Below are 57,671 nucleotides of genomic sequence, written 5' to 3'. Positions count from 1 at the left end.
TCAAGTTACTTTGCGTACCGCCACTGGTGAAAATACCATCCGCATCTTCGCCAAGCTCATAACGCTCGCACAGCCAGTCCAGCACCTTTTGCTCAACATACGTTGCAGCTGACGCTTGATCCCAAGAATCCATTGACTGGTTTAGCGCCGCAATCATGGCTTCTGCTGCTACCGCAGGCATTAGTGGAGGCGTGTGCAAGTGAGCAATACAGTCTGGGTGTTGAGTGAAGATAGAATGCTCAGCAACAAGCCCTGCTGTTTCATCCACTACGCTTTGTAGGCTGTTGTTTTGACTATCAAGATTCACGTCATTGATAAGGTTTTCGAGCGTTTTCGGATCCAACCCAGAGTAGGGTTTGCTGACCTTCTCAAACACTTCTTTCATCGCTTGAGTGGTGTGATTCATCACCTTAGCAAACTCAGTTGCCCCTTGCTCTCCGGTATGGATGAAGTGCTTTCGCCAGTTAGACTTCTTCGCCTCTTGCTCGGTTTTCTCGCCGCCACCTGCAACAATGATCGCTTCTTCGATAGTGCGCAGCGCAAAATCAATCTGTTCAAAGCTGATAATAAGGGGGGGAAGGAAGCGAATCACAGAACCGTCACGACCGCCCTTTTCAACCATTAAACCGCGCTCGAGCACAGCGCGTTGAATCGCAAGTGTCAGTTCGCCATCAGCAACAGGTTCACCAAACTTGTTGTGTTCACCGCTTGGCTTAACGATCTCAACACCTAGCATCAGGCCTTTACCGCGAACTTCTGCAATGCAGTTCACACGGTCTTTGATTTTGTTTAGACCAAGGCGCAGATATTCGCCAGCTATGCTCGCGTGCTCAACAAGGTTGTCACGCTCAATGATCTCTAGCGCTTTCGCACCCGACACCATCGCTAATTGGTTACCACGGAATGTGCCTGTGTGTTCACCCGCATTCCAAGTATCGACCTTTTTATTGAACACCAAGATCGACATTGGCAAACCGCCACCAATCGCTTTAGAAAGACAAAGAATATCTGGGCTGATGCCCGCTTCTTCGAAAGCAAATCGGTAACCCGTTTTACCTACACCACACTGGATCTCATCCAGAATCAGTAGGATTTCATGTTCATCACAGATCCTGCGTAGCTCTTTAAGCCAAAAGGCCGGAGCCGGAATCACGCCACCTTCACCTTGCACTGGCTCAACAATGATCGCCGCAGGTTTCATGATGCCTGCTTCGTCGTCATTGAGAAGACGCTCAATGTAGCGAATGCTTTGTTTAGCGCCCGCATCACCACCGAGTCCAAATGGACAGCGCAAGCTATACGGGAATGGCATAAAGTGCACATCGGACATTAGGCCAGTGCGACGTGACTTGGTACCAAGGTTACCCATCATGCCCATAGTGCCATTGGTCATGCCATGGTAAGCACCACGAAACGCGAACATGGTATTGCGACCGGTAGTTTGCTTGGCAAGCTTGATGGCTGCTTCCACCGCGTCAGCACCAGATGGGCCGCAAAACTGAATCACTGAATCCGCAGCAAATTGCTCCGGCAGGAAAGCTTTGACACGTTTAATGAAGCGGTCTTTAGCCTCGGTAGTGATATCAAGCGTTTGATATGGCAGACCAGAATCTAGCTGCTCTTTCAGGGCTTGGTTGATCTCAGGGTGGTTGTAACCCATCGCCAAAGTACCTGCACCAGCAAGGCAGTCTAAGAAGACTTGACCACGAGTATCTTCCACCAAAGCACCGTAAGCGCGCTTAATGGCAATTGGAAGACGACGCGGGTACGAACGCACTTCTGATTCATGTTTAGCTTGGTCTAGTAATACTTGATCTGGGGTCAGATCGTAGGTGCCTTCGACATGCGGAACTTGCACGGAAATCGAAGACGCGAATTGATTAGATTCAAATTCGAATGCTGTACTCATTTGTTTTTAACCTGATTTTACGCGCACAAATTTGGTTATTGCGCGAACAACAAAACGAGCCCCACCTGAATGACAGATGTGACAAAGCCTAACGCAAACGCGTTAGCAAAAGGGATCGATATTGCGGATCAAGGTTCTGTGATGCTACGGTTTACGCGTAATACACAGTTTGGAAGTACAAAGCTGATTTTTGAGTGAGAGTTAATGTGTTTCAATGTTGGGTTTCCCATTAATATGCCCATCTAGGCATCAGTATCCCGTCTACTGATTATTGGCATAATCAGTACCTACCCTACGTCGTATCACAATCAGCTTGAATGGTTACGACGCGTATCCCCCAGATTCATTCCGAGATTGGGCGGGAAAATAACATAGAACTCATTATCATCGCAACCGTTTTATCGGTAGATAATGTTGCTCAATTTATAAAGCAATTGTTAACGATATCAAACCGCTACCATAAAAAATCCGCCTCAATTGAGGCGGATTTTCGAAACATTTTTACTGTTCTTTCTTATCACTCAAGCTCTTAGTGGTGGCTTGGCCAATGGTGTCTACATCCACGCCATTCTGTTCTAAGAACTTTTCAAACATAGGTAATAGCGGCCCTAATGTGTCAGCGATAGTGTCTCTCACCGTGTCGACGATAACTTGCGTGCCGCGTTCAATCTCGATATTGACGTCATCGCCCACGCCCTTGCCCTCGAAGGTTGTCATGCGACGAGTCTCTGGGATAAGCCAAACGTCGAACCAGCCCTCTTGCTTATCAACCTCAGACACCGTCAAACTCGCGCCATTGATTGCGATATAACCCTTAGGGAACACATACGGCTTCCACTCTTTTGGCAATTGAAACTTGATGCGATAGTTGTCTTCTTGTTGCTCCACCGCCACTAGAGGCGTTTTAAAGTCCACATGCCCTGATAGAGGGTGACCACCAATTTCGGCACCGTCTTTAGCTGCACGCTCAACATTGATGACTTGCCCTTGTTCAAATGAACTTAGCGTGGTGATATTGAGGCTCTGCAACATCACATCGAACGACAAACGCTTGTCGGTTTGGATCTCGGTTACCGTTAAACAGACACCATCCACAGCAATACTAGCGCCAATTTCAACATCGACACAAAAGCCTGCTTCGAAGTCAATTTCAAAAGTACGGATACCATTGAGATCTGTGATTTTATCAATGGTGGCGACGGATTGAATAATACCGGTAAACATAGAGGCCTCGATTCACAATTGGAGTGCTTTTAGTACGGACATCATTGCAAAAAGAATCAGTAAGATAAAGGCTAAAAGTTGAAAAGTACCAGAACGAAAAAAACCCAACATTTCTGCTGAGGTTTTAGTGTTTGGAGCGACTCGACCGGATGCGGGCACGAGGTTCACCTCATTCCCAAATTAAAACCTCAAGCGAGACTGATATACATTGCTAAAAACAAGAAAACCCCAGCATTTCTGCTGGGGTCTTAGTGTTTGGAGCGACACACGAGGTTCGAACTCGTGACCTCAACCTTGGCAAGGTTGCGCTCTACCAACTGAGCTAGTGTCGCATTGTCTTTTCAGACTAAATTTGAGATGGTGCCCCGGGCCGGACTTGAACCGGCACAACGCGAACGTCGAGGGATTTTAAATCCCTTGTGTCTACCAATTCCACCACCAGGGCACGCAAAATCCTTTGCGATGGAGACACCATCTTGATACCGCCTTCTAGGCCATATCACTATATTTGGAGCGACACACGAGGTTCGAACTCGTGACCTCAACCTTGGCAAGGTTGCGCTCTACCAACTGAGCTAGTGTCGCATATTCTCAAAGAGAGAATGGAGGCGCCTCCCGGAGTCGAACCGAGGTCCACGGATTTGCAATCCGCTGCATAGCCACTCTGCCAAGGCGCCTTCTTGTTCCTCTTGAAGTCTCGCTCTTAACTTTCGTTTTAAGCAGTTCCTCTTGAGTACGGGAGGCATTTTACGCAATCAGGAAAATGAGTCAACACGTTTTTTGATATTTTGAATCGTTTGACCAAGAAATACCCAAAAACCGCTAATTTGCTCAATTTTCTAGCAAAAACATGCACATTTAGGTCTAGAAAACTTGTCAACTTACCAAAAGACACCTAGCCGCGACGTTTGGTATAAGCCGCCTTCTAGCACCTACTCTTACAAATTTTGAACTGAGCTAAAAAGCAAAAAGGCGAGCTTAATGCTCGCCTTAGTACTAAATACTGTTCTGGAAATCCGCTAACTACTTATCTGCGTTAAGCAAATCGTCTTTTGCCGCCGCTAGGTATTGCATCATTGACCAGTAAGTCAAAACAGTTGCGACATACAGCGCCACATAACCTACCCAAATCATCCAATCGTCATAACGCCAAATAAGAACCCAGAGTGCAAACATTTGAGAAACGGTTTTGACCTTGCCCACCCAAGACACAGCCACGCTCGCTCGCTTGCCAATCTCGGCCATCCACTCACGCAGTGCTGAAATAATAATTTCTCGGGCAATCATGGTCACAGCAGGAATGGTGACCCAAATGGAATGGTAATGTTCAGTGATAAGAATGAGTGCGGTGGCTACTAAGACTTTATCAGCTACCGGATCAATGAAAGCGCCAAAGCGGGACGTTTGCCCAAGCTTTCTCGCTAACATCCCATCGAGCCAGTCAGTGAAGCCTGCCACCCAAAAAATCATAGCGGCGGCAAACGGCGCCCAACTATACGGAAGATAGAATGCAACGACGAACACGGGGATGAGAAATAATCTCAACAAAGACAGAATGTTAGGGATGTTTAAACGCATATTATTATCGGCTCTATTTTACTGCCTGTTTATGTTGCGGGATTTTCATCACTGTTTCAATGCTTGATAGATGTTTTCTGCCAAAGATTTGCTAATTCCTGGTACTTTGGCGATTTCTTCGACACTTGCACGTTTCAGCTCTTGAAGACCACCCATGTATTTCAGCAGTGACTGACGGCGTTTGGGGCCAATACCTTCAATACCTTCTAACGGACTCGTTCGACGTGCTTTAGCGCGTTTTGCCCTATGTCCAGCAATCGCATGGTTATGGCTCTCGTCCCGAATATGTTGAATAAGGTGCAGCGCGGGAGCATCACTCGGCAAATTAAACTCACGCCCTTCTGGGGTAATTAAGGTTTCCAAACCCGGTTTACGGGTCACACCTTTCGCAATACCCATCAATAGCGGACGCTTTGGCCAATCGTCCCAATATTCCGAGACAATATCGACAGCGCGATTGAGTTGCCCTTTACCACCATCGATAAAGATAATATCTGGGATTTTGTCGACATCAATCTGCTTCGAGTAGCGACGCTCAAGAACTTGCCCCATTGCGGCGTAGTCGTCTCCGCCAGTAATGCCTGTAATATTGTAGCGGCGGTATTCTTGCTTTACAGGCCCTTCTTGATTAAACACGACACAAGAAGCAATGGTGTTCTCACCCATGGTATGACTGATATCGAAACACTCCATACGACTGATATTCTCAATGCTCAACGCCTCTTGAAGGGCTTTGAAACGCTGATTGATCGTCATTTTATGGTTGATCTTAGTGGTGATCGCCGTAAGTGCATTGGTGTTCGATAGTTTAAGGTATCGACCTCGCGCGCCAGTTGGGTTGATATGGAATAAAACCTTGCGACCGGCAATTTCAGTCAGGGCCTTCGACATGTCATTGACGTCTTCAACCAAACCGTCATTCAGAATGATCCGCGTTGGAATCGTTCGTGATTCAGAATGATTAAGGTAATACTGACCCAAGAAGCTGTAAAAGACTTCAGCTTGCTCTGTATTATTTGGGATCTTAGGAAAATGGCTACGGCTGCCTAAGATTTTACCTTGGCGAATCATCAAGATATGGACACAAGCCACACCATTTTCCTGAGCAAAACCCAGTACATCCATGTCATCGTCACTGTCTTCAGAGACAAATTGCTGCTCTTGTACACGTCGGATGGCTTGGATCTGATCGCGGTACTTAGCGGCTTGTTCAAAGGCTAGATTGCGACTCGCCTCATCCATCTTCTCCACCAGCATCTGCACTACGTTTTTGTCTTTGCCTTGTAAAAATAGACGCAGTAAACCAACCAATTCATCGTACTCATCATCTGAGATAATAGAGCTGACACACGGCCCTGCACAGCGACCAATTTGATACATCAAACACGGTCGACTTCGATTAGCATAAACAGAATCTTCACACTGACGAACCGGGAAAATCCTTTGTAGCAAGTGCAGAGTTTGCCTCACGGCTCCGGAGTCTGGATATGGGCCGAAGTACTCGCCTTTTTTCCGTCTTGCCCCCCGATGCATGGAGAGCCTTGGATGTTTATGGCCAGAAAGGAAGATATACGGATACGACTTATCATCTCGAAGCAATACGTTATATTTAGGAAGGTACTGCTTGATGTAATTGTGCTCTAGGATCAGCGCTTCGGTTTCGGTGTGCGTTACCGTAACATCAATTTTGTGAATGTTGCTGACCAGCGCGCGGGTTTTCTCACTATCGACTCGCTTGCGGAAGTAGCTAGAAAGGCGCTTTTTGAGGTCTTTGGCTTTACCAACGTAGATAACGACCGACTCGGCGTCATACATACGGTAGACGCCGGGTTGGTTAGTTACGGTTTTGAGAAAGGATGTTGAGTCAAAAATGGGTTCCGACACGATACTGTCTCAACTATAGGGTCTCAGTATCTAGCATTCCATGTCGAATCGCTAAGTGGGTCAGTTCAACATCACCGTTGATATCAAGCTTACTGAACAGTCGATATCTATAGCTATTCACGGTTTTCGGACTCAAGCTCAATTGCTCTGAGATATCCGTGACCTTTTGGCCTTTGGTAATCATCATCATGATCTGAAGTTCACGTTCAGAGAGATCTTTGAACGGGTTTTCTGATGCCGATGAAAATTGGCTAAGCGCCATCTGCTGAGCAATCTCAGGAGAGATGTAACGCTGGCCGCTGTTAACAAGACGAATGGCATTCACCATTTCATCAGGCGCAGCGCCCTTGGTCAGGTAGCCTGCGGCACCTGCCTGCATAACTTTTGTCGGAAATGGGTTTTCCGTATGCACGGTTAACACGATGATCTTAATGTCTGGATTGTGGCGAAGGATCTTTTTTGTCGCTTCAAGCCCACCAATACCAGGCATATTCATATCCATTAAAATGACGTCAACATGGTTGCTACGACACCATTTTACGGCTTCTTCACCACTGTCAGCTTCCCCTGCCACATTCATTCCACGGACGTCTTCAATAATACGTCGTATCCCTGTGCGAACCAGTTCGTGATCATCTACAAGGAAAACATTAATCAAACTTGTATCTCCACACTTATCTATTGGCTCTGCGACCACTTGAGGTTAGTGGATAGCAGCATGGCTGACTATCATACCTCATCTTACGTTTAAAAGCTCCCATACAAATCGTGCACGGGCGCATAGTTTGCGAAACACATTACGACGAAGATTCGACGTCGTCAATCATAAAAACTTTAAAATCATCAGGTTACAAATCATACAACCATTAGTTATCTCTAACGTAACCCCCCGATTTATGGGCATAAATCGCCGTTAAGCCACTATGAAACCTCTATCACGCCATCCGCTACATAATTGCAAAATATCGATATAAATCACTATTCTATACGTCCACTAATGCTACTAAATTTTAACTCATTTTGAGAAATTTTGGCTTCAGTGGGAGCTTTGTTACACTTGTCTATCACCCAGAACTATCATTGAGTAAAGATTTTGCACAAAATTTACTCAACTCACCGCGAATCATGTAGGAATTTGCTTCATTTGGACATTCATCAAGGTTTTCTGTTGACCCGCCAAGCACGGGATACGCGTTTTGGGCCACAGATCGAGCTCTGGCTATCAACCCCTAAAGGGCCCACGCAAGTTCTCATTGAAGGACAAAAACCAGTCTTTTTCGTGCCTATTGACGATAAAAAGCGCGTGCAGAAAGTATCTCAAGATTCAGGCCTTGCGATTACCTTTAACCCAATAGAGATGAGTAGCTTCGACGGCCAAGCTCTGATTGCCGTTTATTGCGATTCCATTGCCAATGCCCGCCAGTTAAATGAAAAGCTGATAGCTGCCGAGATACTGGTGTTAGAGGCCGATATAAAGCTTGCAGACCGATTCTTAATGGAGCGCTACATCCAAGGAAGCCTAGCCGTTGCCGGTCGCACTGAGACCATCAATCCGGGCCTGCCCAATCAATTTCTGCGTATTACGGAAGCTAAGTGTAAGGCTCACGATTACCAACCTCACCTCAACGTTGTTTCGCTCGATATTGAATGCTCTGAAAAAGGCGTGCTCTATTCCATCGGTCTTGATAGCCCAAGCGACAGCCGCGTCATTATGATTGGTGAGCCACAAGCGTGTGAAACACCTACCCAATGGGTTAGCGACGAGAGATCTCTGCTTTTGGCGCTTAATGATTGGTTTCAGGCGTATGATCCAGACGTTGTCGTCGGCTGGAGTGTTATCGATTTCGACTTCAAACTGCTCAACAAGCGGGCTGAGTTTAATAACGTTGTACTCTCGCTTGGACGCAATACACAAAAAATCTACTTCCGTACACTTCCCTCTAGCCAGCAAAGCTTTATCACTATGCCAGGTAGGGTGGTGTTAGATGGAATAGATACCCTTAAAACTGCGACCTATAACTTTCGTTCTTGGTCACTTGAGTCCGTGTCTCAGGAACTGCTCGGCGAAGGCAAAGCCATCCACAATGTGCATGATCGCATGGATGAAATCAACGCTATGTTCCGTAGAGACAAGCCCTCGCTTGCCAAGTACAACTTGCAAGACTGTGTGCTGGTGAATCGTATTTTCGACCACACCCACCTGCTACAGTTTGCCATTGAACGCACCAAACTGACTGGGGTGGAACTCGACCGCGTCGGTGGCTCAGTGGCGGCTTTTACCAATCTTTACTTACCTAGATTGCACCGCGCTCACTACGCTGCCCCTAATTTACATCCTGAGAACTGGGTGGCAAGCCCCGGCGGTTATGTGATGGATTCTATACCCGGTCTGTATGATTCGGTGTTAGTTCTCGACTTTAAGAGCCTATATCCTTCGATTATCCGCTCATTTTTGATTGATCCAATGGGCTTAATTGAAGGCTTGAAGCTAGAGATTGGCAAAGAGGACGACCAAGCTGTCGCAGGATTTAGAGGAGGTCAGTTCCATAGAAAGCAGCATTTTCTTCCAAATTTAATTCAAGAATTATGGAAGGCGCGTGATGTCGCAAAAATCAACAATGAAAAGGCGTTTTCCCAGGCTATTAAGATCATCATGAACTCATTTTATGGTGTGCTAGGCTCATCAGGCTGCCGCTTTTTCGATACTAGACTGGCCTCTTCCATCACAATGCGTGGACACGAAATCATGAAAACCACCAAGAAACTGATTGAAGCAAAAGGCTATCAGGTGATTTATGGTGATACTGACTCTACTTTCGTGTCATTAAATGCGGCTTTTAGCCCGGAACAAGCTGACAAGGTGGGTAACGAGTTGGTGGCGTCCATCAACCAGTGGTGGACTGAACACCTAGAGCAGGAATACAACTTAACTTCCATCTTGGAGCTTGAGTACGAGACACATTATCAGCGGTTTTTAATGCCGACCATACGCGGTTCGGAAACCGGCTCTAAGAAGCGCTACGCTGGCCTCATCGGCGAAGGTGATAATGCACGGCTCATCTTTAAAGGGTTGGAAAGTGCGCGTACCGATTGGACGGCACTGTCACAGGAGTTTCAGCAAAGGCTTTATATGATGGTGTTTAACCATCAAGATCCCGCAGACTATGTTCGCGAGTTTGTCGAGTCGACGCTTCGGGGTGAGCATGATACGCAGTTGGTTTATCAGAAAAGATTACGCAGAAAGCTGCACGAATATCAGAAGAATGTGCCGCCGCAAGTACGAGCAGCTAGAATGGCCGATGAAATCAACCAACAGTTGGGACGCCCGTTACAATATCAAAATCGTGGGCGCATCGAGTATGTTATTACTGTAAATGGGCCAGAGCCAAAAGAGTATCAACGCTCACCCATCGACTATCAACACTACATTGATAAACAGTTAAGGCCTGTTGCGGAGGCTATCTTGCCGTTCATTGGTATGAACTTCGATGATTTGAGTGCGCCGCAAATGGGGCTGTTCTAACTGCTAGGTTTTGTTCAACCGACAATAGCATTTTACCGAAGGACAACAAACTTTAATCGGAAACGCGCTTTTTCAAGAAATTATTAGGCTATTGAAAGCTAAAGTTTGATCATTTTCTGAAACGCTTTTGGACATAAATAGTCTACGTCCGTTCGTATTTAACATGCCCCAAGTAGCCGTCATCCTCACGAAAGTGAGGATCTCCTACCGCATGTAGGTAACTGAAAAAGTTCGACTAAGGCACGTAAATCAGCTTCGCGACGCGCTGAATGAGATCCCCTTTTTCAAGGGGATGACGGTAATTTGGCGGTGCTTTGAAACACGAAACGGGGCATTTCTGAGCTAGAAGTACCCGTCACGAAGGTTCTGGACAAAAGTTTGCCAGTGGTTTTGCTAAATTAGTAATTCACCGATTACTAGAGGTAAAGAAAAGCCATTAGTTTAAGACGAAATTTACTATTCCGTAAAAAGAGAGCTATTTAGCCATCATTAAGCTTTGGCTCATTTTCTTAACGACGTTCATAAACACAGCAGCTTCTTCTGCGCTCACGCATTGAGTCATCACCTGGAATACTTCGCCTTCAATCTTGTGAACTTTTTTTATCAAGGCCTTTCCAGATGACGTGAGTTGCAATACCCGACTGCGGCCATCTGTTTGGTGGGGGCTCGAACTATCCATTCTTGCTCAATCAGTTCTTTCACAACACGGGCAATTTGTGCTTTGTCCACTTGTAGCAGCATGCTCACGTCGTTAGCTGTACAGTTATTGGTCAACTCTATCGTGTGTACAACACTTACATGAACAGAGCTAATCTCCAACCTTCCGGTCTTTACCGCATGTTTCATACTGTATTTAAAGGTGCGTATTAATTCCCATATGGCATCACGCATTTCAATATTTTTGTCCATTGTAAATTCATGTAAATATAGTTGATAAGGTCATCTAAATTGCTATGGTTTCCACCGTAAATAGTGAGAGAAGGCGACCAAGAGTTATTCACTGTTTGTGCTACCTAGCAGGTAGGAAGTATTACAGCAATAGAGCTACTTGAGTAGGAAAATTTGATGCCAGACAATAATTGGAAGAAAAATTTAAGCAAAGCCCGTTACGTTATGGATGCTTTGCTGTTGGTTGGGTTTGTTTTAGTCTGTGTTCCTCAGACGACTGGACTCGCAATTCATGAATGGGGGAGCCTGCTGTTTATTATTCCCTTGGTTATTCATATATTGTTGCATTGGGATTGGATAAAAACCTTACCACAGAACTTTGCCCGACGACTCAATACCAAATCACGGTTCAATGCCATTTGGGATTTTATTTTCTATCTCGCAATGCTCATGGTCACAATAAGTGGCTTTTTGATCTCCGTTGTGATGTTTCCACAACTTAATATTCCCCTTGAAATTACACCGTTCTGGTCAGAAATCCACCATGACCTAAGTAATCTCTTGCTCCCTATGCTAGGTATTCACTTGGCGCTGCACTGGGATTGGATCACAGCGATGACCAAAAAAATGTTCAAACGTCAGTAGCCGTCAAAAGCTCATATGTAAAGGAAGAAAAAGTATAATGAATTACTTAACTTACCGTTGGAAATCTCGAAGCGCGATAATTTTCTCAGTCTCATTGGGAGTATGCGCGCTGTTGTGGAGCTTGTCATTGACCGATTGGGCTTCAGCCATCAACGCCAACCCACAACCTCCTCATGAGGAGTCTGAACCAGTCTCGGGTATTAAGCTATTGTTCATGCCTATGTTAAAAGTCACCATGCTAACGTTAATACCCGCCTTTCTCTGCTTATTGATATTAAAAACAGGTACTTTTATTGCGAGTAAGTTGAATAAAAACGCGGCTCCAACACGTCTTTCTTCATCAACAGAATTAGTTTGTAGTAAGCGAGTTGAAGAGACGAGAGATGTAGCCACTTTTTATTTCCCCAACAGTACAATGCAGTACGTAGCTGGACAATTTGTGATGGTCACTATCAACATTGATGGCACTAACCACCGCCGCGCATATTCATTGTCCTCAACACCCTCACGCACAGGCGAAATTTCGATTACCGTAAAACGGGTTAATGATGGTTTAGTGTCTAACTATTTGCTTGATAACTTACGCGCGGGCATGCCGTTAGAACTATCAAAACCCATGGGGCTGTTTAACTTGCAAGCATGTAAGCCAACCCACAAGGTTGTTATGATAAGTGCAGGATGTGGTATTACTCCGATCATGTCTATGACTCGCTACTTGCTCGATAACAATACAGATGCTCATATTAAGTTCATCCATTTTGCCAAAAGTACACAAGACTTAATTTATCGTGATGAGATCAAACAATTGTCAATCACTCACTCAAATTTTACAGCGGTGACGGCTCTTTCTGAAGAAAAAGCAAATGGTTATGAATATGGACTATTGTCCGATGAGATGTTAAGTCAGCACTTACCAGATTTAACTGGCCGTACTGTATTTACATGTGGACCAACACCTTTCATGGTTTTACTCAAGGAGTGCTTACAAGATCGAAATTTCAATATGCAGCATTTTCATCAAGAGAGCTTTGGCGAGTCACCAGTGGCTCAAGATTCACATCAACAGCGTCAACAGTATCGTGTCTCGCTATTACACTCAAACCAAACTGTTGAAATTGATCATACCAATACCTTACTCGATGCTATCGAAGCCGCTAACGTTACTATAGTCACAGAGTGCCGCTCCGGCGTATGCGGGGCATGTAAATGCAAAGTGACCAAAGGAAGCGTAGAACCTAACAGTACCCTAACATTGTCTGAAGATGAGCTAGAACAGGGCTACGTTTTAGCGTGCAGCGCTAAACCAACGAGCGATGTGGTGCTTGAGTTGCCTTCAATGTAAATCCCATTGGTGTTTTTAAAATTTATAAAATCAAACACTACAGTAATTTACTCAGAGCAAGTTTCAATAACTTAACCTGCTTAACCAATACTTTATTCACGTGAATCAACCAAGAATAAAGCTGTAACCAATAATCGGAAGACGAATATGCAGAAAAAGAAATCGACCCCAAAAAAGAAGTCTCCACCTAAACTGTTTAAAGTCATTGCCTCAACACAGATCACCGCCAATATGCAGCGCATCACACTACAAGGGAAAGCAGTGGCACACTTCCCTGAAAAATGTGCAGGAAAATACGTCAAACTGTTGTTTACTACCGATGGTGGAACAGAGATTGGCTTCGGCTCCACTCGTAGACAGATGAATTAAAATAGCCCTGTTCTCTTCCGCTCATCGAGTATTGACCGCAGGTAGCGCGTAACAGAGCCACTTCTAGTGGCTCTTGTCGTATCTGGATGTTAGAAAAACTAAGATATGTCCCTTCAAGTTTCCATGTACAGATGTGAGTCATAACAAACTTCGGGGCAAAGGCGTGTTTGATATAGCCGGTTCACATAAATCTCGGTCAGGTGAACTGACAGAGCAGAAGTGACAAACTTTATTGTCTTCCGATACCTTTGTCCAAATGATAGCGCTCATTCAACCAATCTTAAACTCGGTCCTTTGATACTCTTTGACAAGCCAGGGAGTAAAGTCATCCACAAGGCCTACAACCGAGCGTTTTGGTATGACCCGTCTACCAAGCAAAATACCGAGGCGTTCAACGGTTTTCTCGCGCTGTGGGTAGTACTCAAGAAATACTCGACCACTTTCCGAAGGGTCATCTAACCAGCGCTTGGTTCTATGAAGCACTAAACCATAGGCCGCTCTAAGTAGCTTTTTTGCCAGCCTACGCTGAGCATCGACTTGCGAAGTCGCATCTTCTGCCAAGGCGACTTCCTTTCTGAGTATGGCAGCGCTTTGCTCGATATCCATGTTCCACTGCTTGGCAATTTCCCAGCTCGGCACGTAATCACCAAAGCACTCTGATAAATCCTCGCCATAGACATTAGTGCAGCACTGCTTGAGCAAAAAGCCCCAAGTAAACAAAGCAGAGAGTGACGCTACTTCACTCACTAGAGCTGTACGAATGGCAAGCCCTTTAACAAAAGGAAAGTCTTTTTGAAATCGCCAGTTGATCGAGTTGAACAATGACTTTTGACTCGCCGAGAAAGGCGTATGAGTGACCAACACCACATCAAGATTCGATACATTTGGTATCGCGGTGCCATTCGCCACTGACCCATAAACATAAACGCTATGCAGGCTCTCTTTCAGTCCCGATTTTAAGCACGCTATCAGATCTTCGATGACCGGTACATAGCTTGGCTGAGGAATGGAATGGTGAATTGGCAATTGGGTTGATACTTGGGTTTGCACGTCGTTACTTGGCCGATTTGATTGTTTCCCTATTCTACGATTGCCGATTTTGGGATTCAACGTTGAATTGTCGTGCTTGAGACGTCATTCCCTTCTTGAGCAAACCTAGATTTCGAACGTATAATTGACTGTCTAAACAAAAAACGAAGGAAATATTCCATGCCTAAGGCAAGTGAGCTTAAAAAAGGTTTTGCGATTGAGTCAAATGGCAAAACGTTGCTAATCAAAGATATCGAAGTCACCACTCCTGGTGGCCGTGGCGGAGCAAAGATCTACAAGCTACGTTGTACTGATTTAGCAACAGGCTCTAGAGTTGATGAGCGTTTCAAATCAGATGACACGCTTGAAACGGTAGAAATGAACAAGCGCAACGTGACTTTCTCTTACGTTGATGGCGATGAGTACATCTTCATGGATAACGAAGACTACAGCCAGTTCACGTTCAAGCACGATGAAATCGAAGATGACCTGTTGTTCATCAACGAAGACACACAAGGTGTTCAAGTTATCCTAGTTAACGGCAGTGCGGTTGGCCTTGAGCTACCATCGTCTGTTGAGCTAGTGATCGAAGAAACTGACCCTTCAATCAAAGGTGCTTCAGCGTCTGCTCGCACTAAGCCAGCACGTCTATCAACAGGCCTGACAGTGCAAGTACCTGAGTACATTGCACAGGGTGACCGCGTAGTGATCAACACTGCAGAACGCAAATACATGAACCGAGCGTAAGTTATGTCAGAACTGATTTCATACGATGACGTGATTGAAGCGGCATACGATATCTTCCTAGAGATGGCACCAGATAATCTGGAAGCAGCCGACGTTATCCTTTTCACTGCGCAATTCGATGATCGCGGTGCAGCGGAGATTGTTGAAACTGGCGCAGATTGGGTGGAGCACGTTGGCTTTGACGTTGATGAGAGCTATGCAGAAATCCGCATTGGTCTTGTGAACGAAGAAGACGATATCTTAGATGATGTGTTTGCGCGCTTACTGGTAAGCCGTGATCCTGACAATAAGTTCTGCCATATCCTTTGGAAGCGTGACTAACGCTACCACGAATCGCTTAAAGCCTAGCTATGCTGGGCTTTTTATTGTTTGCCGTAAAACAGTAGTGCTACCAAACGTACGTCAATGACACGCCTGCTGAACGCGAACTTGCATAAGGAATCACCTGAAGATTCTCATCTAACTTGTCGGTGAATACCCAGCCCGTCAAGACGCCAAGGGCAGCACCCGCCGCTACGTCCCGCCAATAGTGCTTATCCGCTTGCACACGCCCAACCCCAACCATAGCTGCCATACCATAAGCAGGAAGGCCGACTTGCCATCCTTGACGGATATAGAGTGTTGTTGCGGATGCAAAGGCGTTCGCGGTGTGGTTCGAAGGGAAGCTCTTGTTGTCGCTGCCATCTGGGCGCGGCGCGTCAATGGTATGTTTGCCGATAAGGCCAATGGCTGAAGCAGTGCCGATACTCAGGCCAGCTTGCCAAACCCCTTCCCAATCTTTTTGATAGGCGGGCATTGCTGCGGCCAGTCCCACAAGACCATAAGCGCCAATGTCGCTGAACGTATCCCACGCTTCTTTGTTCGAAGCATGACTGAAGGAGGTAAATACTAAACTAGAGATAAGTAGAAAAAGTCGCGACATAACAAACAGTAAGCAGAAATAAAGGGATGATAAGTTTACCTTATGTTTGTTTTTCTGCCTACTGGATGAAATGTCTGTTTACGCTAAACTGTACGCAGCGATTAACGAGTTTTGCTAGCCTGTTTCTTCAGCTCAAAATCAAACTCGTCTGGGAATAGCACCACGCCTTCCTCGTTTTGATTCGGAAATACAACCACGGCAAGCTCATCCTCTTCTAGGCCATGCGTCCAGCGACTATGCCACTTGTTCAATGAAATCGCTTCGGCTTTGCAGTTATCCCACTCACCTGTCGCCCATTGCTCCGCAAACTCTTGATTCGGCCATACTGGCACACAATCTTCATCTTCTGTGTTAAGCATCACGCAGCCGTGTTCGTCAGTCAGGATCCAGATTTGACGTTCTTGCACCATGGTTTTCACACTGTACTTCAGTCTCTTCTCTTCATCGTAACGAGAGATCTCATCGATTTGATGTTGTTCTAATGCCATTGCAGCGCGCCTTTTGATTATTTGTAGCTCTAAAGATTAACTTTAGAATAGCGGAATTAAAAAGCCCCAGCACCTATGACGTTCAGTCAAGGTAACTAGGGCTTGGTAAGACTTAGTGAAACGTTACACTAGCTCGTTTTGAAGCCAAGGCCAGCCTTGCTTCTTACGGCTTAGTGTATTTTCCATCATAAGCATGCCGTCTTTCTCATGCTTAACCAGTTTCTCAGCCCACTCACCTTTGTAGATTAGACGAGTTTGAGCTGTTGTGATGTCAGTTAGCATCACAGCAGCGAAAGCCAGGCCTTCTTCTTCGCAGCGGCGAGTTAGGTCAGCTTCTAGTGCTTCGATCATGCCATCAACTTGCTCAAGTGTCGCAAGTTCAACCTGACCAACAACCACATCACGACCATTGAATGGGTACGCTTTAAGATCTTTTTCTACTAGCTCGGCAGCAGATAGACCTTCGATGTTTGTTTTAGCGATCAGTAGATCTTTGATGAACGCGTCTAGATCTTCAACACCAGCGATTTGTGCTAGCTCTAGAACCGCATCTTTGTCTTTTTGAGTACAAGTTGGAGATGCGAAACCTACTGTGTCAGATAGGATTGCAGACATCATTAGAACCGCTAGTGGGCGAGTGATTTCTGCTTGCTCCATCTTGAATAGGTTAAATAGGATGGTACAAGTACAACCTACAGGCCAGATCCAAGCTTCAAGAGGGTTTACTGTCATCACATCACCTAGACGGTGGTGGTCAACAATACCTAGGATTTCTGCTTCGTTGATATCGTCTGGTGCTTGCGCTAGATCGGTGTAGTCTACTAGCCACACTTTTTCACCAGCAACGCTTGTGCGTAGTTCTGGTTGGTCAACGCCTGCTGTTGCAAGAATGTGTTGCGTCTCACGGTTAATCTCGCCTTGACGAACTGGCGTCGCTTCAAGACCACGAGCCTTTAGAAGTTCTGCGGCAACAAGTGCACCACAAATGCTATCACTATCTGGGTTTTTATGACCGACAACTAAAATCATTTTGCTTCCTAACTAATTCTGATCATTCAGGCGAGTTCGCCTGTATTACTCTCACAGGGGCGATACTTTACCTGATTTTCTCGATTTGTCATCGGTTGATGTGCGATTAGCGGGATTCTTCCCTCTCACAGAATGTAAATAAAAGCCACAAATGACATTGAGAATTATTATCATCTATATATACTTGAAAACAGTTCTCATTTGCAATCGGTTAAAGTTATGCTTCACATGACAAACTCTACTGTCGTCAATGGTCTCAGCATTGACCAATTCAAGCCTAAGTATAAACGCTTGATTCTCCCTATCGCATTGACGCTGCTACTCATAACAGGCGAAACGCGTGACGTTACCATGAATGCCCTTGCGGATGCATTCTGGGCAGTATCAACGTATGTGGCTTTCACCTTAGTCATCTACCACCAAGTCGCCCGCATGGTTTCCAGTCAGCACCGAATGGTGGAACTTTATCATCAATCACCCACCTACCAAGTATTGATGTCTTCACTGCTCGGCGCCCTTCCAGGCTGTGGAGGCGCCATCATCGTCACCACTCAGTTTGTTGCTGGCCGGGTGGGGTTTGGCTCAGTGGTTGCCGTACTCACCGCCACTATGGGCGATGCCGCGTTCTTATTGATAGCCAGTCAGCCAAGTGTTGGACTTGGAATGATGGCACTTGGCGTTGTTGTGGGAGCCATCACAGGTTTCATCGTCAATCGCATTCACGCCAACGACTTCCTAAGGCCTAACCCAGAAAGCAAAATGAGTAATATCGTCCGCAGTCTGGCGGCAAGTATTGATTGTTGCTCTCAAAACGCAGCGACGCCTTTGCAGCACAGAGCCATCAATCTACAGGGACTGTTTTGGACCTGGCTCATCGTGCCAACCGTTGTGATTGCCTTCGCTATGTCATTTCAAATTGATGTCAATGAAGTTCTCAGGCTCTCAGAGGGCACGATTGAATGGGTCGGTGCGGTACTCGCTGTCGTGATGATGTTTCTGTGGGCGTTCACTAAGGAGATCAAAGATTATCAGAGTGCTGTAGCCGAAGATGACAAACGCCCTACCTCACACCCAATGCAAAAAGCGGCACAAGATACGCACTTTGTTAGTGCTTGGGTAATCGTGGCTTTTCTCGCTTTCGAACTATCGATTCACTTCGCCCATATCGATATGGCGAGTTCGCTATCTGGATACGGCGTCTACATGCCGTTGATCGGTATGCTTGTGGGCTTGCTGCCTGGTTGTGGTCCGCAAATATTGATGACCAGCTTATATCTTGGCGGCGTTATGCCATTGTCTGCGCAAATATCAAATGCGCTTTCTAATGATGGTGATGCTTTGTTCCCTGCGATTGCACTGGCACCCAAAGCAGCACTAGTAGCGACCTTTTACTCTGCACTACCAGCACTCATTGTAGGGTATGGTTATTTCTGGCTATTTGAAGCCTAACCGCGCCCTTTACGCCTCTGGTAAGTGAACAATTGACACTACGGCTCGACTACTGAGTCCTTGGTTTATAGGAACGATCTGTATCTGGGCAGGCTCTTGGTTGAGCTTCTCACCCGTCCAAAAATCGTACCAATCACTAGGGAACTCGGTAGTTAGGGTGTACTCACTGACCACATCATTGTAATGAAAGAGGCTATGCAAGCGTCTTTCTTCGGACAACTTAAGCGTGGCATGATTCAGGGTCAACGAGCTAAAAACTGATGCACGACTGGTTTGATGCTGACGAGTGATCAGCCGTGACAACGTTTCCTCGGCAAAAGGCGTTAGCTCAGGTAGAGGATCACCAGAAAGCAGCAAGCCACCCGCCGCTAAAAGCACGTTACGATGAAACTCATACGCGCTGCGATCAGCGCCTTGATTTGGCAGTGAAGTGAACGTAGCGCAATCTGGGTCAATCAGCCACAAGCGCTGATGTTGCCAACTGCGATAGAAGGTCTCTTTCGCGATTTGCTCAAATCGCTCTACATGTCGCTCAACATCATCGGACACTCGCATCGCATCGACCAGCCCAAGAGACGGCCACATTGGCGCGTTACAACCAAGTACAAGCGCATCGCCTGCCCCTTCGTTGATTGCTGCCATCCCGAGACGATAAGCTTCAATACCCGTCGCTCCTTTTTGATAACGCACACCTTTTAGAGTGCCCCAGTAATTTGCATCAAGTTTGAAAAGCTCAACACCCCATTCTTCGCGCATCACTTTAACAATACGAGTTAAGTGTGCCTGCACCTCTGGATGTGTCGCATCCAAAATGTACCAAGGCGTGCAGCGCCAGCCGCCATAGGTGATGTCTTCCGCTTTCAAAAGCTCACCAGAGGGGTGCTTCAAAAACCAATCTGGATGATGCTGGAAAACCTCTGATTCCGCTTGAGCAATAAACGGAGCCAACCAGATGGCAGGCTTTCTACCTTGCGCTCGGATATCTGCAATGAGCGATTTCACCCCACCTTCAAACTTATCAGAAGGCGTTAGCCAATCTCCCATAAAAGCTTGATAGCCATCATCGAGTAATACCCACTGTAAGTCATTAAGCTGCTCTGCCATGATGTGCGTGTTGTCGATGACGTTTTGTTTGGTCACTTCAGCATAGTAGGCATACCACGAACACCATCCAATTGGGCTCGCCTGCGTCACGCCAGTTCGAGACGGATGATGGTTGGTAATGTGCTGAGCATACTGCTCATAGACACTCTCTAAACTGCTGCCATGGATCACAATAAGCGATTCTAGTTGGTTGCTTTCCCAATACTGTGGCTCACTCTCTTCACCATCGATGTAAGCCACTACGTCAATACCATGATGTGTCTGCTCAAGTTCAAAGTAACCGGCAAAGCGATGGCAGGAAGTGAAGCCGTAAAGTTGAAAGCCAGTTGACTGCTCAACAACTAGGTAGTTGTAAAAGCGTTTAGATGCATCCGTCGGATAAAGCCGATAACTGGCATTGTTATCCGGACAACGGCCTACATCGACCAAAGCTGTGGGTGAGCCAGCAGTCTGGCAGAGCATCTGAAAACCATCACCAAGCAGTTGAGCGCCCGTTTCTACCTGGTTTTCAAAAAGCAGTAACGCCGTTTGAGAAGACAAGGCGCGTGGAAAAACGCTGCGATAGCGACACGTTAACTCTGAGCCTTCTAACTTAACTTCAATGTCAGGATTAACCGCCAGAACATCGAGCTCTGGTAAAACAGAAATATACTCAGTCATTGTTACTCAACAATTAAATAGGTTACCTAATGAGTATATTGTCAGGTATAAAAAAACCCATCGTTTCCGATGGGTTTTGTGTACTAGTTAGCACTTACTTGCTTTATACCACTTCGATTGGGCCACCGAATGCGGTCACTGGAGGAAGTTTGCCTACAAACTTCTCAAAGTCGACCAAACACGTGTTCGCTGACGTTGCCTGTGCAAGCTCCGAAGATGGGATATCTTGCGTCAAAGTGTTTGGATCGCCGTAAGTATCCAATGCGCCAATTTTTTCGTTAAGTGGGCCATACCAAGCACCCTCTTCAATACGAACCACACCTGGTGCAAAGCTATCAGTGACAACCGCACCCGCCAGTAGTTGACCGCGGTCGTTGAATACACGAACCACATCGCCATCTTTGATGCCTTTTGCTTTAGCATCTGTTGGGTTGATGTAAATCGGCTCACGACCCTGTACAGCGTAAGTGGCACGGAACTCTTCTGATTCACACATTTGTGAGTGCAGACGCTTGTCCGGGTGACAAGATTGTAACCAGTACGGGTGTTTTTCAGAGCCTGGACCACCATGTGAACGTTCTGACTTTTCAAACCACATTGGGTGCTCTTGGCAGTGTTCGTAGTTCATGTTGCCGATAGTACGGCTGGTGATCTCGATAAAGCCAGACGGAGTACCTAGTGCGTTGATCTCTGGATCTTCACGGAAGTCTGCGTGACGTACCCAAGGCTTACCTGTACCGAAATCTAGGAAGCCTTTTTCCCAGAACTCTTTGAACTCTGGAAGTTCGAACTTGCCTTTGTTCGCTTCTTTACAGCCGTCGTAAAGTGATTTCACCCACTCCATTTCAGTCATACCACGCGTGTAGTCTTCAGAGCGACCCCAACGACGAGTCAGTTCCGTCATGATTTGGAAATCAGTCTTAGACTGGAATAGCGGGTCGACAAGCTTATGCATCGCAATCAGACCACGGCCTGAGTATGCACCGTAACCGTCAATATCGTTACGCTCCCACTGAGTACATGCTGGTAGCACGATATCAGAATGGCGGCACGTTGCCGTCCAAGCAAAATCAATCGCTACAACAGTATGGAGGTTGCGGAACGCTTTCTTCATGCGGTTGCGATCTTGGTGGTGATGCCAAGGGTTGTTACCACTAAATACCATCATCTTGATGTCAGGCAGCGTCACAACTGAACCATTTGAGTTGATCTTCTTACCTGGCTCTAGAAGGCTGTCCACCCAACGAGCAACTGGGATTACGCGGCTGTAGCCTTTGTAATCTTGGTTGGTGTACTTAGGTGTTTGGCCTTGGTCAATGTTCAACGGGAACGAGCCTGGAGCAGCAAACCCTGTTGAAGGAACACCGATACCTGAATAGTGGTGACCATAAGACACACCGCCACCTGGAAGACCGATCTGACCAATCATTGACGCCAGTACCGCACCCATCCAGTAAGGTTGCTCACCGTGTTCTTGACGCTGAACGCACCAGCCGAACAGGATTTGCGTACGGCCGTTAACCAGCATACGAGCAAACTCGCGGATCTTGTCTGCAGGTACACCACAAATCTCAGCAGCCCATTCAGGCGTCTTCTCAACGCGGTCTTTCGTTTCACCTTGAACATACTTAATGAAATCTTCGAAACCTAGGCAATACGTTTCGATAAATTTCTTATCGTATAGATCTTCGTTGTACAGCACGTGAGCTAAACCTAGCATAAAGGCTACGTCAGTTTGTGGGTTCACATACATGTGGTCGTTTTCTAGGTAACGCTGCGTTTTGTTTTTAACAGGGTCAACCGAGATAACGTTGATCTCTTTTTTAGCGACTTTCTCTTTAAGCTGCTCTAGGTATGCAAACGACTCATGCGTTTCACATGTCCAACCAACTTGAAGGTTTTTCACTGGGTCGTTTGCCCAAAGAATGATGTTGTCACTGTTCTCTAGGATAAGCTCCCAAGAGGTACCTTGAGCGTAAACTTCCGTCGAGCCCAACACGTATGGCAGGATGGTTTGACCAGCACCTGTTGAGTAGTCACCCACTTTCTTAACTGAGTAACCGTGTAGACCCATCGCACGCATCATATGGTTAGTACAGCTGTGCATTTGGCCAGTTTGACGCCAACCTGTTTGACCGGTGTGCAGAGCATATGGACCGTAGTCTTTTTGCACGCGCTCAAGTTCACGGTAGAACAAATCTAGCGCTTCATCCCAAGTCACACGTACGAAACGGTTGTTGCCGCGCGTCTCAGGTGCGTACTTGTGCTTCTTCAGCCAATCAAGGCGAACCATTGGGTAACGAACACGAGATGGGCTGTAGATAATGCCTTTAATACCGTTCAACATGTCTGTTGGGTATTTGTCCACTTCTAGCGGTTTTATCTCTTGAACTTTGCCGCCCCACACTCGGGCGCGAAATGCGCCCCAGTGTGAACCAGATACTTTCCAAGTGCCGTCTGTCTCTGCAGCGCTTGCCGTCGCTGATGCCAGTAGGCTCGGACCAATCAGTGTTGCTGCACTCGAGCCCGCCACGCCTTTAAGGAAGCTTCTTCTTGTAATTGCCATCTTTTAACTCCAATTGACGTTTATTAGTGGTGGCCTTCAGAGTAATCTGAAGAGTGCTTCTGTAGATACTTCAGAACCAGTGCTTCTGTATCTGTATCGAAGTTCACAAACGCGATCATACCGTCTAGCATGCCTACCCAGCCGTTTGCACTGAAATGCGCAACGTCAGGTTGTGTATGACACGTAGAACAGTTGCTTTGATACGCTTCACCAGCTGCGTTCCAAATTGGAGTGAAGTCAGTCACCATAGACTCTTGTTTCATCCATAGGTCAACGGCAACTTCTTCCCAAGGAAGACCCGTTAGCTCGTCTTCTTTCTTCTCGCCCACATGCACATCAGCGCCTTGTGATACTTCACGAGAAAGAATAGCTGTTGAGATGTTCTTACCAAAGTCTTCTTGAATCACGCGGCCAAAGCCTTTCGCTTTGCGCCAGCCATCAATTTCAACTTTGATCATGTCACCTTTAACATCCAAGATTTCAACTTTACTTGCAGGGCTAAGTAAACCCGCTTCCGTTGAACCTGTTTCATCAGTGTAAAGTGGTAGGTGACGAATAGACACTACGCTCTCACCTTTAGAATAAGAAGTGCTGCTTGCCACTTGCTCTAGGCCACCAACAATACCACTTGCCGCTGCCATATCTTTAGGCAGGTTGTGTGCGATACCTTTGTGGCAGTCAACACAGCTTTGATCACGCTCAGCTGCAGACTTCATTTGAATGCGCGCCGTTGGTGACATTTGTTCAAAGTCCATAGACTCGTAATTATGACAGTTTTTACACTCTAAAGATTTGTTGGCAGAGAAACGATCCCACTCATGGCGCGCTAGCTCTAGACGACGCGCTTCGAATTTTTCTGGGGTATCTAAATCGCCAAAAACCTGTGCAAATACTTCTTTTGAAGCTTGCATTTTACGTGCAATTTTATCTGTCCAGTTATGTGGAACGTGGCAATCAGGACAAGTGGCACGCACACCAGAGTGGTTTTTCCAGTGAACGGTTTCTTGAAGCTCGACGTAAACATTGTCACGCATGGTGTGACAGCTGATACAGAACTCTTCTGTGTTAGTTGCTTCAAGTGCGGTGTTAAAACCACCCCAGAAAACCACACCTGCAACGAAACCGCCCGCAGTTAGCACACCAAGGCTGATGTGAACGGCAGGGCGACTGATGGTGCGCCAAAGTTTAATTAAAAAGGATTTCATGACTAACTCTCTTGAAACTTGTTGAACGGGTTTGGCTACTAATTAGCCATGCACGCCTGGAGGGCCGAAAACGAACATTTGGAGCATCCAAACGATAAATCCGTAGCCACCAACGATAGCCACACTCAACAGAGGGAAGAATACGGCACAGATGAAGAAAAACGACTTCCACTCCATCCCGTGCTTTTCCGCACTTTCTACTTTGTTAACATCACTCATACATTTGCCTATATTGTATGTTGTCCAGTCCACGAGCATTCCACGAAGGACACTCAATTATTTAAAACATCTATGGGAAAATGCTAAACCATACTAGGAGTATGGTTCAATCAATTCCGTCCTCTCATCCTTTGTTATTCAACAGTTTTTTGAGTTCATCCCGAGTTGTATTCAATTAAAGATCTATGTGTAAAGTTATGAATAGATATGACAGATTAATATTGTTGTCCACCTGTAAATATAGATACATTACCACAACATTTACACATTATTTCCAATAACTCCACCAACTTTTTTAGGCCGTTCCCCTCACCTAAAGTGCGTTGATTGTTGCTTTTTTGTTATTGCACGTGCATTTAAACCACGTGATTGATACAGCCTATTTAGGTACACTTTTGTGACTAATATTCCCAAGATATAGAGCATCACATGCAACAGGTTATTGATATCAGTTGGTGGCAAATCGCGCTATTCGCTACTACCTTGCTCATCCCCTACGCCATCAATTTCCACTACAAACTGGAGATAGGAAAAGATGCCACTGTTGGACTTATTCGAATGGCTATCCAGTTAGCTTTGGTAGGGCTTTATCTCGAATATTTGTTTTACTTAGATAGCTTTACTGTCAATTTGGTGTGGTTGCTGGTGATGATTATCGTTGGTGCTAACGCAATCGCCGCAAAGTCAAAATTACCAACACGGCCGATTGTCGGCTTTTTGGTATTCGCACTGTGTATTGGGCTATTCCCAATTCTGGCACTGCTTTGCCTTGTCACCGTTCAACCAGACCCATTCTATAGCGCGCAATACACAATACCTTTATCCGGCATGTTGCTCGGTAATAGTTTAGGAGGGAACATTGTCGCGCTTCAAAACTTCTACAGTGCGTTAGAAACCCGTTGGAGCGAGTATCAAGCCTCCATTGCACTTGGGGCACCGATTTCTATCGCCACCTTACCTTTTGTCCGTGTTTCACTTCAGAAATCTCTAGCGCCTATTTTGGCAACTATGGCCACCACTGGACTGGTATCGCTACCGGGTATGATGACTGGTCAAATTTTAGGCGGCGCGAGTCCAGTCGTGGCTGTGAAGTATCAGTTGGTCATTATGATGGCTATTTGGGTCATGATGAGTATTTCTATCGTTGTCTGCTTAAACCTTGTGGTCTGTCGAGGATTCGACGCCTCTGGGAAGCCAAAAATTCGTCCCCAAACGAGTGGCTAATTCCGCACTTTTCGCGGTTACTCACTAAGTTTAAACTAGGTTATCCACAAGATGTGTGGATAACCAAGTCTCTGAAGTTACGCTATTTATCAATATACACGCCTATAAATGACCAAAAGATCCTCGGCGTCATCTTGTTGTCATCAATTGTGGTTAATTTATCAGCAAAACGCGGAGCAACTAGTGAAATTACCTCATTGCGCAGGCTTCTAAAAGCCAAGTAACTCAAGGAAGAAAAATATGTTGAATAAATTATGTACAAGGGTGAATCAAGACGATGTCACACGCAATTGGCTTATCGATACACCTGACGCACTCAATGACGCCGATGATCACAGTTACGGCCACTCTGTACCGTTCCAGCATTCAAAGATTTTGCATGAACAGGAGCGCTCGTTAATGTCTGTCAGCCATTAAAAAAGGGCGTAGACGCCCTTTTGTTTTGCATACAGCTAAACAGTTTGGATCTTGGTAGATCAAATCGTACTGGATTTAGTCGCGTAGGTAGATCAACCAATACAACATACCAACAAACACGCCACCGCCGATGATATTACCTAACGTTACTGGGATGAGGTTATTCACAATAAACGTCATCAGGTTCAAATCAGCAAACTCTGCTGGTGTCGAGCCAATGGCTTGCCAAAACTCAGGCGACGCGAGATTTTTGATGCCAATCGCCATCGGTACTTGAAACATGTTTGCGATACAGTGTTCAAAACCGGCAGAAACAAACATCGCCACTGGCAATACCATCACGATGATCTTATCAGTCAGTGTGCGACCACTGAACGTCATCCATACTGCAACACAGACTAATACGTTACACATGATGCCAAGTGCTACCGCTTGCCAAAAGTCGTGGTGAAGCTTGTGCTGCGCAATGTGCATAGTGTTAAGGCCAACCTGACCACCATCAAACATGTATTGCTTAGCGGTCAGCATAATACCGACTAGGAACAACGCACCTAGCATGTTACCAACATAAACCAGCATCCAGTTTTTAAACAGAGCACGCCAGGTAATTTTGCCACTTGCTCTTGCCACAAGGGTCAACACTGAGCTGGTAAACAGTTCACCACCGGTAATGATGACCAGAACCAAACCCAAACTAAACGCAAGGCCACCAAGAAAACGAGTCAGCCCCCAAGGTAGGTCGCCGGCTCCTGTCGTAATGGTGGTGTAAAAAATAAACGCAATACCAATATGCAGACCAGCAGTGATTGCTAACAGGAAAGACTTCATCGGATCTTTTGTCGCTTTACCTACGCCAGCTTCTGCTGCACGCTCTGCCATTTGAGGAGGCAGCAGCGCATCAAATTGATTGATTTCCATTTTCTCTTACATATTTTGTGACAATTAAAACGGGCGCGGATAATCACCCCAATCCATCAATAAATCAAGATTTATTTGGCAGCAAAATGTTATTTACCAGATATAGTGGTTAGTTAAAAATGAGCGCGTAGGATAAAACGTCTTTCATTTAGTAAGTTAGCGAATTACTTGCTTGAAGGTAGGATTGGAGATTGGAAGCAAAAAGCGCCGCAATCGCGGCGCTTCGTAGAACTTATTCAGCTTGTTCTTGAAGGGCGCTGACCAACTTTTTCAGCGTCTCTATTTCAGCTCGATTTTGCGCAGCCACATCTTGGGCTACGTGAGCATCCTCAGATGATACAACAGTCTCACTCCGCTGCTGAAGTAGTGCTATTTGCTGTTTCAGCAATGCGTTTTCCTTCTTAAGCGCAAGGGTGTTGTCTGCTGCCTTCAATCGTTCTACATCATGAGCAATGCGATTTGACTGCGCTGATAACGATTGATCGCGATAATCATTGCCTTTCGCGGCAGAGGAAATGTGGTGCATTCGAGATTCTGCCTCAAGCACAAACGGCTCAAACTGAGACTTCTCGACATTGATCAGTTTCGTCACTTCTTGTACAACGGACTCTAAGCGTCGAAACTGAAAGTCAATTCGTTCCACTTGCTCATCAATCTCGACAAACGCGCGAGGTGATTGAGTGACGAACTCAGACAGTTCTTTAATGCCCTGATCCACATAACCATAACTCACCGGCGCTAAGATGTTGTAACGAGCGCTCGCTAATGTCGCAAGCTTTTGCTCTAATGGTTTAACGTACTTTGCATCAATCACACGCACCTCAAGGGCTTTAGCGTGATTGAGAAAGCGCTCTTGATAGCTCGTCGCAAGATCCACTTCCGATACCACTAAGTGCTCAAACAGTCGCTGATAATCACGGCTGAGAGTATTCATCGCATGCTTAAAGTAACGGCTTGCTTCTATCTTTTGCAGGTAAGCCATTTCCGTCATAGCTGGAGCTAAAAGCTCATCGGCCTGAGTCTTCAAGCCTTGAATCGCTCGATAGTTGTACTCAACGGTATTAATGCGGTCTCGAAATCCGACGGCGTAAGTCTCACTGGAGAACACCGAGTGCTTGTTGTCAATTTGATTGGGATCTTTGCGGATCTCAATAAATAAGTCATGAGCACTTTTCCAAGATGACATCATTTCTCGGTAATTTTCTGGGGCATAGATGCGTAGCGATTCTGCACCCTCCAACGCTTTCGACCAGTACGTATAGGTCGCCGTCAGCTGCTCAAATTCTTTATTACGCGTCAGCTCTAGCTCTTTTGGACTTAAATTCGCCCTTGCATCATTTACTGGCGGCGTACTCGCACAAGAGGCCACGCCCAAAACACACAGTAATACCACAATTAAATTGCGCGTAGACATCTACTCTCCTAATCTGGGACAACACATCCCGTAAGCCTGCTCTCAAGCGTGCAGCAAGCAAAAACAACTCACTATATTCAAATTCATCACTAAATACATCTCGGCGCATTCTAACCGGTTATATTTCATTCACTTAGTACGAAATTTTTACCAATTCTTACTAGAAGGCGGCGCAAGCTAACACTTTCCTCACTCAGCGATTGTCAATGTGCGATTTCCCCACTATGTTGATCGAAGAAACCAAACCAAGAGGCAAGTCTATGAAATTCACGCCTGAGCATCTCGCAGAGATGAACCTATTACTTCAATTTGATATCAGCAGCGCAGCAACCGGTATCAAGGTGCACCACGATGCTACTGAAGACATGCAAAAAGCAGTCCAAAGACTGTATGAGAAAGGACTTTGTACTCTGCCAGACGGTGGATACTTAACAGACGAGGGTATAGAGATCGCAGAACATGCGGATAAAATCTTGCGAGTGCTGAGTTCATAAACACTCTAATGCTTGCGGCGGCGCCTTGCTGCCGCTCTAGTTTGGCTGAATTAACACAAGTGGCAATCACAAACCAACTTATGAATCACAAAACAACCTCCTCTATTACTCGCCCAGCATTTAACGCGTAACCCTTTGTTTTGAATAAGCATCTTATAGTTTATTACTTTCTGTTTTCACCGCCCAAGGTAACATAGACACCAATCGCTGGTATGGTACCCACTTGTCATAACCCCAATTAAATGCAGCGGTATAGAAAAGAAAGAACACCAAGAATCCAGCCTCAATAACGAGCGCAGTCCCCAGCGTGACACCCAATGCCCATGCGACAACGGGAATCGTAAAGATGATCAGCCCTCCTTCAAAACCCAACGCATGCCCCATTCTTACCGCATAACTTCTTTCTGTTCTGCAGCCCGATACCAACTTGTCAAAAAGCACGTTGTAGACGTAATTCCAAATGACAGTGAAGAAACTCATACCAATACCCACTGCTATCATCGAAGTAGACTTAGTACCTGCTACCACAGAAGCAGCAGAAATTATGATACTCAAAGCGATAGCTTCGAACAGCACTGCATGGAAGATTCTTTCCCTTATACTCATATAATTACGCCTTAGCTTGACAATCAGGACTAGCAATAGGCGCATTATCAATTATGCTTAAAGGCATAGATAGTTAGGTAACATCAGGAAAACTGATATGTTGAGCATAGAACAAATTGAAGCTTTCATCACGACAGTAGAAGCGGGCTCATTTTCAGGTGCGGCGCGAAGATTAGGCAAAGTACAATCTGCAGTGAGTCAGAATATTATGAATCTTGAAATTGACTGTGGGGTTGAATTATTTGATCGAAGAGGTCGCTATCCTGTTCTGACTGAAGCGGGAGAAAAGCTACTGCCTTACGCAAGAGCCGCTATGGTTCAACACGGTCGACTCGCCGAACGTGTTGATAGTTTGACACAAAAAGAGCTCCAACCTATCGTCCTGACCATTGATGAAGGTATCCCTATTGACTGGATCACTCCTATTATCAAAGCGTTATCAGAGGAATTTCCGAGACTGGAGTTGGAACTGCTCTTCGCGTCCAGCTGCGATGCGATTGAAATGGTACAAACAGGAAGAGCCACGTCCGCTATTATTCATGAAGATCTTTCCGTACCCTTTTCTCTGGATTTTGAAAGCATTGGCTCACTACAGTTTGATGTTTATGTCTCAGCTACACACCCACTCGCAAAGACCGTCACCCCACACCTAGAAATGTTGAGCTTACATCGTCAACTATCGATCAGTTCGCGCAACAACAAAACTAGCAGCTTACACCATGCGCTAAGCCCAGATATCTGGTATTCAGACAGCTATCAAATGCTACTCGAATGGTGCATTGCTGGCTTAGGGTGGACATACATTCCAAGCTACCTAGCAAGATCCGCAATAGAGCAAGGCATGATTGTTCCGATTCCGGTGGAGTTTGAGAAAATCTCTGCCATGATAAACGTCAGTATTATTCAGCACTCGAGTAAGAGTAGTGATCGAGGTCACCGCCGTTTAAGAGAATTGCTGAAGCAGAGTTTCAAGGAGGGTTGATATGAACCAGAATAATGTCGTCATCATTGGCGCTGGATGGCTTGGTTTATCCCTAGCAAAAGCGCTAAACAACAAAGGTTACCAGGTCACCGCGACACGGACGACAGAGCAAGGAGTCAGCGAGCTCGCACATCATGGTATCGACAGCTTCGTGCTCAATTTAGCCGAACTTACCAATGACGATAAAAAGCTCGCCACCCTAGAGCACCTAAGAGGATTGAGTGCGGATACTCTGATAGGCTGCTTCCCCCCCGGTTTTCGAACAGGTGGCGGTGCACTCTACGCTTCTCAATGGGACACCCTATGTCAATTAGCCAAAGCTTCTGACGTCAGCAAAATCATTATGGTGAGCTCGACATCCGTTTACCCTGACAGAGCCGAGGTAATGACCGAAGACATGGCTCGCCTGCCGATTGCAAAAGGCCGCGAAGACTTTAGCGCTAAAGCAAAAATCATGTTGACGGCCGAAGAGTACGTTCGAAACTCGACGCTCGATTACGCCATTGTCCGTTGCAGCGGCTTATTTGGTCCGAACCGTCATCCATCACGCTTTGCTTCTAAGCTCAAAAGTGTCAGTGACCAAGCAACGGCCAATATGCTTCATCTCGACGATGCAATAGGCTCGATCCTATTTGCCGTTGAAAACATCAGTGCTAGTGTCGTCAATGCCACCACACCCACATCCTGCGACAAGGTGACGTTTTACCGAGCGGCATTAAGAGCAGCGGGTCTGGACACATCGCTCAATTTAGTGAACTCAACACCGGACAAGACCATCTCTAGTGAAAAACTGCAAAACTTGGGATATCACTTTAAATACCAAAGTACCTTGGATGCTTTGTAATCACTGACAAAAAAAGAGCCACATTAAGTGGCTCTTTTTCATGAATAACTTTTTATCAATAAGTAGCAGATATTACTTACCGAGTGCTTCTTTATAGTGCTGACGACAAACCGATACATACTTATCGTTACCACCGATAGAAACTTGGTCACCTTCTGCAATCGCGTTACCGTGTTCGTCGGTACGGATCACCATGTTCGCTTTGCGTCCACAGTGACAAATCGTTTTTAGCTCAACCAGCTTGTCCGCCCACGCCAGAAGGTGTTTACTGCCTTCAAAAAGCTCACCCAAGAAGTCGGTACGCAAGCCATAGCAAAGCACAGGAATATTTAACTTATCCACCACTTCAGTGAGCTGGTACACCTGCTGCTTGGATAAGAACTGGCACTCATCGATCAAAATACAATGTCTTAGGGTTTCAGCATTAATCGCCGCAATCTCATCAAAAAGATTCGTCTCAGCACGAAACAGTTGAGCTTCCGACTGCAGACCAATACGAGAGCTGACTTTTCCGCTACCATAGCGATCGTCCAGCGCTGCAGTATAGATAAGTGGCGTCATACCACGCTCTTGATAGTTAAAAGAAGATTGAAGAAGAGTCGTCGATTTACCCGCATTCATTGCTGAGTAATAGAAGTACATCTGAGCCAAAACGTATCACCAAAATTAGAAACTAAAAAGAAGCCCTAGCAAGCTAGGGCTGTCAAAACGGTTATTTACGACGCCATGTCGTGCCTTCAGGGCCATCTTCCAAGATGATGCCCAGCTCGTTCAGCTTATCACGGGCCAAATCAGCATTCGCCCAATCTTTCGATGCACGCGAGTCATTGCGAAGTTTGATCAGCGCTTCGATTTCCGCCACTTCGTCGTCGTCACCCGCATCACCTTTAAGGAAGGCTTCTGGATCTTGATGCAAAATACCGATGATGTCTGCCAGTTCACGCAGTAGCGCACCAAGCTGACTTGCTTCTGCCATATCAACCGTTTTCAGACGGTTAATCTCACGCGCCATGTCAAACAACACTGAGTAGGCTTCTGGAGTATTGAAGTCATCGTTCATCGCTGTTGTAAAGCGAGTCACATAGTCTTCGCCGCCAGTAGGCTCAGCATTTACATCCAAACCACGTAGTGACGTGTATAGACGCTCAAGTGCTGAACGCGCTTGGTTTAGGTTATCTTCACTGTAGTTAAGCTGGCTACGGTAGTGACCAGACATTAGGAAGTAACGAACCGTTTCTGCATCGTAGTGACCAAGAACGTCTCGAATAGTAAAGAAGTTGCCTAGCGACTTGGACATTTTTTCTTTGTCTACCATCACCATGCCACTGTGCATCCAAGTGTTCACGTACTGTGTGTCGTGTGCACAGCAAGACTGAGCAATCTCATTCTCGTGGTGTGGGAATTGAAGATCTGAACCGCCACCGTGGATATCGAAGTGGTCACCAAGAATCGATGAGTTCATTGCAGAACACTCGATGTGCCAACCTGGACGGCCTGCGCCCCACGGTGATTCCCATGTAGGTTCTCCTGGCTTAGACATTTTCCAAAGTACGAAATCAAGTGGACTGCGTTTTGCGCTTTCTACGTCTACTCGAGCACCTGCTTGCAACTGATCTAGATCTTGCTTAGACAGCTTGCCGTACTCGTCAAACTTACCCACTTCAAACATCACATCGCCATTATCAGCAACGTAAGCAAATCCGCGCTCAATGAGCTTTTCAACCAGCGCAATGATCTCTGCAATGAACTCTGTCGCGCGAGGCTCAATGTCTGGGCGCTTCATATTCAATGCATCGAAGTCTGCGTGCATTTCACCAATTAGGCGCTCGGTTAGCGACTCACAAGACTCACCATTTTCGTTAGCACGCTTGATGATTTTGTCATCGATATCCGTGATGTTACGCACAAATGTTAAGTCATAACCGACGTAACGCAGGTAACGAGATACCACATCGAATGAAACAAAAGTACGACCGTGACCGATGTGACAGAGATCGTAAATAGTGACCCCACAGACATACATGCCGACTTTGCCCGCATGAATAGGTTTGAATTCCTCTTTTTGTCGTGTCAGTGTGTTGTATATTTTTAACATGATCTCTATCTGAACTATTACGTTTAAAATGTATCGGCGATTATAACCATAAAGCTCCGCAGAATGGAGCCAATAAGCAAAGAAATCTCGGCTTTTTACGGCAGTTTTTGCGACCAACCGTATCCGTTGTATAAAAAGCGCTCCTTTTATTGAAGATATCCCGCTTTCTACTATTGCTTGTACAGGGAGTTAAGCTAGAATCATGGCTTCAAAATAGAAAAATGGAATAGGTATTCATCATGATCACCCTTCACACTAATTTCGGCGACATCAAAATTCAATTGAACGAAGAAAAAGCACCAGAAACAAGTGCAAACTTCCTACAATACTGCCGCGATGGTTTCTACGACAACACGCTTTTCCACCGTGTTATCGACGGTTTCATGATCCAAGGTGGTGGCATGACGTCTGGTCTTAAAGAAAAGGCAACTCGTGCTCCAATTAAAAACGAAGCAAACAACGGCCTAAGCAACAAAGTAGGTACTTTGGCTATGGCACGTACTATGGAACCGCACTCTGCGAGCTCTCAGTTCTTCATCAACGTAAACGACAACACTTTCCTAGACTTCCGCTCTGAGAGCCTAGACGGTTGGGGTTACTGTGTATTCGCAGAAGTTGTTGAAGGCATGGACATCGTTAACAAGATCAAAGGTGTGAGCACAGGTTCTATGGGTATGCACCAGGACGTACCTCTAGAAGAAGTGATCATCACTGGTTCTACGATTCAAGAGTAATCGTTAAAAGGGAGGGCTTGCCCTCCCTTGCTATATATTATGACAACATTATTCATTTCTGACTTACACCTTTCCCCTCAGTTACCCAAAACCACGGATTGCTTTGTTAAGTTCATGCGCGAAGAAGCCATACACGCAGATGCATTGTATGTACTCGGTGACCTGTTTGAGTTTTGGATTGGTGACGATGACCCTTCACCTTTTGCCGCTCAGATTAAGCAAGAGTTCCTTACCCTGACCCAGCGCGGCGTAGATACGTACTTTATTCAGGGCAATCGCGACTTTTTGTTGGGAAAACGTTTTTGTAAAGCAACCGGTATTACCCTACTCGATGAACATACTGTCATCGACCTCTACGGTAAGAAAGCAGTGATACTGCATGGGGATACGCTATGTACTGATGACGTACGTTACCAAAAGTTTCGCGCCAAAGTGCATATGCCTTGGCTGCAATGGCTATTTAATCGCCTCCCCTTCTTTACGAGACGGCGTATTGCGAATAAAATCCAGGGCGATATCAAAGAGGTTAAGTCAAGTAAGTCACTAGACATAATGGACGTGAACCAAGGTGAGGTAGAAAATCTGCTTCGCGAGACCGGTACAGACCTTATGATTCACGGGCACACACATCGTCCGGGGACACATGAGTTTACCGTTAAAGGCCAACCCACAACAAGAATTGTGCTCGGCGACTGGTATCAACAAGGCTCGGTATTGGTGTGTGAGCCTGAATCACAGCGTCTAGAGCGCCGTTTTTTTAGCAAACCATGAACTACCCCTCGAAATTCCAATAGTTTCATAGTCAAAGAAAGTAATTAGACGTTACTATGAGTCAACGTTTTTGAGATCATCATGCAAAATTTGAAATACTCGTACATCGCTAGACAACCTATCTTGGATAGCGAACAAAAAACTGTTGGCTATGAACTGCTTTTTCGGGACGGGCCCAACAATACCTTTCCAGATATTGACCCAGAACTGGCTACTAACCGCCTTCTTTCTGAGCACTTTCTCGCCACACATTACAGTACGATAGGCGATAAACTAGGCTTCGTAAACTTTCCTTACCAAAGCTTAGTAAATTTAGTTCCGACCCTATTTCCCAAAGACAACCTAGTTATCGAGATTTTAGAAAGCTGTGAACCAACTGCTGAGTTGCTTGCTGCGATTAAGAAAATGTCTCAAGCAGGTTACACCATCGCTTTGGATGATTTTGTCCCACGCAAAGAATGGTTACCGTTCTTGCCATATACATCAATTATCAAAATTGATATTCGCCAGTACTCGCTCCAAAAGGCCGAAGCACTCATCGAAAAGTTGCGTCCTCACAATATTACTTTTTTAGCAGAGAAAGTTGAAACCTATGAAGAATTTGAACTGGCTAAGCAGGTCGGCTTTGACCAGTTTCAGGGCTACTTCTTTAGTCGTCCTCAGTTGATTCGTCGCAAGCAAATCAAACCGTCTTTTTTAACAGTGGTTCAGCTTTGCAAAGAGATTGCCAACCAAGACATTAATTACGATGAGCTTGAACGACTGATCTCCCTTGATGTCACCTTATCTTACAAACTGCTGACGTTTGTGAATGCCTCGTATCTTATCCGCTCAGAAATCAAATCGTTTAAACAAGCGTTGGTGTATCTGGGTGAAGAGAGACTGCGTAAATTTATCTCCTTAGTCGCGATTACTTCTACTCAAGATGACAAACCAGATAGCCTCTACAGCTTGTCGATTCAACGAGCACGCTTTTGTGAGCTATTGTTGCGTGACATGAACACGAATCTCGACGAGGGTCTCGGCTTTCTCACAGGTATGTTTTCGTTACTAGACTCGCTGTTTGATCAACCTTTGGAAGAGTTGGTTGAAAAGATGCCTATCGACCATATGGTCAAATCAGCGTTAGTGACTAAGCAAGGCAAGCTTGGCAATATTCTGTCCTTGGTAAAAGCGTATGAGAATGCCGACTGGACAACCGTTATTGCTTATCGAGATAAGCTCGGCATCAGTGACGAAAAACTTGCGAAGCATTATGATAACGCCATTAAGTGGACTGAAGACCTACTAGCAATTGAGTCCGAATACCACGTTCACGCGTAAGCGTTCAACACCAAATCAAAGACCGAACATGAAACCATGCTACTGCGGCAGCAACAAAAACTATGACGTGTGTTGCCAACCTATTCACCAAGACGTCACGCTAGCCAAACACCCTGAACAACTGATGCGTGCTCGCTACAGTGCACACCTCACCAAAAACGTCGACTTTGTAATCGCAACATACCATCCAAGCTGTCAGGCTGAGAATGAGCGGGAAGCAATCGCTGACTCTATTAACAGCGACTGGCGAAAGCTTGAGGTCACCAGCAGTGAGAATGGCAGCAATGAAAACGAGGGTTATGTCAGCTTTCGCGCTTTTCTCAGAGACGGTGGTTATGAGTACTGCCTCGCAGAGCGCTCCCGCTTCTTATTTGAACAAGGACAGTGGTTTTACGTCGATGGTAAAATCGATGACAGCATTCCTCCTAAACCGCTGACCGTTGAGTCACTGAAAGTAGGCCGCAACGACCCATGTCCGTGTGGTAGCGGTAAAAAACACAAAAAGTGCTGTGGCTAACAAGCCATAATCTGAAGCCGAGTTTACAAGTTGAAAAAGGTCGCGTTGTGCGACCTTTTCTATGATTGGTGATTTAACGTTGGTACGCTTTGAACTGATTGGTTAATGGATCATACTGATAGCCGAGCATATCCAGTTTGCCCACCACTCCCTCTACGTCCATTTCATACATGCTAACTAAGTCGTCAAACGAGTCGCACTCAAGACGCAATTTTTCGTTGACGATACCAAGCAAAATAATACTGTCAAAACCGCTCACATTACTTAGATCCATAACCACACTCCATAAAAAAAGCTAGCCTTTAAAGACTAGCTGTTTATTACGGAATAGAAAGTGACTTGGTTTACAGTTCGAGGTTTACGTCTCAAGCAAGCCAGTAAAGCTGTAATAAACCAATATTGGTCACCAAAAGGCTGAGAAATGCGACCGCAAGCTGACCTTTCGCTGGAGCTTGATGACGAATAATATGCCAGCTCCAAATCACCACGCCAGCCATCAACATGAGCAAAGAGATAATCACCGCTGGAGTGTAGTTAGCAACGACCTCAGGCTCCCACTGATAAGCATTCAGCACAAAACTCAATGCCAATAACATAGCAAAAACAACGCCTGATACAGGTAAAATGCGATGAAAGGCCTGAAGCCGTGTTTTAGCCATGGTTAACAGTAAATGGGCGAATGCTGCGCCCAACAACAATCCAGCGCTGGCAAGTGACAACGACTGAGCAAGATTTGGCTGTTGTGAGATTAAAATCACCGAGAATGTCATCGCCATACCATTAGCAAGATGCAACGCCCAAAAAGGTCCTTTCTCTCGCGTCTTTCCTGTTTGAATTTTGGAATAAAAATAAAAGAGAGCAAACACCACCAAGAAGGCTTCGATCTTTAAAGAAGCGATAGCAAGCCAAAGTATGCCGATTGCCGGCAAAAGCTTGTGAATTCGGCCCCTCTGCCCCGGGCAAATGTCGCCCTTTGCTAAAATAAGGGTAAGTACAAGCATCGCTACGGCAAGTGCCGGAGCAAGTAATGTCAAAACAGCGGTAATCATGGGTATGAGTTCAAAGCAAAAATCATTGGCGCTGATGATATATCAGCTTGAGGACGAATGCCATTGACTCGTCGTGTACTAAAATAACCACACTTTGTTTGGGCTTTGAAGTCACTGGAATTGAAGTATATAATGCCCGCCTTCAAAACTAGAGGTTAAAATATGCACAACGACATTACCCCAATCCATGAGCACAAAAAATACTGGGCGGAATGCTTTGGTATTGCTCCTTTTTTGCCCACCAGCAGAAAAGAGATGGACGCCCTTGGATGGGACAGCTGTGACATCATTATTGTCACGGGCGATGCGTATGTGGATCATCCTAGTTTTGGTATGGCTATCATTGGTCGCTTGCTTGAAGCACAAGGCTTCCGCGTCGGTATCATTGCTCAGCCAGATTGGAGCAATAAAAATGACTTCATGAGCCTCGGCAAACCGAATCTCTTCTTCGGTATCACTGCTGGCAACATGGACTCTATGATCAACCGCTATACCGCGGATAAAAAACTGCGCCACGACGATGCTTACACACCAAACAACGAAGGGGGTAAACGTCCAGACCGTGCAACACTTGTTTATTCTCAGCGTTGCCGAGAAGCCTACAAAGAAACCCCTATCGTACTGGGTGGTATTGAGGCTAGCTTGCGTCGTATTGCTCACTACGACTATTGGTCAGATAAAGTTCGTCGCTCAGTACTATTTGATGCCAAAGCGGACATCCTGCTGTTTGGTAACGCCGAACGAGCGCTCGTAGAGGTCGCACACCGGTTGGCTGATGGTGAAAGCGTCACTGACATGACCAATATTCGCGGCACCGCAGTCAACTTAGCCGCAGAGCCTGAGCAATACACCATCATTGACTCATCGCGTATTGAAAAGCCGGGTAAGGCATTCGTGCCGCAAAACCCATACAAGGTGGAGTCAAACTGCGATACCAATAAATCAGAAACCGAGGCTGAAGCGAAACCGATTACCATTCGCCCATCTCGTCATGATGCTGCCTCAACGGCAGTGCGCTTGCCACCCTTCGAGAAGCTCAACAATGACCGTATTCTTTACGCTCATGCTAGCCGCGTTATGCACCTTGAGACCAACCCGTATTCGGGCCGTGCACTGATTCAACGCCATGGCAACCGCGAGCTTTGGGTAAACCAAGCACCGATCCCGCTCTCCACAGAAGAGATGGATTACGTGTTTGGCCTGCCATACGCGCGTGTTCCTCACCCTAAATATGGTAAAGCCAAGATCCCTGCCTACGACATGATCAAGACCTCGGTTAACATTATGCGTGGCTGTTTTGGTGGTTGTTCGTTCTGCTCGATCACTGAGCACGAAGGACGTATCATTCAAAACCGCTCACAAGAGTCAATTATTGGTGAGCTTGAAGAGATCCGCGACAAAGTACCGGGCTTCACTGGAACCATCTCCGATCTTGGCGGCCCAACGGCCAACATGTATCGCTTGGGCTGCTCTGATCCAAAGGCCGAAGCCAACTGTCGTCGTCCTTCATGTGTCTTCCCGGGTATCTGTAACAAGCTCAACACAGATCATAAACACACCATCGATCTATACCGCGCAGCACGTAAAGTCGATGGCGTGAAAAAAGTCATGATCGCCTCTGGTGTTCGTTATGACTTGGCCATTGAATCTCCAGAGTACGTTCGTGAACTGGTGACCCACCACGTCGGTGGCTATCTAAAGATCGCACCAGAGCATACGGAAAAAGGTCCTCTGGATCTGATGATGAAGCCAGGCATGGGGACCTATGACCGCTTCAAAGAGATGTTTGAAAAATACAGCGCCGAAGCGGGTAAGAAACAGTACCTGATCCCATACTTCATCTCTGCTCACCCAGGGACGGAAGATGAAGACATGCTCAACCTAGCGCTGTGGCTGAAAAAGAACAACTTTGAGTGTGACCAGGTTCAGAACTTCTATCCGTCACCAATGTGTAATGCAACCTCCATGTATTACTCAGAAACGAACCCACTGAAACGCGTCAAGTACAAGAAACGTGAAGACTTGCCAGTGGCCAAGGGTGAACGTCAGCGCCGTTTGCACAAAGCCTTGTTGCGTTATCACGATCCAGACAACTGGTCACTGATCCGTGAAGCATTGGTTAACATGGGTAAACAATACCTCATTGGTGATAAACCGAGCTGCTTGGTGCCGGCTGAAGATGTCGATTCACGCACACCAGCGCAGCGCCGTAAATCCGGCCGTCACGGTGCGAATCGATTTGCTACCAAGCACACCAAGGGGCAACCAGATATCCGAACCGATGGTCAGCGCCGCAAGAAACCAGGTCAACGCCCCGCGGGTAGTCAGAACCAAGGTCATGGCACTCAGGGTCATAGTGCTCACGGTAATGGTACTAAAGGCCCTGGCAAACAAGGTAACGGTAAACCAAACAGCAAACCAAATGGTCAGCAAAGATCAGGCGGAAAGCCAGCTGGTAAACCAAATGGTAAAGGCGCACCTAAACGCCGTGCGCGTGCTTAACGCTAGCGATTCCAGCATTTAGCGAATTGTAGTTTCATAAAAGAGAGTCACTTGTGGCTCTCTTTTTCTGTCCGCTCTCAATCCTATCTCTATGCCAATTCTCAATCTGATTTTGATTGTCAAAATGATAAAACACGTTTACCACATCAAGAAATAAACGTAACTAATTGTATTTATTGTATTTAAATTTAGGCACGGCTGTTGCAATACAGAGGTATCAAACAAACTTCTGAGGCAGGGTTATGGCACATTATCTAATTACAATTCCTAAAGCGACCAACCAAGCAGTCGGCATGACTAACACGGCCAATGATGGCGAACTGGATAGTGCGACCATTTGGGTTCTTGGCCATAAAACCGTGATTTGTTGGGGCGACCCAGCCAGCGCTGCTAGTGATGCTGACATCATCGCTGATGTGAGTCTAAACCGCAGCCAATCTTATTGGGGTCGCAGTTGGATTGTTGTCGATAACGATGAGCAAACTGTACAAGCATGCACAGATCGTCTTGGCATCTTCCCAGTTTGGGTTTGCGAACATCAACACAGCACTGCACTTTATACCAGTCGTCAAGCGCTTAGCACCTTTACGCAGCACCAACCCAAAACGTCGAGCGCTCAACGCACGTTAGTGGCGTTCGGCCAGTTGTTTGATGAGCAAACCTTATGGGATGAGATCCACTGCCTCAATGGGAACACAACGGTCACCATAGATTCAGAGCGCACCAACGTCGAATCTCATCAAGACACCCCAATTTTAGGTAACGACATCACCCGCTTTGACGATGCATTGGAAGCCTTTGTTGAAGCCGTTCGCGAAGCGTTTAACTGTGGCAGTGAGCCAATAGTGTCATTAAGTGGCGGGCTCGACTCTCGCCTGATTCTGTCTGCTGCCACAGCGCTAGGCAAAAAGCCAACGACGCTAACCTATGGCTCACCTCTCTCTAGTGACCATCAAATTGCCAAAACCCTTGCCGAGTGTGCAGGGCTTCGTTTGATTACTGGAAACGAGTTCGCGACACCAACTGACCCTAGCACCATTCAACGTGTCGCAGATCTCGGCAATGGTGAAGTCCCTCTTCATCATGCCCATTCGATTCTTGATTCTTCACTGTTGGCACAAACCTCTGGGCGCATGCTTCTGACTGGCACTGGTGCTGAAGTAGCAAGGGCATTTTACTACGACCGTGGTTTTCCCGGCTTTAGTATCTTTGGTCAAGGCATGGTAGGTCACACATCACTGATGGAGCGGGCTAAGCGTTACATTCGAGAGGAATATTCGAAATCAGCCACACCCTTTTTCAACTATGCGCCTCAATACAAAGAAGCAATGCTCAATGTCCTAAATAGAATCATTGAACGTCACGCCCATCAATTTGATACACCAGCACGTTTTTTGGACAACTTCTATCTACAAAATCGAGTGGTTCGCTTTGTCGCTTGCGGCCAACAAATGTTAGATTCGTACTACCTTCGCAGCCATCCATTTCTCAACAAAGATGCGCTGTATCAGATTGCTCACTTACCAGTCCGCTATAAACTCGCAAGTCGCTTCCATCGAAAAGCGATACAGAAACTGTCTCCAAAGCTTGCCAATATTCGCTGGGACAAAACAGATCAGCCGCTTAGCCACGGATTACCACTTAGCTATCGCTACCCAGCATTGACGAGCCGCCTAGGCATTGAAAACTGGGGCAAAAACAGCACGCCAATGTACAACTACAGCGAGCTAGCAAAGCACTTATCTCGTGGCACCATTGAGCGCAGCTTGCGTCAGATGAACTGCCTGAACAACATCAAAGATGATCAGTCATGGCAACGCGTTCAGCAACATTTACCGACTCTAGGCTTTAGCGCGGTTTGGTCACCATCGAAGCCGCTAACCGCTATTCAATCCATCACTGGCGCATAGGAGCAAGCAATGAAGACTCTAGGTTACGTACTCAGCGACTTCCCTGTTCTGTCAGAAACCTTCGTCGGTACAGAGATACGTGCGATGGAAGCACTGGGGTATCAAGTGAAGCCCTTTGCCTTCAACATCCATCAAAATGGTGGTCAGCCTGTTGATAAGCCGCTGCTTGATAAGGCCATTGCGCTTTCTAGCATTAGCAGTTTTTCGGCTCTTGCCATTTGGCTTCGTAACCCATTCAGAAGCGTCAAAGCGCTGTCATTCATTGTTCGTCAAAATGGCCTTCCAAAAAAATCACTGATACGCAGTGCAGGACAACTCGCACGAGTGGCAATAGAGAATGACTGTGACCACCTTCATGCTCATTTTGCTCTGCATACCGCGGCGACAGCGATTGCAGCAAGCAAGCTTTCAGGTTGCCAAGTCTCTTTCGTCGGCCACGGTTACGATGTTTATGCGCGCCCGGCCGACTTGGCCCTTAAGCTCGAATCTTCCAGCTTTTCAGTCTGCGTTTGTGAAGATATGTGTAACCAATTTCTAGAGCTTGCACCTAATCATCCAGTGCATTTAGTTGAATGCGGCATAGAGCTTAGCCGCTACCCATTTCATCCTCGCCAACATCACAATGGGCGGTTACTTTTTGTTGGCCGCCTCACAGAGAAAAAAGGGCTGGTTGATCTTCTTCAAGCCATCGCGTTACTTCCAGATGATGAACGTCCCATGTTGGATCTTGTCGGTGATGGTGAACAGAAATCCCTGCTTGTCGCGCTAGCCAATCAGTTGGGCATTGCTGAGCAAGTGCACTTTCTCGGCAGCCGTCCCTCAGAATGGATTATTGATAACGCCGCACACTACTTAGCACTTTGCACTCCTTTTTGTGAAGCGCGTGACGGCGATAGAGACACAGGGCCAGTTGTCGTAAAAGAAGCGATGGCTCTTGGGCTGCCGGTGATTTGTAGTAACTTCATGGGCTGCAAGGAAATGATCGTTGAAGGTACCGGACTGTTAGTACCACCAAAAGATCCCCAAAGTTTGGCGGCCGCCATCGTCAAAACGTATTCACTGACCATCTCACAGCGAATGAGCCAGTTAGACAAAGCGCGAACTCGTGTGACTCGACTTTACAGTGCTCGCAACTCAGCTAAAAAACTGGCCACCGCCATTGAAGGCAACGACCAGTTACAAGGAGCGACACTATGAGCCGCGCTATACAACAGTCGCTCTACTACGCCGCAGGGCTTGTTTTGATGAAAGGCGTATCGTTTATCATGCTGCCGATTGTTGCTGGGGCGCTGTCTACCACGGACTACGGTCAGCTTGATCTATGGCTCTCCATATTAAACGTCGGTGGCATTATCCTTGGTTTTGGTTTGATAGAAGCGCTATACAAGCAAGCTGGAGAGGCAAAAGGCAGCGCGTTTGACACGTTAAACAGCACCGCCACGATTCAACAGCTCATTATCGCCGTCATGGCACTCATCGCTGCCGTACCAATTGGTCTTTTTGTACTGTCCACATGGACACAAATCAGCAGCACAGATTTTATTTTGGTCACGTTGACCCTGATTGTCAGCTGTACCATCAACATGCCGCTAACCTGGCTAAGATTAGTCGACAATGCTCGCTTGTTCTTTTTGCTAACAAGTAGTAAAGCTGTGATTCAAGCCGTTTTAACCTTTGCTTTCTTACATTACGGTTTAGGTTTGACTGGCGTATTGCTCTCCGGTTTACTCTCTTCTCTGTACTTAGCAACCCTTCTGTTAGTCAAACAATGGTGTTCACTTTCATTTAGCTGGGATGCTCAAATAGCTAAGCAAATGAGGCACTATGGGCTACCTCTTATCTTCTCTGGATCACTACTATTTGTTGCAGCAGGTGCTGAGCGCTGGATCTTGGCGGCGTCAGTTGGACTAGAACCATTAGCTCAATACGCTATCGCGATGCAGTTCGCTCTCATTGTTGCCTTTCTGTGTGAACCCCTCACTTTATGGTGGTTTCCAAAACGCTTTCAGATACTCAATGAAGAGAACGGCAAAGCAAAAACCGTACGTATCGCCGAAACTCTTTGCCATACCACTATTTGGTTCGCAATGAGTATCGCACTGTTCGCACCTGTGATTATCGAAAACTGGTTCCCAGCACGCTATCACGAAGCCTCAAAATGGATTCCATGGCTAGCACTGGGCATCGCTTTTAAGCAAATATCCCATACCTTAACCACAGGTTGCTACATTGAGAAGCAGCCCAAAATTGTTCTAAAAATCAATACGATTATGGCACTAGCAGCGCTCACTGCGTTTACCTTATCAAGCTGGCTATTTGGGATCCAAGGCGTTGTGTTTGCCTTTGTCGCGCTCTATGCGCTACGTGCTTACTTGTTTGACCGCGCCAGCCAAAAGCGACTGGTGTTGAATCATCACTACATACAACTTGCTGTTCACCTAGCTTGGGTAACAGGCTTTATTGTTCTAAACCAACTATCACCAATCTATCTGATAGCAGGCTGGTTAGTACAAACTGCCCTATTAAGCTTTTGGCTGATGCAAAACTGGCGACCTAAAGCGAAACAAGCCGACAACGCCATCCACACTGATACGTTCGCTAAACGTTTATAAGGAATTCCAACATGACTTCACATTCAACCCCAACCGTCAGTATTGTCATTCCAAACTTCAACTGTTTGGCGTACCTTCCTCAGTGCTTACAAAGCATCGAGCAGCAGACTTATACCCATTACGAAATCCTGTTCGTTGACGATGGTTCCACGGACGGTTCACGTGAGTACTTAACTGAGTTAAGTCATACCCATCCACATATCTCACTCATTCTAAGTGAGCGTGGAGGGCCTGGCGCCGCTCGCAATCTTGGCGTATCGCAAGCCAAAGGCGAATGGATAGCATTTTTAGATGCTGATGATCTATGGACACACAGTAAACTCGCCGAACAAGTGGCTTTTATGAGTGAGCACCCCAACTGCGTACTCAGCTTTACCAATTACGAGCACATCAATGAGGCAAACGAGTTCATCATTCCATGTTTTCAATACTGGCCCGAGTTTCAACGCCATATTGAATCGCAATCTGCCACTACCGGCTATCAAATGTTAAACCATGCAACCGCAATGCTTTTCAAAGAGAACATAGTCGGCACTTCTTCGGTCATGTGTCGCCGTGATGCTTACCTTCAAGTACAAGGGTTTGACTGTGAGTTGCCAAGCGCCAGTGATTGGGATCTGTGGTTAAAGTTAAGTGAGATTGGTGACGTGTCGTTTACCAACGAAATTCGCATGCACTACCTGATGCGCCAAGGCAGCGTCTCTTCGAATGTTCCAAAACGCATTGAAGCGATGAAGACGATTGCTCAGCGTCACGTCAGCTTTGCTCAAGCTCAGTGCTCCAAAGCGAAGCGCTTTGTCGATGAGCGTTTAATGGACGCCTACTGCGAGTATGCTTCGCAGCACAAAGGTTATTTCCATCGTACAGCAAAACATGTGCAAACCTTCGTCACCTACCCTAGCGTTCGCCGCTTCAAGGCCATGGTGAAAACGGCCATTATCTATTAGCAGAATCTAGCTCTGCCACTCGCTAGTGGTGGAGCTAGATTGCAAGTCTTCCACATCGCTACATTAAGGCTATCCATTTACCGCCTTCCGCTACATTTTTCCTTTCTCACCCTGCTATTTCTATTTTCAATTTGAGAATCACATCTTCAATTTGATAAACACACCGCCACAAAACAACAATCCATTGAAATATAACAACTAAATTATTGGCACACTCCATGCAATCTATTAGATGTAGAAACAATTTGGCCATTCAGGACGAGGACAAGACCATGGAACTACTAAAAGCAGAAACCAACACTCAAACCCTTCAAGTAAAAGTTTTAGGCGATTTTGATGCTCGAGGCAGCCGATCAGCTCAAGCTCAAATTGATGACATCATTCACAATGATGGACACCAAGAAATAGAAATCGACCTAGAACAAGTGCGCTTTATGGATTCTTCTGGCATCGGTGCTATTGTTTATTTGTATAAGCGACTCGTTGAACGTGAACGAAAAATGCGTCTGGAAAATGTCACAGGACAGCCCCTGCAAATCATAAAGTTACTTCGAATTGGTCAGGCTATTCCAGTCAATACTCACGCCAGTAACGAGTACTTATAGCCTCAAAATATTAGACTATAGAGTTGGCAAAATAGGTGGTCACTACATGGAAGTAAACACGGGTATAAAACAAGCATTAACCTGTATTTTGGCAAGTCTTCTGGTTGCATGTACCAGTTATCCTGATGATGGAACCGGAGGCATCGCCGAACAATATGTAGGCTCCGATTTTTCACCTGTCATGCCAGACGAACCACTCGGCCCAGAGCATGGGCTGCGCTTCGATTGGAAGCTGACCAAACTCCACTTAGATTCACTAATACAAGAAGGCGCTCAATGGTGCTTTCCCGCTGCAGTATTGCAAGCTCAGGAGAAGCAAAACCGTATCGCACGAGAGCTTGAGGGCGGACTCTGGATTGACGCCGCCAACGACATCGTTATCCAGCGAAAAAAATTGAACGACCTAGAGCTACGACTAGACTACGTATTGAGCCAAGCAACCTGCGCGCCACCAGCTAAAGGAGCCGCATTTGATGACCAAATGTCGGTAGTAAGACGCATCTACAACCTTTTAAATGTCGACAATCAGTTTGCCTATGACTCTATTGAAGTTAACCCTAAGTATATGGGGCACTTAGCTGAGGCAGCGAACATTTTAAAACAGTACCCGAACATTCGATTGTCGGTCACAGGCCACGCAGATGCGACTGGAACGAAAGAATACAACGAGCGAATCGCCAAAGGACGCGCGCAACAGGTAAAACGTTACCTAACCATCTTTGGATTAGCACCAAATCGCATCGACACACACTCCTTAGGCGAAGAGTTGCCCTTATATGAGGGAAACACACCGGGCGTCATGCTCACCAACCGCCGCGTAAGCGTTGATGTCATTGCTGATAACTATAGCGCTACAGAAAGTTATAGCGCCACAGAAAGTAGCCATACTGGACATGGAGCTGCTGACAAAGGAGCACAATGATGAAGCTTCTCAATACCCTAGCAACACTGTTATTGACAATGTTGGTGGTTGTGTTCAGCCCAGCTGCACTCGCTGACGAAAAAAACGCCCAAGTGGGCGACCTTGTTCAAGTTGACCTACCTGGCGAGTCTAGCCTTAACCGAGCATTTCAAGTCGACAAACGCGGCCGTATTAATCTACCTGAAGTCGGGCAAGTCTTCGTCGCCGGTTTTGATGAAAACCAGCTTGAATCTGTCGTAGTGGATGCTCTGAGCACGGTCTTTCGCGATACCAGCAACGTCAAAGTATTCATCGCCGAGCGCCAAATCCTAATTTCCGTACAGGGTTATGTTGAGGCACCAGGGGAGTACACCATCCCTTATAACTCGAACGTACAAATGGCGCTACAAGCCGCTGGCGGCCTAAGAGCCGGGGCTCAGCTCAATAAAATGATTCACCGAAGAGGAGCGGAGCGCAGTGAGTTTGATTACAAACAGTTCCTTGATACCGGGGATGACAGCGACTTACCCGCTCTGGAGTCCTTAGATATTCTCTTTGTACCAGCTTCGCCGCTTGTCGGTAATGTTGAGCAAGAGTTTGATGCGGCAAAGCTCGCTGACTCTGGTGACAGTGCCGATTCTCGCCAAGCAATCAAGGTGTTTGGTGAGGTCAATGCACCAGGCTCATTTTCTTACAAAGCCAATACCGACCTTGTCGATGTACTTATGCGCGCAGGCGGGGTAACACGCTATGCCAGCGTCGAGCAAATTCGTGTTATCAGCAATAACTCCCCTATTCTATTCAACTTAAAGCGCTATTTAGATAGTGGTGATACCTCACTACTGCCACCATTGCAGCCGGGCGCAACTATATTCGTCCCTAAGCAGGAAGAGGAAATTAAATCCGGCTCTAACACCGTTTATGTTATGGGTGAAGTTGCTGCACCGGGCGCATTCGAGGGTAAGCCCGGCGCGACATTTATGGATATACTCGCCAATGCCGGCGGTCCAACACGTTTTGCCGAGTCTCGTCAAATGCGTGTGATTAAATCTGACGGCTCAATTATACCTTTTGATATGACCGCTTACACCGAAGGGTTAAGCACAACTCAAGCGCCACTTATCGAAGCCGGTGATGCGATTTTTGTACCTGAAAAGACAGATATCAATGAAAAGTCATGGCTAAAAATCTCACCTGATCGCGCTGTTAATGTCATTGGCGAAGTAGTAAGACCCGGTCGTATCGAATGGTCAGATGAAATGGATCTGATGGATTTATTGGCACACGTTGGAGGTCCTAAAGGGCGAGCAGATACCTCTAAAATCGAAGTGGCAAATGGCGGAAAAACCGTTGTCTTTAACCTCGATGAGTTCATTAAAAAAGGCGCGCCACAATCTGAGCTGCCTTTTATTGGCGCGGGCGCGGTAGTAAGGGTACATGATCTTCCCCAAGATCCGTCAGACAACAAAGCTCAATGGGTAAGACAAAGCTCTGATGCATCCATCTACGTATTTGGTCAGGTCAATGCGCCTGGACGCTATCGCTTTACCAATGAGATGCATTTCCTAGACATTCTCTCAGCTGCAGATGGACCAACTAAAGACGCCGACATTCACAACATTCGCGTGACCCATCGCGACAAGCCTTATGCAAAAGTAAGCAGACTCAATTTGTCGACCTACTTTGAAACAGGTGACGAGTCCATTTTGCCGCTAGTGAAACCCGGTGACACCATCTATGTACCAGAGAAAAACAAAAACTGGCTTGATACACCAAAAGAAAAAACGGTTCGAGTACTTGGCGCAGTGAAAAGCCCAGGCCGCTATGTATTTAATGACAACATGACCATTTTGGATATCTTAGCCGAAGCTGGTGGCCCAGATGAGCGTGCTTACATCAGTAAAATCAGTATCGTCAATATGTCGTGCTGCCAAGGGCAAGCTCGCTCATTTGATTTGGTTGAGTTTAGTAAAACAGCAGACATTCGAATGCTACCTGTGCTTCGCGCTGGCGATACCGTTTATGTACCTGATCGCCGCAACAGCTTTGCTGAACAAGCACGATTGGGGCTCACTGATATTTTCCGAATCGTTTCGACCATTGCTATTATCGGAGCCCTGTGATGACGATACCTGCCACTCATGCTGAGATTGAAGAGCTGTATCTAAATGCTGAGTTAAAGCAGTGCCGCTCTATTTGCTTGACCGCTTGTAATAGTGGAGAAGGTACGACAACACTAGCAAAAGCGCTAACCGAACGTTTTCTGCTGGCTGGCTACAAAACACTGCTGGTCGATTTAAATATGTTTCGCCCTAGTTTAGTACCACTCGACTTTGATATACCTTCTGAACACAGTGATACCTCAAGTCAATTACTTCAGGAGCAAGACAGTAATTCCTCGTCTCCCAAAGTGTTTTTGGGTGTCAGTGTGCCAAGCGATCCGAAAACACGTCTGCAGTTTAAAGATCCAATTCAGCTTCGCAAGCAAACTGAGCGATGGTTGGAAGAATATGACCGAGTCGTGTTTGATACTTCACCCATTCTCAACGTCAATCAAAACAACATACCGGCTCAAGTGGTGGCCAATGCCTGCGACGGTACCTTTTTAGTGGTGCTAAGCGGCGTCACTATGACCAACCAGGTGACAGAAGCGACGCAAATTTTGAACGATGCCACGTCCGTTCAACTGCTTGGTTCCGTACTCAACTATCGAGATCAACCTTCTCTTGCCAGCGAGATCTGTCGAGAAATCGATCGCTTGAACTGGCTACCCAGTCGTGTAACCAACTGGATGAAAACCAAAGTTCTCAACAACCGCTTCCTATCTCAATCGATTTGAGCTCTCATTTTGAGAGTCCCCTTGTCAAATTGTTATTATTCAGTACCTTAACAGACGATACTTTGTTGCAAATTGACAATCTGTACTATCATTAAAAGAACAACGTCGAATAAAGCAAAGGATTGTAAGTATGACACCCAAGGTACTCTTGGTAGAGGACTCGTCTTCTCTCGCCGTTCTCTACAAACAATACTTAAAGAATGAACCTTTTGACTTACTTCATGCTGCGACAGGCGGTGAAGCAAAGCGCATACTTGAACGTACGATCCCTTCTCTTATCATCCTCGATCTACAGCTACCCGATATGCAAGGGGACGAGATTCTGGAATGGCTTGAAGAGAAAAATATTAGCATTCCCGTTGTAGTCGTTACCGCGCATGGCAGCGTAGATACGGCAGTGAAGTTAATTCAAAAAGGCGCGAAAGATTTCCTCGAAAAGCCTATCCGCGCTGACAGACTCAAAACCTCTATCCAAATCCACCTTAAGCAAGCTGAGCTTGAAACCATGCTGGATGATATTCAGCAAAAAATGGATCGCGAACGCTTCCACGATTTTATTGGTGCCAGCATCCCAATGCAGGGCGTGTATAAAACCATTGATGCGGTCTCAGACACCAACGCCAGCGTATTCATTATTGGTGAAAGTGGTACAGGTAAAGAGGTTTGCGCCAATGCCATTCACAATGAAAGTAACCGCAAAGACAAAGCATTTGTTGCCATCAACTGCGGTGCTATTCCAAAAGATCTTATGGAAAGTGAAGTGTTTGGCCATGTCAAAGGGGCGTTTACTGGCGCAGCAACTGACCGTAAAGGCGCCGCCTCGCTCGCCGATGGCGGAACACTGTTCTTGGATGAGCTTTGCGAGATGGATTTGGAAATGCAGAAAAAACTGCTGCGTTTTCTACAAACGGGGACCTTTACACCTTTAGGTGCCACAAAAGAGCAAAAAGTAGACGTACGTATTATCTGCGCGACCAACCGTGATCCACTTTTAGAGGTCCAAGAAGGCCGCTTTAGAGAAGATCTTTACTATCGCGTCCACGTTGTTCCCATCCATATGCCGCCGCTGCGAGAACGCGACCGTGACATCGTCACGCTAGCGGAACATTTTCTGCGTATTTATTCCAAGCAAGACAGACGCAAGTTTGAAACCATAGCGAAAGACGCACAACGCTATCTGAAACGCTATACTTGGCCTGGCAACGTACGTCAGTTACAAAATATTATCCGCAATATCGTGGTACTTAATGATGAAAAGTCTCTCGGAGTATCACATCTACCGCCCGAAGTCATGGCTGCAACTGCAACTAAACCACCGGCCTCGCTGGCACCTAATAGCCGCCTTTCTATCGTACAGCAGACCAGCCCAGCGCCTAGCCCGATAGTAGAAGCTGCCCCTGAAATGACCACTACTTCTATGCCAATGGAGAGCCCAGTGAGTCACACCCCGCCAAATGCAGAACCAAGCAACTCTCAAGAGGTAAACATCCGTCCGATGTGGCAAATAGAACGGGAGACCATTCAGCAAGCCATTGACTACTGCGATGGCAATGTACTCAATGCTGCGGTGTTACTAGAGCTCAGCCCCTCTACCGTATATCGTAAAAAACAAGCATGGGAAGCCGAAGATAGTGCCTCTTAATCCGGTGATTTGGTTATTACTTGATAGCCGCTCATTTGGCGGTATAGAGACCCATGTCTTGGAGCTCGCTAAGGGATTGCTCGCTCACAACTACATGGCAAAGGTGGTATTTTCCAACGAATACCACCCAACTCCGCCGCTAGAAATGGCACTAAACCAGAGTTCAATTCCTACCATGATACTGAGCCGTGAATATCCCAACACCCACCCACTATTGCGTCTTAAAGAGGCCATTTCTAGCGCCGAGCAGCACAATCAACGCCCAGCTGTCATTCACACGCATGGCTACAAAGGCAGCCTTTTGGCGCGAGTCACGCGCCTTATTGGCTTCACCGACTCAATTCGTATTGTTTCAAGCTTTCACGCGGGAGAAACGCCAAAAGGTCGCGTCAAACTTTATGATGCTCTCGATAGATTCAGTGCTTTCCTTAGCGAGCAGCGTATCTGCGTCAGTCGCACTATTCAGTCGAAACTCCCTTACAAGAGCATATTGGTAAAGAACTTTGTTCCTAAAGCGCCGCTTGTTTCACAGACTTCGCGCAGTGTCGCGTTTGTCGGCAGGTTAAGTGAAGAAAAAGGCCCGGATACGTTCATTGAAATGGCCACACATTTTCCAAACCATGATTTTCATATCTATGGTTCAGGACCGATGGGAGCGCTGTTAAAAGAGATCGCTCCGCCAAACGTGCTGTTTCATGGACACCAATCCAATATGAATGAGGTATGGAAAAGTGTCGACCTCCTTTTGATAACATCACGCTATGAAGGCCTCCCCATGGCTGCACTAGAAGCCATGTCTAGGGGAATACCGGTGATAAGTTTCGAGCTAGGTGAGCTTCCTAGTGTTATTGATACTGGTAGTAACGGCTGGATCGCCTCATCTTCTGAGGACATGAGAATCACACTAAACACGTGGTTTTCACTTTCAGACGCAAAACGCTCGCAAATCAAGTATCACGCCCAGCAAACCATTGAACTCAATTACTCTACCGATGTAGTCATACCGACGATGCTCGGGGTATACGGACTCAAAGCGTAAATCTCGCCGCTCAAATTGATTCCCAAAATGAGAAACACTCTGTTTCTTTCATTAAGACTTAATCTACTCCCTCCAGAGCTCCCATTGCACAAGGCCTCCGACACACTTCGATGTTTGGCACTCTATTTGCCTAGTTAGTCATTAACGACGAACACAGTGCTAGGCAATTATGACTCAATCATCCACCACATCTTCAATCGACCAGGCTAAACACAGCAAACACATTGTGCTGAGTTTGGTTTTGTGTGGTTTGGTTGGGGCAGCATGGGTGTTGGCACCACATCCTGTGATAGGCCTGGTGGTCGCACTGTTACCAATTGGGATTTTGGTGGTACTTAGCCAAACTTTTTGGCTGGTGACTCTATTTATCGTTTTTTCTTTCTTCCGAATACACGAAGTCTTCCCGGTACTTTATCCGCTCAAGATCCCTTTGATGCTCTCAGCTGGCGCCTTGGCCGCGCTTATTTGGCATACCGTGTTTAGCCAGAAAATGAGGCTCTATTGGCACCCCACCTACTTTTGGTTACTGGTGTTTTGGGGTCTGGTGATCGTCGGTATCCCATTTGCGTCGAATAAAGGCGTAGCCATCTCCATGTTCACCGGCAACTACGTAAAAATCATCATTATGACGCTTGCAGTATCTTGGCTGATCACCTCATCAAAAGATCTGTCTCGATTTTCTTTCGCTATTGTTATCGCCGGGCTCATTGTCGGCTGTAAAGCGCTATCCAACTCCATTAACGGCATTGGTTTGGTTGAAGGCTCACGAGTCACCATCGGACGCAGCTTTGGCTCCATGCTTGGCGACCCAAATGATTTAGCACTGGTGCTGATGTTCCCATTGGCCTTTACCGTTGCGACCGCCACTACCCGTGGTGTCGGCATACCGATGCGATTACTCGCAGCCGCCACTTCCATCGTTCTATTTTTTGCGGTTCTTGCCACGCAAAGTCGAGGCGGCCTGCTAGGCTCGCTCGCTGTGTTTGGCGTGTTTGGTTGGCGATTTATCCAGTCGAAAGTGTTGTTCTTTTCACTCGGCTTTTTTGGCGCGGTTATACTCTACGCCGTTGCTGGTATTTCAAGCCGCTCCTCAGGGGGCGCTGCCGAGTCGGGTATCGATGAGTCAGCAATGGGACGTGTTTATGCTTGGGAAGCGGCGTTTAAAATGGCCGTAGATAATCCCCTACTCGGGGTTGGGTTAGATAACTTCTATTACAACTACTTCTTTTACAGCCCCCATTGGGATGGACTAAACCATGCCGTGCACAGCACCTGGTTCGGCGTGCTTGCAGAGTCCGGTTTTCTCGGCCTAACGGTCTTTTTGCTGTTTATCACCAGTTTGATTAAGTGTGCGAGGCAAACTCTTAGAAACCTTGATAGCAGTGACGACATTCCTCCTTACCTTCGCTCAATGGCCATGGCCGTCTATAGCGGGCTTGTTGGCACCTTTGTATCAGGCACCTTCTTAACACAAGGGTTCGTATGGCCCATTTATATCCTCGCCGCACTCACTATTGCTGTCTCACAAATCGCTTCTCAATTTGAGAAAAACAAAACCTCGCGTACAGAACCAAAGTAATTGACTGTTTTTATTATAAAAATATTTTGGCTCAGTTCTTGAATTGAACAAAGTACACAGTTGAAACTGGCGACATCTCGCTAGTTCAGGGAAAGAACAAGGAACAGGATTATGGCTACAGCAACTTCATTTGATTTCAAAACTTGGCTTCGAAGCCACCCGAATCCTAAAATGCGTCGCCTGTTTGCCATGTTGAAACGAGCGCGTGCAGCAGGTATCCCAACACCACGACTTTACAACAAGATAATGTATCGTCTCATCACCGTATTAAAAGGCGGCTTTGATACGCTAACTCGACTTTTCATTTACACACCAGCATTTAAGGGACGCCTTGCTAACTGCGGACATTCACTCTATCTCTACAGCGGTCTCCCATTAGTAACTGGCCCACTAAAAATAGAGCTTGGCAACGAATGCCGTGTATCCGGTCACACCACCTTGAGTGGCCGCACGACGCCTCATCCAGACCCATCGGTCACTCCAACCCTCAAGGTTGGCAGCAATGTTGATATCGGATGGCAAGTCTCTATTGCTGTAGCAGGGAAAGTGGAAATTCAAGACAACGTGCGTATCGCGGGTCGCTGTCAGCTGTTTGGTTATTCAGGGCACCCTTTGAATGCCGAGCAGCGCGCTTTAGGCGCACCAGATGAAGATCATAGATTGGGTGACATTGTGCTAGAACGAGATGTATGGCTAGCAACAGGGGTCACCGTTCAGCCCGGAGTGACGATTGGTAGAGGGACTATCGTCGCTGCGGGAAGCGTGGTAACACACGACTTACCAGCTAATGTGATCGCCGCTGGCTCCCCTGCCAAAGCAGTGAAACAAATCACCCAATAAGAGGATAGAGCAATGCGAGATCTGATTGTTTTCGGTGAAGATTACGGAGCGCTACCTTCCAGTACCCAGCACTTGATTAAGCGTTTAGCGAGCAAAAGAAAAGTACTATGGGTCAATTCGATTGGTCTCAGACAGCCTCGCTTAACGACAAATGATATGAAACGCGCACTTGGCAAAGTGCTTGGTAAGGGTAAAGCGAGCCAATTTCAGCCTACGCGCATCGACAAGCCCGCTAGCATGACTATCGCTAATATTCACACTTTACCGGCTCCGAAAGCGGCTTGGAGTCGCAAGCTAGCAGCAAAAGCGATGGCGTACCAACTCAAGCCGATGATCGATAAACTACAGCTTAACGATCCTATTGTTTGGACATCACTGCCCACCGCATCCGATGTCTGTGCGCTCCTTGGTCAACGATCAATTGTCTATTACTGCGGTGATGACTTTGGCGCTCTGGCTGGCGTGGATCACGAGACCGTTCTCGAACATGAAAACGGATTAGTCGATCAGGCCGATTTAGTGATCACCGCCAGCGAAAAGCTATGTACAAAATTCCCGAGCCATAAAACCCGTTTGCTAAGTCATGGCGTAGATAGCGAACAATTCTCTAAACCAGCCAAGCGTGCGCTAGATTTACCCAATAGAGGCAGACCAATAGCTGGGTTTTACGGCAGTCTATCAAATTGGCTCAATTATGAACTACTCAACCAAACCATTGCTGCTTTGCCAGAGTGGGACTTCGTCTTTATCGGCCAAATTGAGCTTAGTAGCCTGCCTATTGCAGCGGCAGATAACGTATTCTATCTCGGAGCAAAGCCTCATCACGAGCTGCCAAGCTACAGTCAGCACTGGACTGTAAGCCTGCTGCCATTTGTACTCAATGAGCAAATCAAGGCCTGTAATCCGCTAAAACTGAAAGAGTACCTAGCGGCAAGAACACCTGTCGTAAGTACCGACTTTCCAGCTCTCACGGGTTATCGCGAACACGTAAATGTGGTTAGTAATGTCGATGACATGGTAGTCACGCTCAAACGTATTGTCAGTGAGAGCCAAACCCTACCCAAGGGTTTAGTCGACTGCGACAGCTGGGATAATAGAGCAAGCACTCTCGAGCTGTATTTGGAGGCACTATGAGCGAGCTTAAGATACGCCTTTTGGTGATGCTGACAGCGGCTTGGCGTCGCCGTTACGCGATTGTCATCCCTATTCTAGTGATGCCAATCATTGCTTATGCAGTTGGTGCGATGACGCCGCCCAAATACAAATCTCACACCAGCATGTTGATTCAAGAAACCGCGAAAATGAACCCGTTCCTTGAAGACATTGCGGTATCCACCATGCTCAAAGAACGTCTATCAGCACTAAAAACGCTGCTCAACAGTCGTCATGTATTGCTCTCAGTCGCAAGCGACTTGAATCTTATTAACGATGACATGAGCCCCTACGAGCAAGATCAAGTCATTGCTAAGATCTCATCCAACTTAACAGTCAATCAGCTAGGTAAAGACTTTATCAAAATTGAGCACTCTGCCTCTTCTCCTGAAGGCATGAAAGCGTTGCTTGAGTCAGTGAGCGTGCACTTTATTGAAGAGCTGCTTGCCCCTGAGCGGTCATCTATACGCGATTCGAGCGAGTTCCTAACCATTCATATTGAGAAGCGCAAACAAGCTTTGGAGCTAGCGGAGCAAGCATTGGCAGAGTATTACAATGCGCACTCGGCTGCCACGCCTGAAATGCAAAGTGAGAATTTAAGCCGCCTGGCTAAACTCAAACAAAAGCTTGCGGAAAAGCAGGCTGAGCTTGCGGGTATTGAGAAAAGTCTCGGTACCTTAGACCAGCAGCTTTCAAAAACCAATCCAATCGTTGGTCGTTTAGAAGAACAAATCATTGAAATACGTAGTGAATTGACGCTACTGAAAGCCAAATACACCACCTCCCATAGCGCCGTGCAGGCCAAGCTACGTGAACTGCAAAGATTAGAGCAAGAGCGCTCAGTATTACTTAGCAGTGAACAAACTGGATTGGATTCCGATCAGCTATGGGACATTGCCAGCGCAGCAGGTACCGGCAGCAGTAACCGCGAGTTT

The 57,671-nt window shown here is 46.5% G+C and carries 53 protein-coding genes and 4 tRNA genes (2 of these 57 running past the window's edge); 31 read left to right on the top strand and 26 right to left on the bottom strand.

Going from position 1 to position 57,671, the window contains the following annotated elements:
• From ACJB0T_RS07775 to uvrY, 9 genes are all read right to left on the bottom strand, one after another.
• Positions 1 to 1,909, bottom strand: partial view of a pyridoxal phosphate-dependent class III aminotransferase gene (locus tag ACJB0T_RS07775; protein WP_479289506.1) — the 5' portion only. The gene continues 989 nt to the left of window position 1, outside the view; only the first 1,909 of its 2,898 coding nucleotides appear in the window; it begins with the start codon at positions 1,907 to 1,909; its stop codon lies off the left edge, out of view.
• Positions 1,910 to 2,410: 501 nt separating this feature from the next.
• On the bottom strand, positions 2,411 to 3,133 hold the full coding sequence (locus ACJB0T_RS07770) for a riboflavin synthase subunit alpha (RefSeq protein WP_479289504.1): 723 nt from the start codon (positions 3,131 to 3,133) through the stop codon (positions 2,411 to 2,413).
• Between the two features lie 256 nt (positions 3,134 to 3,389).
• Positions 3,390 to 3,465, bottom strand: a tRNA-Gly gene (locus tag ACJB0T_RS07765).
• 26 nt (positions 3,466 to 3,491) lie between these two features.
• Positions 3,492 to 3,578 (bottom strand) — tRNA-Leu (locus ACJB0T_RS07760).
• A 64-nt stretch (positions 3,579 to 3,642) separates the two neighbouring features.
• Positions 3,643 to 3,718: transfer RNA gene (locus tag ACJB0T_RS07755), tRNA-Gly, on the bottom strand.
• Positions 3,719 to 3,736: 18 nt separating this feature from the next.
• Positions 3,737 to 3,810, bottom strand: a tRNA-Cys gene (locus ACJB0T_RS07750).
• Positions 3,811 to 4,156: 346 nt separating this feature from the next.
• Positions 4,157 to 4,711: a CDP-diacylglycerol--glycerol-3-phosphate 3-phosphatidyltransferase gene (gene pgsA, locus ACJB0T_RS07745; RefSeq protein ID WP_042499384.1), complete on the bottom strand. Its 555-nt coding sequence runs from the start codon at positions 4,709 to 4,711 to the stop codon at positions 4,157 to 4,159.
• Positions 4,712 to 4,759: 48 nt separating this feature from the next.
• Positions 4,760 to 6,595 carry an excinuclease ABC subunit UvrC gene (uvrC, locus tag ACJB0T_RS07740; RefSeq protein WP_479289501.1) on the bottom strand — a complete coding sequence of 612 codons (1,836 nt, stop codon included), beginning with the start codon at positions 6,593 to 6,595 and terminating at the stop codon, positions 4,760 to 4,762.
• Positions 6,596 to 6,608: 13 nt separating this feature from the next.
• Complete coding sequence (gene uvrY, locus ACJB0T_RS07735) at positions 6,609 to 7,253, bottom strand: UvrY/SirA/GacA family response regulator transcription factor (RefSeq protein ID WP_006075673.1); 645 nt, start codon at positions 7,251 to 7,253, stop codon at positions 6,609 to 6,611.
• Between the two features lie 486 nt (positions 7,254 to 7,739).
• Here uvrY and ACJB0T_RS07730 point away from each other — a divergent pair, with 486 nt between their 5' ends.
• Positions 7,740 to 10,118, top strand: a complete 2,379-nt coding sequence (locus ACJB0T_RS07730; RefSeq protein WP_479289499.1) for a DNA polymerase II — start codon at positions 7,740 to 7,742, stop codon at positions 10,116 to 10,118.
• Between the two features lie 475 nt (positions 10,119 to 10,593).
• On the opposite strand, the gene ACJB0T_RS07725 is transcribed toward ACJB0T_RS07730, so the two are convergent.
• Entirely contained in the window at positions 10,594 to 10,797 is a 204-nt protein-coding gene (locus tag ACJB0T_RS07725) for a winged helix DNA-binding protein (protein WP_495292918.1), read from the bottom strand.
• A complete protein-coding gene (locus tag ACJB0T_RS07720) occupies positions 10,722 to 10,964 on the bottom strand; it encodes a MarR family transcriptional regulator (protein ID WP_495292917.1) in 243 nt (80 codons plus the stop codon). The genes ACJB0T_RS07725 and ACJB0T_RS07720 overlap by 76 nt, the downstream gene beginning before the upstream one ends.
• A gap of 219 nt (positions 10,965 to 11,183) precedes the next feature.
• On the opposite strand from ACJB0T_RS07720, the gene ACJB0T_RS07715 reads away from it, so the two are divergent.
• The 3 genes from ACJB0T_RS07715 to ACJB0T_RS07705 all read left to right on the top strand — a co-directional run bounded on the left by ACJB0T_RS07715 (position 11,184) and on the right by ACJB0T_RS07705 (position 13,362).
• The gene (locus ACJB0T_RS07715) at positions 11,184 to 11,651 is read left to right on the top strand and encodes a DUF4405 domain-containing protein (protein ID WP_479289493.1); all 468 of its coding nucleotides are present in this window, start codon (positions 11,184 to 11,186) and stop codon (positions 11,649 to 11,651) included.
• 37 nt (positions 11,652 to 11,688) lie between these two features.
• A complete protein-coding gene (locus tag ACJB0T_RS07710; protein ID WP_479289492.1) occupies positions 11,689 to 12,993 on the top strand; it encodes an FAD-binding oxidoreductase in 1,305 nt (434 codons plus the stop codon).
• A 147-nt stretch (positions 12,994 to 13,140) separates the two neighbouring features.
• On the top strand, positions 13,141 to 13,362 hold the full coding sequence (locus ACJB0T_RS07705; protein ID WP_479289490.1) for a siderophore-interacting protein: 222 nt from the start codon (positions 13,141 to 13,143) through the stop codon (positions 13,360 to 13,362).
• Positions 13,363 to 13,632: 270 nt separating this feature from the next.
• Here ACJB0T_RS07705 and ACJB0T_RS07700 read toward each other — a convergent pair whose 3' ends face one another.
• Positions 13,633 to 14,412, bottom strand: a complete 780-nt coding sequence (locus tag ACJB0T_RS07700; RefSeq protein ID WP_479289488.1) for a nucleotidyltransferase family protein — start codon at positions 14,410 to 14,412, stop codon at positions 13,633 to 13,635.
• Positions 14,413 to 14,571: 159 nt separating this feature from the next.
• Between ACJB0T_RS07700 and efpL the strand changes: the two genes are divergently transcribed.
• Both efpL and ACJB0T_RS07690 read left to right on the top strand, forming a co-directional pair.
• Entirely contained in the window at positions 14,572 to 15,138 is a 567-nt protein-coding gene (gene efpL / locus ACJB0T_RS07695; RefSeq protein ID WP_128648540.1) for an elongation factor P-like protein EfpL, read from the top strand.
• A 3-nt stretch (positions 15,139 to 15,141) separates the two neighbouring features.
• Complete coding sequence (locus tag ACJB0T_RS07690) at positions 15,142 to 15,459, top strand: HI1450 family dsDNA-mimic protein (protein WP_479289486.1); 318 nt, start codon at positions 15,142 to 15,144, stop codon at positions 15,457 to 15,459.
• Between the two features lie 67 nt (positions 15,460 to 15,526).
• Here the strand turns inward: ACJB0T_RS07690 and ACJB0T_RS07685 are convergent, their stop codons facing one another.
• The 3 genes from ACJB0T_RS07685 to ACJB0T_RS07675 all read right to left on the bottom strand — a co-directional run bounded on the left by ACJB0T_RS07685 (position 15,527) and on the right by ACJB0T_RS07675 (position 17,577).
• The gene (locus ACJB0T_RS07685) at positions 15,527 to 16,060 is read right to left on the bottom strand and encodes a phosphatase PAP2 family protein (RefSeq protein ID WP_479289484.1); all 534 of its coding nucleotides are present in this window, start codon (positions 16,058 to 16,060) and stop codon (positions 15,527 to 15,529) included.
• A gap of 101 nt (positions 16,061 to 16,161) precedes the next feature.
• Entirely contained in the window at positions 16,162 to 16,548 is a 387-nt protein-coding gene (locus ACJB0T_RS07680; RefSeq protein ID WP_479289482.1) for a DUF2750 domain-containing protein, read from the bottom strand.
• A gap of 123 nt (positions 16,549 to 16,671) precedes the next feature.
• Positions 16,672 to 17,577 (bottom strand): manganese-dependent inorganic pyrophosphatase, encoded by a 906-nt coding sequence (locus ACJB0T_RS07675; RefSeq protein ID WP_112462057.1) that lies wholly within the window; start codon positions 17,575 to 17,577, stop codon positions 16,672 to 16,674.
• 228 nt (positions 17,578 to 17,805) lie between these two features.
• Here ACJB0T_RS07675 and ACJB0T_RS07670 point away from each other — a divergent pair, with 228 nt between their 5' ends.
• Complete coding sequence (locus ACJB0T_RS07670) at positions 17,806 to 19,026, top strand: putative manganese transporter (protein ID WP_479289480.1); 1,221 nt, start codon at positions 17,806 to 17,808, stop codon at positions 19,024 to 19,026.
• Between the two features lie 9 nt (positions 19,027 to 19,035).
• On the opposite strand, the gene ACJB0T_RS07665 is transcribed toward ACJB0T_RS07670, so the two are convergent.
• The 4 genes from ACJB0T_RS07665 to torE form a co-directional block, all read right to left on the bottom strand.
• Positions 19,036 to 20,790, bottom strand: coding sequence for a glycoside hydrolase family 36 protein (locus tag ACJB0T_RS07665; RefSeq protein WP_479289478.1), 1,755 nt, complete (start codon positions 20,788 to 20,790; stop codon positions 19,036 to 19,038).
• 103 nt (positions 20,791 to 20,893) lie between these two features.
• A complete protein-coding gene (torA, locus tag ACJB0T_RS07660) occupies positions 20,894 to 23,356 on the bottom strand; it encodes a trimethylamine-N-oxide reductase TorA (protein WP_479289476.1) in 2,463 nt (820 codons plus the stop codon).
• A gap of 23 nt (positions 23,357 to 23,379) precedes the next feature.
• Positions 23,380 to 24,561 carry a pentaheme c-type cytochrome TorC gene (gene torC / locus ACJB0T_RS07655; protein ID WP_479289474.1) on the bottom strand — a complete coding sequence of 394 codons (1,182 nt, stop codon included), beginning with the start codon at positions 24,559 to 24,561 and terminating at the stop codon, positions 23,380 to 23,382.
• Positions 24,562 to 24,603: 42 nt separating this feature from the next.
• Complete coding sequence (torE, locus tag ACJB0T_RS07650) at positions 24,604 to 24,780, bottom strand: trimethylamine N-oxide reductase system protein TorE (protein WP_042499363.1); 177 nt, start codon at positions 24,778 to 24,780, stop codon at positions 24,604 to 24,606.
• A gap of 429 nt (positions 24,781 to 25,209) precedes the next feature.
• Here torE and ACJB0T_RS07645 point away from each other — a divergent pair, with 429 nt between their 5' ends.
• Together ACJB0T_RS07645 and ACJB0T_RS07640 are read left to right on the top strand one after the other, a co-directional pair.
• On the top strand, positions 25,210 to 26,004 hold the full coding sequence (locus ACJB0T_RS07645; RefSeq protein ID WP_479289472.1) for an ABC transporter permease: 795 nt from the start codon (positions 25,210 to 25,212) through the stop codon (positions 26,002 to 26,004).
• A 240-nt stretch (positions 26,005 to 26,244) separates the two neighbouring features.
• Positions 26,245 to 26,421 carry a hypothetical protein gene (locus ACJB0T_RS07640; RefSeq protein ID WP_479289470.1) on the top strand — a complete coding sequence of 59 codons (177 nt, stop codon included), beginning with the start codon at positions 26,245 to 26,247 and terminating at the stop codon, positions 26,419 to 26,421.
• Positions 26,422 to 26,496: 75 nt separating this feature from the next.
• On the opposite strand, the gene focA is transcribed toward ACJB0T_RS07640, so the two are convergent.
• Together focA and ACJB0T_RS07630 are read right to left on the bottom strand one after the other, a co-directional pair.
• Positions 26,497 to 27,339: a formate transporter FocA gene (focA, locus tag ACJB0T_RS07635; RefSeq protein WP_479289468.1), complete on the bottom strand. Its 843-nt coding sequence runs from the start codon at positions 27,337 to 27,339 to the stop codon at positions 26,497 to 26,499.
• Positions 27,340 to 27,571: 232 nt separating this feature from the next.
• A complete protein-coding gene (locus tag ACJB0T_RS07630) occupies positions 27,572 to 28,753 on the bottom strand; it encodes a hypothetical protein (protein ID WP_479289467.1) in 1,182 nt (393 codons plus the stop codon).
• 260 nt (positions 28,754 to 29,013) lie between these two features.
• On the opposite strand from ACJB0T_RS07630, the gene ACJB0T_RS07625 reads away from it, so the two are divergent.
• Complete coding sequence (locus ACJB0T_RS07625; RefSeq protein WP_479289465.1) at positions 29,014 to 29,247, top strand: TIGR02647 family protein; 234 nt, start codon at positions 29,014 to 29,016, stop codon at positions 29,245 to 29,247.
• 153 nt (positions 29,248 to 29,400) lie between these two features.
• Here ACJB0T_RS07625 and ACJB0T_RS07620 read toward each other — a convergent pair whose 3' ends face one another.
• Complete coding sequence (locus tag ACJB0T_RS07620; protein WP_479289463.1) at positions 29,401 to 29,853, bottom strand: PACE efflux transporter; 453 nt, start codon at positions 29,851 to 29,853, stop codon at positions 29,401 to 29,403.
• Between the two features lie 97 nt (positions 29,854 to 29,950).
• Here ACJB0T_RS07620 and ACJB0T_RS07615 point away from each other — a divergent pair, with 97 nt between their 5' ends.
• Both ACJB0T_RS07615 and ACJB0T_RS07610 read left to right on the top strand, forming a co-directional pair.
• Positions 29,951 to 30,835: a LysR family transcriptional regulator gene (locus ACJB0T_RS07615; protein WP_479289461.1), complete on the top strand. Its 885-nt coding sequence runs from the start codon at positions 29,951 to 29,953 to the stop codon at positions 30,833 to 30,835.
• Between the two features lies 1 nt (position 30,836).
• The gene (locus ACJB0T_RS07610; RefSeq protein WP_479289459.1) at positions 30,837 to 31,679 is read left to right on the top strand and encodes an NAD-dependent epimerase/dehydratase family protein; all 843 of its coding nucleotides are present in this window, start codon (positions 30,837 to 30,839) and stop codon (positions 31,677 to 31,679) included.
• Positions 31,680 to 31,751: 72 nt separating this feature from the next.
• Here the strand turns inward: ACJB0T_RS07610 and ACJB0T_RS07605 are convergent, their stop codons facing one another.
• The gene (locus ACJB0T_RS07605; RefSeq protein ID WP_479289458.1) at positions 31,752 to 32,330 is read right to left on the bottom strand and encodes a thymidine kinase; all 579 of its coding nucleotides are present in this window, start codon (positions 32,328 to 32,330) and stop codon (positions 31,752 to 31,754) included.
• Positions 32,331 to 32,391: 61 nt separating this feature from the next.
• The gene (gene cysS / locus ACJB0T_RS07600; RefSeq protein ID WP_479289456.1) at positions 32,392 to 33,774 is read right to left on the bottom strand and encodes a cysteine--tRNA ligase; all 1,383 of its coding nucleotides are present in this window, start codon (positions 33,772 to 33,774) and stop codon (positions 32,392 to 32,394) included.
• Between the two features lie 239 nt (positions 33,775 to 34,013).
• Between cysS and ACJB0T_RS07595 the strand changes: the two genes are divergently transcribed.
• The 4 genes from ACJB0T_RS07595 to ACJB0T_RS07580 all read left to right on the top strand — a co-directional run bounded on the left by ACJB0T_RS07595 (position 34,014) and on the right by ACJB0T_RS07580 (position 37,119).
• Positions 34,014 to 34,508: a peptidylprolyl isomerase gene (locus tag ACJB0T_RS07595; protein WP_042499347.1), complete on the top strand. Its 495-nt coding sequence runs from the start codon at positions 34,014 to 34,016 to the stop codon at positions 34,506 to 34,508.
• A 39-nt stretch (positions 34,509 to 34,547) separates the two neighbouring features.
• A complete protein-coding gene (lpxH, locus tag ACJB0T_RS07590) occupies positions 34,548 to 35,279 on the top strand; it encodes a UDP-2,3-diacylglucosamine diphosphatase (protein ID WP_479289454.1) in 732 nt (243 codons plus the stop codon).
• Positions 35,280 to 35,369: 90 nt separating this feature from the next.
• Positions 35,370 to 36,602, top strand: coding sequence for an EAL and HDOD domain-containing protein (locus tag ACJB0T_RS07585; protein WP_479292221.1), 1,233 nt, complete (start codon positions 35,370 to 35,372; stop codon positions 36,600 to 36,602).
• A gap of 28 nt (positions 36,603 to 36,630) precedes the next feature.
• Entirely contained in the window at positions 36,631 to 37,119 is a 489-nt protein-coding gene (locus tag ACJB0T_RS07580; protein WP_479289452.1) for a YchJ family metal-binding protein, read from the top strand.
• Between the two features lie 73 nt (positions 37,120 to 37,192).
• Here ACJB0T_RS07580 and ACJB0T_RS07575 read toward each other — a convergent pair whose 3' ends face one another.
• Positions 37,193 to 37,393, bottom strand: a complete 201-nt coding sequence (locus tag ACJB0T_RS07575; protein WP_479289450.1) for a DUF4250 domain-containing protein — start codon at positions 37,391 to 37,393, stop codon at positions 37,193 to 37,195.
• A 91-nt stretch (positions 37,394 to 37,484) separates the two neighbouring features.
• Positions 37,485 to 38,168, bottom strand: a complete 684-nt coding sequence (locus ACJB0T_RS07570; protein WP_479289448.1) for an HI_1241 family integral membrane domain — start codon at positions 38,166 to 38,168, stop codon at positions 37,485 to 37,487.
• A gap of 162 nt (positions 38,169 to 38,330) precedes the next feature.
• Between ACJB0T_RS07570 and ACJB0T_RS07565 the strand changes: the two genes are divergently transcribed.
• The 15 genes from ACJB0T_RS07565 to ACJB0T_RS07495 all read left to right on the top strand — a co-directional run.
• Entirely contained in the window at positions 38,331 to 40,670 is a 2,340-nt protein-coding gene (locus ACJB0T_RS07565) for a YgiQ family radical SAM protein (protein ID WP_479289446.1), read from the top strand.
• A 242-nt stretch (positions 40,671 to 40,912) separates the two neighbouring features.
• Positions 40,913 to 42,580, top strand: coding sequence for an asparagine synthase-related protein (locus ACJB0T_RS07560; RefSeq protein ID WP_479289444.1), 1,668 nt, complete (start codon positions 40,913 to 40,915; stop codon positions 42,578 to 42,580).
• 9 nt (positions 42,581 to 42,589) lie between these two features.
• Entirely contained in the window at positions 42,590 to 43,777 is a 1,188-nt protein-coding gene (locus tag ACJB0T_RS07555) for a glycosyltransferase (protein ID WP_479289442.1), read from the top strand.
• Positions 43,774 to 45,192 carry a lipopolysaccharide biosynthesis protein gene (locus tag ACJB0T_RS07550; RefSeq protein WP_479289440.1) on the top strand — a complete coding sequence of 473 codons (1,419 nt, stop codon included), beginning with the start codon at positions 43,774 to 43,776 and terminating at the stop codon, positions 45,190 to 45,192. Before ACJB0T_RS07555 ends, ACJB0T_RS07550 begins: the two co-directional genes overlap by 4 nt.
• Positions 45,193 to 45,203: 11 nt before the next feature.
• Positions 45,204 to 46,139 (top strand): glycosyltransferase family 2 protein, encoded by a 936-nt coding sequence (locus ACJB0T_RS07545; RefSeq protein ID WP_479289438.1) that lies wholly within the window; start codon positions 45,204 to 45,206, stop codon positions 46,137 to 46,139.
• A gap of 272 nt (positions 46,140 to 46,411) precedes the next feature.
• Positions 46,412 to 46,744 (top strand): STAS domain-containing protein, encoded by a 333-nt coding sequence (locus ACJB0T_RS07540; RefSeq protein WP_112462038.1) that lies wholly within the window; start codon positions 46,412 to 46,414, stop codon positions 46,742 to 46,744.
• A gap of 46 nt (positions 46,745 to 46,790) precedes the next feature.
• Positions 46,791 to 47,666, top strand: a complete 876-nt coding sequence (locus ACJB0T_RS07535; RefSeq protein WP_479289436.1) for an OmpA family protein — start codon at positions 46,791 to 46,793, stop codon at positions 47,664 to 47,666.
• A complete protein-coding gene (locus tag ACJB0T_RS07530) occupies positions 47,666 to 49,768 on the top strand; it encodes an SLBB domain-containing protein (protein WP_479292219.1) in 2,103 nt (700 codons plus the stop codon). Before ACJB0T_RS07535 ends, ACJB0T_RS07530 begins: the two co-directional genes overlap by 1 nt.
• On the top strand, positions 49,768 to 50,484 hold the full coding sequence (locus ACJB0T_RS07525; RefSeq protein WP_479289435.1) for a P-loop NTPase family protein: 717 nt from the start codon (positions 49,768 to 49,770) through the stop codon (positions 50,482 to 50,484). Before ACJB0T_RS07530 ends, ACJB0T_RS07525 begins: the two co-directional genes overlap by 1 nt.
• Positions 50,485 to 50,614: 130 nt before the next feature.
• Complete coding sequence (locus ACJB0T_RS07520; protein WP_479289433.1) at positions 50,615 to 52,126, top strand: sigma-54-dependent transcriptional regulator; 1,512 nt, start codon at positions 50,615 to 50,617, stop codon at positions 52,124 to 52,126.
• On the top strand, positions 52,116 to 53,165 hold the full coding sequence (locus tag ACJB0T_RS07515) for a glycosyltransferase family 4 protein (protein WP_479289432.1): 1,050 nt from the start codon (positions 52,116 to 52,118) through the stop codon (positions 53,163 to 53,165). The genes ACJB0T_RS07520 and ACJB0T_RS07515 overlap by 11 nt, the downstream gene beginning before the upstream one ends.
• Before the next feature lie 169 nt (positions 53,166 to 53,334).
• Entirely contained in the window at positions 53,335 to 54,744 is a 1,410-nt protein-coding gene (locus ACJB0T_RS07510) for an O-antigen ligase family protein (RefSeq protein ID WP_479289430.1), read from the top strand.
• Positions 54,745 to 54,855: 111 nt separating this feature from the next.
• Positions 54,856 to 55,584 (top strand): acyltransferase, encoded by a 729-nt coding sequence (locus ACJB0T_RS07505; RefSeq protein WP_479289428.1) that lies wholly within the window; start codon positions 54,856 to 54,858, stop codon positions 55,582 to 55,584.
• Between the two features lie 12 nt (positions 55,585 to 55,596).
• Positions 55,597 to 56,718, top strand: coding sequence for a glycosyltransferase (locus tag ACJB0T_RS07500; RefSeq protein ID WP_479289426.1), 1,122 nt, complete (start codon positions 55,597 to 55,599; stop codon positions 56,716 to 56,718).
• A protein-coding gene (locus ACJB0T_RS07495; RefSeq protein ID WP_479289424.1) for a GumC family protein crosses the window boundary here: on the top strand, positions 56,715 to 57,671 show its 5' portion. Its footprint extends 471 nt past the window's final position; the window shows 957 of its 1,428 coding nt (coding positions 1-957); it begins with the start codon at positions 56,715 to 56,717; the stop codon falls past the right edge of the window. The genes ACJB0T_RS07500 and ACJB0T_RS07495 overlap by 4 nt, the downstream gene beginning before the upstream one ends.

Source organism: Vibrio sp. CB1-5 (genome assembly GCF_059412285.1).
This window is presented reverse-complemented; position numbering and strand designations above follow the sequence as displayed.

Excerpts from the sequence above, each read along its gene's own strand:
- ACJB0T_RS07610 (WP_479289459.1), top strand. The coding sequence starts at position 30,837 with ATGAACCAGAATAATGTCGTCATCATTGGCGCTGGATGGCTTGGTTTA.
- ACJB0T_RS07500 (WP_479289426.1), top strand. The coding sequence starts at position 55,597 with ATGCGAGATCTGATTGTTTTCGGTGAAGATTACGGAGCGCTACCTTCC.
- ACJB0T_RS07705 (WP_479289490.1), top strand. The coding sequence starts at position 13,141 with ATGCAGAAAAAGAAATCGACCCCAAAAAAGAAGTCTCCACCTAAACTG.
- ACJB0T_RS07645 (WP_479289472.1), top strand. The coding sequence starts at position 25,210 with ATGCAACAGGTTATTGATATCAGTTGGTGGCAAATCGCGCTATTCGCT.
- ACJB0T_RS07520 (WP_479289433.1), top strand. The coding sequence starts at position 50,615 with ATGACACCCAAGGTACTCTTGGTAGAGGACTCGTCTTCTCTCGCCGTT.
- ACJB0T_RS07535 (WP_479289436.1), top strand. The coding sequence starts at position 46,791 with ATGGAAGTAAACACGGGTATAAAACAAGCATTAACCTGTATTTTGGCA.
- focA (WP_479289468.1), bottom strand. The coding sequence starts at position 27,339 with ATGGAAATCAATCAATTTGATGCGCTGCTGCCTCCTCAAATGGCAGAG.
- ACJB0T_RS07540 (WP_112462038.1), top strand. The coding sequence starts at position 46,412 with ATGGAACTACTAAAAGCAGAAACCAACACTCAAACCCTTCAAGTAAAA.
- lpxH (WP_479289454.1), top strand. The coding sequence starts at position 34,548 with ATGACAACATTATTCATTTCTGACTTACACCTTTCCCCTCAGTTACCC.
- ACJB0T_RS07575 (WP_479289450.1), bottom strand. The coding sequence starts at position 37,393 with ATGGATCTAAGTAATGTGAGCGGTTTTGACAGTATTATTTTGCTTGGT.
- ACJB0T_RS07545 (WP_479289438.1), top strand. The coding sequence starts at position 45,204 with ATGACTTCACATTCAACCCCAACCGTCAGTATTGTCATTCCAAACTTC.
- ACJB0T_RS07505 (WP_479289428.1), top strand. The coding sequence starts at position 54,856 with ATGGCTACAGCAACTTCATTTGATTTCAAAACTTGGCTTCGAAGCCAC.
- ACJB0T_RS07530 (WP_479292219.1), top strand. The coding sequence starts at position 47,666 with ATGAAGCTTCTCAATACCCTAGCAACACTGTTATTGACAATGTTGGTG.
- ACJB0T_RS07720 (WP_495292917.1), bottom strand. The coding sequence starts at position 10,964 with ATGAAACATGCGGTAAAGACCGGAAGGTTGGAGATTAGCTCTGTTCAT.
- pgsA (WP_042499384.1), bottom strand. The coding sequence starts at position 4,711 with ATGCGTTTAAACATCCCTAACATTCTGTCTTTGTTGAGATTATTTCTC.
- ACJB0T_RS07690 (WP_479289486.1), top strand. The coding sequence starts at position 15,142 with ATGTCAGAACTGATTTCATACGATGACGTGATTGAAGCGGCATACGAT.
- ACJB0T_RS07580 (WP_479289452.1), top strand. The coding sequence starts at position 36,631 with ATGAAACCATGCTACTGCGGCAGCAACAAAAACTATGACGTGTGTTGC.
- efpL (WP_128648540.1), top strand. The coding sequence starts at position 14,572 with ATGCCTAAGGCAAGTGAGCTTAAAAAAGGTTTTGCGATTGAGTCAAAT.
- ACJB0T_RS07640 (WP_479289470.1), top strand. The coding sequence starts at position 26,245 with ATGTTGAATAAATTATGTACAAGGGTGAATCAAGACGATGTCACACGC.
- ACJB0T_RS07625 (WP_479289465.1), top strand. The coding sequence starts at position 29,014 with ATGAAATTCACGCCTGAGCATCTCGCAGAGATGAACCTATTACTTCAA.
- ACJB0T_RS07555 (WP_479289442.1), top strand. The coding sequence starts at position 42,590 with ATGAAGACTCTAGGTTACGTACTCAGCGACTTCCCTGTTCTGTCAGAA.
- ACJB0T_RS07630 (WP_479289467.1), bottom strand. The coding sequence starts at position 28,753 with ATGTCTACGCGCAATTTAATTGTGGTATTACTGTGTGTTTTGGGCGTG.
- ACJB0T_RS07770 (WP_479289504.1), bottom strand. The coding sequence starts at position 3,133 with ATGTTTACCGGTATTATTCAATCCGTCGCCACCATTGATAAAATCACA.
- ACJB0T_RS07715 (WP_479289493.1), top strand. The coding sequence starts at position 11,184 with ATGCCAGACAATAATTGGAAGAAAAATTTAAGCAAAGCCCGTTACGTT.
- ACJB0T_RS07595 (WP_042499347.1), top strand. The coding sequence starts at position 34,014 with ATGATCACCCTTCACACTAATTTCGGCGACATCAAAATTCAATTGAAC.
- torE (WP_042499363.1), bottom strand. The coding sequence starts at position 24,780 with ATGAGTGATGTTAACAAAGTAGAAAGTGCGGAAAAGCACGGGATGGAG.
- ACJB0T_RS07675 (WP_112462057.1), bottom strand. The coding sequence starts at position 17,577 with ATGATTTTAGTTGTCGGTCATAAAAACCCAGATAGTGATAGCATTTGT.
- ACJB0T_RS07510 (WP_479289430.1), top strand. The coding sequence starts at position 53,335 with ATGACTCAATCATCCACCACATCTTCAATCGACCAGGCTAAACACAGC.
- cysS (WP_479289456.1), bottom strand. The coding sequence starts at position 33,774 with ATGTTAAAAATATACAACACACTGACACGACAAAAAGAGGAATTCAAA.
- ACJB0T_RS07615 (WP_479289461.1), top strand. The coding sequence starts at position 29,951 with ATGTTGAGCATAGAACAAATTGAAGCTTTCATCACGACAGTAGAAGCG.
- ACJB0T_RS07620 (WP_479289463.1), bottom strand. The coding sequence starts at position 29,853 with ATGAGTATAAGGGAAAGAATCTTCCATGCAGTGCTGTTCGAAGCTATC.
- torC (WP_479289474.1), bottom strand. The coding sequence starts at position 24,561 with ATGAAATCCTTTTTAATTAAACTTTGGCGCACCATCAGTCGCCCTGCC.
- ACJB0T_RS07525 (WP_479289435.1), top strand. The coding sequence starts at position 49,768 with ATGACGATACCTGCCACTCATGCTGAGATTGAAGAGCTGTATCTAAAT.
- ACJB0T_RS07710 (WP_479289492.1), top strand. The coding sequence starts at position 11,689 with ATGAATTACTTAACTTACCGTTGGAAATCTCGAAGCGCGATAATTTTC.
- ACJB0T_RS07685 (WP_479289484.1), bottom strand. The coding sequence starts at position 16,060 with ATGTCGCGACTTTTTCTACTTATCTCTAGTTTAGTATTTACCTCCTTC.
- ACJB0T_RS07560 (WP_479289444.1), top strand. The coding sequence starts at position 40,913 with ATGGCACATTATCTAATTACAATTCCTAAAGCGACCAACCAAGCAGTC.
- torA (WP_479289476.1), bottom strand. The coding sequence starts at position 23,356 with ATGGCAATTACAAGAAGAAGCTTCCTTAAAGGCGTGGCGGGCTCGAGT.
- ACJB0T_RS07570 (WP_479289448.1), bottom strand. The coding sequence starts at position 38,168 with ATGATTACCGCTGTTTTGACATTACTTGCTCCGGCACTTGCCGTAGCG.
- ACJB0T_RS07670 (WP_479289480.1), top strand. The coding sequence starts at position 17,806 with ATGACAAACTCTACTGTCGTCAATGGTCTCAGCATTGACCAATTCAAG.
- ACJB0T_RS07665 (WP_479289478.1), bottom strand. The coding sequence starts at position 20,790 with ATGACTGAGTATATTTCTGTTTTACCAGAGCTCGATGTTCTGGCGGTT.
- ACJB0T_RS07550 (WP_479289440.1), top strand. The coding sequence starts at position 43,774 with ATGAGCCGCGCTATACAACAGTCGCTCTACTACGCCGCAGGGCTTGTT.
- ACJB0T_RS07725 (WP_495292918.1), bottom strand. The coding sequence starts at position 10,797 with ATGGATAGTTCGAGCCCCCACCAAACAGATGGCCGCAGTCGGGTATTG.
- ACJB0T_RS07680 (WP_479289482.1), bottom strand. The coding sequence starts at position 16,548 with ATGGCATTAGAACAACATCAAATCGATGAGATCTCTCGTTACGATGAA.
- ACJB0T_RS07565 (WP_479289446.1), top strand. The coding sequence starts at position 38,331 with ATGCACAACGACATTACCCCAATCCATGAGCACAAAAAATACTGGGCG.